At 41.9% G+C, this 57,671-nt stretch carries 53 protein-coding genes, 3 tRNA genes and 2 pseudogenes (2 of these 58 cut by a window edge); 20 read left to right on the top strand and 38 right to left on the bottom strand.

Going from position 1 to position 57,671, the window contains the following annotated elements:
• From K8B83_RS15925 to K8B83_RS15935, 3 genes are all read right to left on the bottom strand, one after another.
• Positions 1 to 36, bottom strand: the 5' portion of a protein-coding gene (locus tag K8B83_RS15925; protein WP_160053316.1) for a periplasmic nitrate reductase, NapE protein. Its footprint begins 123 nt before the window's first position; only the first 36 of its 159 coding nucleotides appear in the window; the start codon lies at positions 34 to 36; the stop codon falls past the left edge of the window.
• A 357-nt stretch (positions 37 to 393) separates the two neighbouring features.
• On the bottom strand, positions 394 to 1,302 hold the full coding sequence (locus K8B83_RS15930; protein ID WP_188740432.1) for a class I SAM-dependent methyltransferase: 909 nt from the start codon (positions 1,300 to 1,302) through the stop codon (positions 394 to 396).
• 33 nt (positions 1,303 to 1,335) lie between these two features.
• Positions 1,336 to 2,484, bottom strand: a complete 1,149-nt coding sequence (locus K8B83_RS15935; RefSeq protein WP_223418160.1) for an AI-2E family transporter — start codon at positions 2,482 to 2,484, stop codon at positions 1,336 to 1,338.
• Positions 2,485 to 2,638: 154 nt separating this feature from the next.
• On the opposite strand from K8B83_RS15935, the gene folX reads away from it, so the two are divergent.
• Both folX and K8B83_RS15945 read left to right on the top strand, forming a co-directional pair.
• Positions 2,639 to 3,007: a dihydroneopterin triphosphate 2'-epimerase gene (gene folX, locus K8B83_RS15940; RefSeq protein ID WP_188740430.1), complete on the top strand. Its 369-nt coding sequence runs from the start codon at positions 2,639 to 2,641 to the stop codon at positions 3,005 to 3,007.
• A gap of 85 nt (positions 3,008 to 3,092) precedes the next feature.
• Positions 3,093 to 3,983 carry a TIGR01777 family oxidoreductase gene (locus K8B83_RS15945; protein ID WP_223418162.1) on the top strand — a complete coding sequence of 297 codons (891 nt, stop codon included), beginning with the start codon at positions 3,093 to 3,095 and terminating at the stop codon, positions 3,981 to 3,983.
• Positions 3,984 to 4,201: 218 nt separating this feature from the next.
• On the opposite strand, the gene K8B83_RS15950 is transcribed toward K8B83_RS15945, so the two are convergent.
• The 4 genes from K8B83_RS15950 to K8B83_RS15965 form a co-directional block, all read right to left on the bottom strand.
• Positions 4,202 to 4,543: a type II toxin-antitoxin system HicB family antitoxin gene (locus tag K8B83_RS15950; RefSeq protein ID WP_223418164.1), complete on the bottom strand. Its 342-nt coding sequence runs from the start codon at positions 4,541 to 4,543 to the stop codon at positions 4,202 to 4,204.
• A complete protein-coding gene (locus tag K8B83_RS21745; RefSeq protein ID WP_188740426.1) occupies positions 4,540 to 4,794 on the bottom strand; it encodes a type II toxin-antitoxin system HicA family toxin in 255 nt (84 codons plus the stop codon). The genes K8B83_RS15950 and K8B83_RS21745 overlap by 4 nt, the downstream gene beginning before the upstream one ends.
• Before the next feature lie 231 nt (positions 4,795 to 5,025).
• Positions 5,026 to 5,922, bottom strand: a complete 897-nt coding sequence (locus K8B83_RS15960) for a LysR family transcriptional regulator (RefSeq protein WP_223418165.1) — start codon at positions 5,920 to 5,922, stop codon at positions 5,026 to 5,028.
• Positions 5,923 to 6,028: 106 nt separating this feature from the next.
• Positions 6,029 to 6,733: a pseudouridine synthase gene (locus tag K8B83_RS15965; RefSeq protein ID WP_223418167.1), complete on the bottom strand. Its 705-nt coding sequence runs from the start codon at positions 6,731 to 6,733 to the stop codon at positions 6,029 to 6,031.
• A gap of 136 nt (positions 6,734 to 6,869) precedes the next feature.
• Here K8B83_RS15965 and K8B83_RS15970 point away from each other — a divergent pair, with 136 nt between their 5' ends.
• Positions 6,870 to 7,124, top strand: a complete 255-nt coding sequence (locus K8B83_RS15970) for a TIGR03643 family protein (RefSeq protein WP_223418169.1) — start codon at positions 6,870 to 6,872, stop codon at positions 7,122 to 7,124.
• Between the two features lie 292 nt (positions 7,125 to 7,416).
• Here K8B83_RS15970 and K8B83_RS15975 read toward each other — a convergent pair whose 3' ends face one another.
• Together K8B83_RS15975 and K8B83_RS15980 are read right to left on the bottom strand one after the other, a co-directional pair.
• Positions 7,417 to 9,900 carry an ABC transporter permease gene (locus tag K8B83_RS15975; RefSeq protein WP_223418171.1) on the bottom strand — a complete coding sequence of 828 codons (2,484 nt, stop codon included), beginning with the start codon at positions 9,898 to 9,900 and terminating at the stop codon, positions 7,417 to 7,419.
• Positions 9,900 to 10,649, bottom strand: coding sequence for an ABC transporter ATP-binding protein (locus K8B83_RS15980; RefSeq protein WP_223418173.1), 750 nt, complete (start codon positions 10,647 to 10,649; stop codon positions 9,900 to 9,902). Before K8B83_RS15980 ends, K8B83_RS15975 begins: the two co-directional genes overlap by 1 nt.
• A 61-nt stretch (positions 10,650 to 10,710) precedes the next feature.
• Between K8B83_RS15980 and K8B83_RS15985 the strand changes: the two genes are divergently transcribed.
• A complete protein-coding gene (locus tag K8B83_RS15985; RefSeq protein ID WP_223420093.1) occupies positions 10,711 to 11,268 on the top strand; it encodes an arylesterase in 558 nt (185 codons plus the stop codon).
• 159 nt (positions 11,269 to 11,427) lie between these two features.
• Positions 11,428 to 12,498, top strand: coding sequence for a DUF3083 family protein (locus K8B83_RS15990; protein WP_188740420.1), 1,071 nt, complete (start codon positions 11,428 to 11,430; stop codon positions 12,496 to 12,498).
• A 63-nt stretch (positions 12,499 to 12,561) separates the two neighbouring features.
• Here the strand turns inward: K8B83_RS15990 and sohB are convergent, their stop codons facing one another.
• Positions 12,562 to 13,572, bottom strand: coding sequence for a protease SohB (gene sohB / locus K8B83_RS15995; RefSeq protein ID WP_223418175.1), 1,011 nt, complete (start codon positions 13,570 to 13,572; stop codon positions 12,562 to 12,564).
• A 122-nt stretch (positions 13,573 to 13,694) separates the two neighbouring features.
• Positions 13,695 to 16,175, bottom strand: a complete 2,481-nt coding sequence (locus tag K8B83_RS16000; RefSeq protein WP_223418176.1) for a VolA/Pla-1 family phospholipase — start codon at positions 16,173 to 16,175, stop codon at positions 13,695 to 13,697.
• Positions 16,176 to 16,434: 259 nt separating this feature from the next.
• Between K8B83_RS16000 and K8B83_RS16005 the strand changes: the two genes are divergently transcribed.
• Positions 16,435 to 17,175: a YciK family oxidoreductase gene (locus K8B83_RS16005; RefSeq protein WP_188739758.1), complete on the top strand. Its 741-nt coding sequence runs from the start codon at positions 16,435 to 16,437 to the stop codon at positions 17,173 to 17,175.
• A 91-nt stretch (positions 17,176 to 17,266) separates the two neighbouring features.
• On the opposite strand, the gene K8B83_RS16010 is transcribed toward K8B83_RS16005, so the two are convergent.
• From K8B83_RS16010 to K8B83_RS16020, 3 genes and pseudogenes are all read right to left on the bottom strand, one after another.
• Positions 17,267 to 17,599 carry a ComEA family DNA-binding protein gene (locus K8B83_RS16010; protein WP_223418178.1) on the bottom strand — a complete coding sequence of 111 codons (333 nt, stop codon included), beginning with the start codon at positions 17,597 to 17,599 and terminating at the stop codon, positions 17,267 to 17,269.
• A 147-nt stretch (positions 17,600 to 17,746) separates the two neighbouring features.
• A pseudogene (locus K8B83_RS16015) lies at positions 17,747 to 18,292 on the bottom strand (TIGR01620 family protein); the annotation flags it as partial.
• A gap of 23 nt (positions 18,293 to 18,315) precedes the next feature.
• A complete protein-coding gene (locus tag K8B83_RS16020; protein ID WP_223418185.1) occupies positions 18,316 to 19,440 on the bottom strand; it encodes an IS630 family transposase in 1,125 nt (374 codons plus the stop codon).
• Positions 19,441 to 19,492: 52 nt separating this feature from the next.
• Between K8B83_RS16020 and K8B83_RS16025 the strand changes: the two genes are divergently transcribed.
• Positions 19,493 to 19,756 (top strand): LexA family protein, encoded by a 264-nt coding sequence (locus K8B83_RS16025; protein WP_223418192.1) that lies wholly within the window; start codon positions 19,493 to 19,495, stop codon positions 19,754 to 19,756.
• 15 nt (positions 19,757 to 19,771) lie between these two features.
• Here K8B83_RS16025 and K8B83_RS16030 read toward each other — a convergent pair whose 3' ends face one another.
• The 5 genes from K8B83_RS16030 to pspA all read right to left on the bottom strand — a co-directional run bounded on the left by K8B83_RS16030 (position 19,772) and on the right by pspA (position 23,181).
• Positions 19,772 to 20,323 carry a hypothetical protein gene (locus K8B83_RS16030; protein ID WP_223418194.1) on the bottom strand — a complete coding sequence of 184 codons (552 nt, stop codon included), beginning with the start codon at positions 20,321 to 20,323 and terminating at the stop codon, positions 19,772 to 19,774.
• Between the two features lie 17 nt (positions 20,324 to 20,340).
• On the bottom strand, positions 20,341 to 21,786 hold the full coding sequence (locus K8B83_RS16035; RefSeq protein WP_223418196.1) for a YcjX family GTP-binding protein: 1,446 nt from the start codon (positions 21,784 to 21,786) through the stop codon (positions 20,341 to 20,343).
• Positions 21,787 to 21,855: 69 nt separating this feature from the next.
• On the bottom strand, positions 21,856 to 22,251 hold the full coding sequence (gene pspC / locus K8B83_RS16040) for an envelope stress response membrane protein PspC (protein ID WP_188739762.1): 396 nt from the start codon (positions 22,249 to 22,251) through the stop codon (positions 21,856 to 21,858).
• Positions 22,238 to 22,477 (bottom strand): envelope stress response membrane protein PspB, encoded by a 240-nt coding sequence (gene pspB / locus K8B83_RS16045; protein WP_188739763.1) that lies wholly within the window; start codon positions 22,475 to 22,477, stop codon positions 22,238 to 22,240. The genes pspC and pspB overlap by 14 nt, the downstream gene beginning before the upstream one ends.
• A gap of 20 nt (positions 22,478 to 22,497) precedes the next feature.
• The gene (gene pspA / locus K8B83_RS16050) at positions 22,498 to 23,181 is read right to left on the bottom strand and encodes a phage shock protein PspA (RefSeq protein ID WP_188739764.1); all 684 of its coding nucleotides are present in this window, start codon (positions 23,179 to 23,181) and stop codon (positions 22,498 to 22,500) included.
• A gap of 192 nt (positions 23,182 to 23,373) precedes the next feature.
• Here pspA and pspF point away from each other — a divergent pair, with 192 nt between their 5' ends.
• From pspF to fabV, 7 genes are all read left to right on the top strand, one after another.
• Entirely contained in the window at positions 23,374 to 24,444 is a 1,071-nt protein-coding gene (pspF, locus tag K8B83_RS16055) for a phage shock protein operon transcriptional activator (protein WP_188739765.1), read from the top strand.
• Positions 24,445 to 24,527: 83 nt separating this feature from the next.
• Entirely contained in the window at positions 24,528 to 26,153 is a 1,626-nt protein-coding gene (locus K8B83_RS16060) for an ABC transporter substrate-binding protein (RefSeq protein WP_223418198.1), read from the top strand.
• Positions 26,154 to 27,185: an ABC transporter permease gene (locus K8B83_RS16065; protein ID WP_188739767.1), complete on the top strand. Its 1,032-nt coding sequence runs from the start codon at positions 26,154 to 26,156 to the stop codon at positions 27,183 to 27,185.
• Positions 27,172 to 28,062 carry an ABC transporter permease subunit gene (locus tag K8B83_RS16070; protein ID WP_188739768.1) on the top strand — a complete coding sequence of 297 codons (891 nt, stop codon included), beginning with the start codon at positions 27,172 to 27,174 and terminating at the stop codon, positions 28,060 to 28,062. Before K8B83_RS16065 ends, K8B83_RS16070 begins: the two co-directional genes overlap by 14 nt.
• A gap of 3 nt (positions 28,063 to 28,065) precedes the next feature.
• A complete protein-coding gene (locus tag K8B83_RS16075) occupies positions 28,066 to 29,073 on the top strand; it encodes an oligopeptide/dipeptide ABC transporter ATP-binding protein (RefSeq protein WP_188739769.1) in 1,008 nt (335 codons plus the stop codon).
• Positions 29,054 to 29,839 (top strand): peptide ABC transporter ATP-binding protein, encoded by a 786-nt coding sequence (locus K8B83_RS16080; protein ID WP_188739770.1) that lies wholly within the window; start codon positions 29,054 to 29,056, stop codon positions 29,837 to 29,839. Before K8B83_RS16075 ends, K8B83_RS16080 begins: the two co-directional genes overlap by 20 nt.
• A 105-nt stretch (positions 29,840 to 29,944) precedes the next feature.
• Positions 29,945 to 31,147 carry an enoyl-ACP reductase FabV gene (fabV, locus tag K8B83_RS16085; protein ID WP_223418199.1) on the top strand — a complete coding sequence of 401 codons (1,203 nt, stop codon included), beginning with the start codon at positions 29,945 to 29,947 and terminating at the stop codon, positions 31,145 to 31,147.
• A gap of 558 nt (positions 31,148 to 31,705) precedes the next feature.
• On the opposite strand, the pseudogene K8B83_RS16090 reads toward fabV, so the two are convergent.
• A pseudogene (locus tag K8B83_RS16090) lies at positions 31,706 to 33,474 on the bottom strand (flavocytochrome c).
• 274 nt (positions 33,475 to 33,748) lie between these two features.
• On the opposite strand from K8B83_RS16090, the gene K8B83_RS16095 reads away from it, so the two are divergent.
• Complete coding sequence (locus tag K8B83_RS16095) at positions 33,749 to 34,060, top strand: porin (RefSeq protein WP_223418201.1); 312 nt, start codon at positions 33,749 to 33,751, stop codon at positions 34,058 to 34,060.
• A gap of 20 nt (positions 34,061 to 34,080) precedes the next feature.
• On the top strand, positions 34,081 to 34,374 hold the full coding sequence (locus K8B83_RS16100) for a DUF819 family protein (protein ID WP_263283550.1): 294 nt from the start codon (positions 34,081 to 34,083) through the stop codon (positions 34,372 to 34,374).
• Between the two features lie 39 nt (positions 34,375 to 34,413).
• Here K8B83_RS16100 and K8B83_RS16105 read toward each other — a convergent pair whose 3' ends face one another.
• The 10 genes from K8B83_RS16105 to K8B83_RS16150 form a co-directional block, all read right to left on the bottom strand.
• Positions 34,414 to 35,316, bottom strand: a complete 903-nt coding sequence (locus tag K8B83_RS16105; RefSeq protein ID WP_223418208.1) for an AraC family transcriptional regulator — start codon at positions 35,314 to 35,316, stop codon at positions 34,414 to 34,416.
• 144 nt (positions 35,317 to 35,460) lie between these two features.
• Positions 35,461 to 37,338: a SurA N-terminal domain-containing protein gene (locus K8B83_RS16110; RefSeq protein ID WP_223418210.1), complete on the bottom strand. Its 1,878-nt coding sequence runs from the start codon at positions 37,336 to 37,338 to the stop codon at positions 35,461 to 35,463.
• 220 nt (positions 37,339 to 37,558) lie between these two features.
• The gene (gene hupB, locus K8B83_RS16115; RefSeq protein WP_160053351.1) at positions 37,559 to 37,831 is read right to left on the bottom strand and encodes a nucleoid-associated protein HU-beta; all 273 of its coding nucleotides are present in this window, start codon (positions 37,829 to 37,831) and stop codon (positions 37,559 to 37,561) included.
• 263 nt (positions 37,832 to 38,094) lie between these two features.
• Positions 38,095 to 40,446 (bottom strand): endopeptidase La, encoded by a 2,352-nt coding sequence (gene lon / locus K8B83_RS16120; RefSeq protein WP_188739775.1) that lies wholly within the window; start codon positions 40,444 to 40,446, stop codon positions 38,095 to 38,097.
• A 131-nt stretch (positions 40,447 to 40,577) separates the two neighbouring features.
• Positions 40,578 to 41,858 carry an ATP-dependent protease ATP-binding subunit ClpX gene (gene clpX / locus K8B83_RS16125; protein ID WP_188739776.1) on the bottom strand — a complete coding sequence of 427 codons (1,281 nt, stop codon included), beginning with the start codon at positions 41,856 to 41,858 and terminating at the stop codon, positions 40,578 to 40,580.
• 131 nt (positions 41,859 to 41,989) lie between these two features.
• Positions 41,990 to 42,601, bottom strand: a complete 612-nt coding sequence (clpP, locus tag K8B83_RS16130; protein ID WP_160053354.1) for an ATP-dependent Clp endopeptidase proteolytic subunit ClpP — start codon at positions 42,599 to 42,601, stop codon at positions 41,990 to 41,992.
• 90 nt (positions 42,602 to 42,691) lie between these two features.
• Positions 42,692 to 43,996 (bottom strand): trigger factor, encoded by a 1,305-nt coding sequence (tig, locus tag K8B83_RS16135; RefSeq protein WP_223418218.1) that lies wholly within the window; start codon positions 43,994 to 43,996, stop codon positions 42,692 to 42,694.
• Between the two features lie 384 nt (positions 43,997 to 44,380).
• Positions 44,381 to 44,456, bottom strand: a tRNA-His gene (locus tag K8B83_RS16140).
• Between the two features lie 8 nt (positions 44,457 to 44,464).
• Positions 44,465 to 44,541, bottom strand: a tRNA-Arg gene (locus K8B83_RS16145).
• A gap of 94 nt (positions 44,542 to 44,635) precedes the next feature.
• Positions 44,636 to 44,712: transfer RNA gene (locus tag K8B83_RS16150), tRNA-Pro, on the bottom strand.
• A 281-nt stretch (positions 44,713 to 44,993) separates the two neighbouring features.
• Here K8B83_RS16150 and folD point away from each other — a divergent pair.
• Complete coding sequence (gene folD / locus K8B83_RS16155) at positions 44,994 to 45,848, top strand: bifunctional methylenetetrahydrofolate dehydrogenase/methenyltetrahydrofolate cyclohydrolase FolD (protein WP_188739778.1); 855 nt, start codon at positions 44,994 to 44,996, stop codon at positions 45,846 to 45,848.
• A gap of 73 nt (positions 45,849 to 45,921) precedes the next feature.
• Here the strand turns inward: folD and cysS are convergent, their stop codons facing one another.
• A complete protein-coding gene (gene cysS, locus K8B83_RS16160; RefSeq protein WP_188739779.1) occupies positions 45,922 to 47,301 on the bottom strand; it encodes a cysteine--tRNA ligase in 1,380 nt (459 codons plus the stop codon).
• Between the two features lie 144 nt (positions 47,302 to 47,445).
• Between cysS and K8B83_RS16165 the strand changes: the two genes are divergently transcribed.
• Together K8B83_RS16165 and K8B83_RS16170 are read left to right on the top strand one after the other, a co-directional pair.
• Positions 47,446 to 47,940 (top strand): peptidylprolyl isomerase, encoded by a 495-nt coding sequence (locus K8B83_RS16165; protein WP_188739780.1) that lies wholly within the window; start codon positions 47,446 to 47,448, stop codon positions 47,938 to 47,940.
• Between the two features lie 2 nt (positions 47,941 to 47,942).
• On the top strand, positions 47,943 to 48,665 hold the full coding sequence (locus K8B83_RS16170; protein ID WP_188739781.1) for a UDP-2,3-diacylglucosamine diphosphatase: 723 nt from the start codon (positions 47,943 to 47,945) through the stop codon (positions 48,663 to 48,665).
• A gap of 22 nt (positions 48,666 to 48,687) precedes the next feature.
• Here the strand turns inward: K8B83_RS16170 and miaE are convergent, their stop codons facing one another.
• Complete coding sequence (gene miaE / locus K8B83_RS16175; protein ID WP_188739782.1) at positions 48,688 to 49,455, bottom strand: tRNA isopentenyl-2-thiomethyl-A-37 hydroxylase MiaE; 768 nt, start codon at positions 49,453 to 49,455, stop codon at positions 48,688 to 48,690.
• Positions 49,456 to 49,824: 369 nt separating this feature from the next.
• Between miaE and K8B83_RS16180 the strand changes: the two genes are divergently transcribed.
• Positions 49,825 to 50,421 carry a Yip1 family protein gene (locus tag K8B83_RS16180; RefSeq protein WP_188739783.1) on the top strand — a complete coding sequence of 199 codons (597 nt, stop codon included), beginning with the start codon at positions 49,825 to 49,827 and terminating at the stop codon, positions 50,419 to 50,421.
• 68 nt (positions 50,422 to 50,489) lie between these two features.
• Here the strand turns inward: K8B83_RS16180 and glnS are convergent, their stop codons facing one another.
• The 6 genes from glnS to K8B83_RS16210 form a co-directional block, all read right to left on the bottom strand.
• Positions 50,490 to 52,160, bottom strand: coding sequence for a glutamine--tRNA ligase (gene glnS / locus K8B83_RS16185; RefSeq protein ID WP_188739784.1), 1,671 nt, complete (start codon positions 52,158 to 52,160; stop codon positions 50,490 to 50,492).
• Positions 52,161 to 52,338: 178 nt separating this feature from the next.
• Positions 52,339 to 54,651 carry a Fe(2+) transporter permease subunit FeoB gene (feoB, locus tag K8B83_RS16190; RefSeq protein WP_188739785.1) on the bottom strand — a complete coding sequence of 771 codons (2,313 nt, stop codon included), beginning with the start codon at positions 54,649 to 54,651 and terminating at the stop codon, positions 52,339 to 52,341.
• A complete protein-coding gene (locus K8B83_RS16195; RefSeq protein WP_188739786.1) occupies positions 54,644 to 54,883 on the bottom strand; it encodes a FeoA family protein in 240 nt (79 codons plus the stop codon). Before K8B83_RS16195 ends, feoB begins: the two co-directional genes overlap by 8 nt.
• A gap of 196 nt (positions 54,884 to 55,079) precedes the next feature.
• Positions 55,080 to 55,616 (bottom strand): GNAT family N-acetyltransferase, encoded by a 537-nt coding sequence (locus K8B83_RS16200; protein WP_188739787.1) that lies wholly within the window; start codon positions 55,614 to 55,616, stop codon positions 55,080 to 55,082.
• Positions 55,617 to 55,705: 89 nt separating this feature from the next.
• Positions 55,706 to 55,984, bottom strand: coding sequence for a peptidylprolyl isomerase (locus tag K8B83_RS16205; protein ID WP_188739788.1), 279 nt, complete (start codon positions 55,982 to 55,984; stop codon positions 55,706 to 55,708).
• Positions 55,985 to 56,074: 90 nt separating this feature from the next.
• Positions 56,075 to 57,671 carry the 3' portion of a DUF885 domain-containing protein gene (locus K8B83_RS16210; protein ID WP_188739789.1) on the bottom strand. 233 nt of this gene lie beyond the right edge of the window, so the window shows 1,597 of its 1,830 coding nt (coding positions 234-1,830); its start codon lies off the right edge, out of view; the stop codon is at positions 56,075 to 56,077.

Raw genomic sequence — 57,671 nt, forward strand, 5'->3', positions numbered from 1 at the left:
CTCCAAGCCTTTTAGATTAGTTGTATCTTTACTCATAGACCCTCCAGTAGTGGGGGATTAAACAACCTATTGATTAACTTTCGTTGTTCTTGATTTGAACTCAGGAGAATTTTAGCGTTTATCAATTAACAAACTATATACTCACAAATTGGTAAACTAAGGGATATATGATCTAGATCATCAAATTAGTTAAATCATTATTCAGATCGAGCTTTTTAAGCATAAATATCGATTAAATAAAGACTTGCTTACCGTTTACTTGATAAATATCAACTGTCTCTAAAATAAATAAATCTAGTCTTTACCACTAACATGTTAATTAATTGTAGTAGACGAATACCCATAAAAAAACCGCCCTGGTTTTAAGGGCGGTTTTTAATAGAACAGTAGGTATTAACTTAAACGATAACGTAACACTTTTAATGATTTTTGCTCATCAACATCTGCAAAAACACTTGGGTTTGCAAGCCGTTCAACATAGGTCAATTGCGGTGCTGTATTAGCCACTTGTTGCATTAAAAAATCACTGCCTAGTTCAGGTGCATTGAGGCACAATAACACTTCCCCTTGCGGCGCTAACAAGTCTGGTAAACGTTTTAACAGGCGCTCATAGTCTTTAGTAGCCACAAAACTACCACGTTGATTACTTGGCGGATCTGCCACAATTAAGTCATAAGGCCCAAGTTTTGTGAGTTTGCCCCAGGACTTAAAAATATCATGGCCTAAGTAACGTGCGCCCACCGGTAAATCGTTAAGTAAATGGTTTTGCTTACCAATACTCAATGCGCCTTTACTCATATCCATATTAACCACTTCATCGGCGCCACCTTGCAAGGCTGCCACCGAAAACCCACAAGTGTAGGCAAACAAATTAAGCACTTTTTTATGCTTGGCATGTTGCTTTACCCATGCACGACCATTGGCCATGTCTAAAAATAGGCCATGGTTTTGGCCGCGCAATAAATGCACTAAAAAACGACAACCGTTTTCAGTTACCACGTGTTGCTCAGGTACCTCACCGTATAATAATTCGCTAAAGGTTTGGCCACCATGACGGTATTGATAAACTAGGTTTAAAGGTTCATTTGGATACTGTAATTGCCAATAGACGACGATCGCATTGACCAGTTCGTCTCGTTGCTCATCGTCTAACATTTTAAAGCTAGTTAATAGCAATACGGGCTTGTACCAATCTAAACAAAGATGTTCATCGCCAGCAAATAAACCGCCGCGACCATGAAATAAACGACAAACATCATCGCCTACAGCCAAACCGGGTAACACTTGTAAAAAACGCTTCATACTCTCTCTTACTTACTCAATTTACTCATCAATTTACGATGGTTTGGATTGTTCATCATCAGTAACAACCTGGCTATCGTCTGTTGGTTGTGCAATATCATCGGCTGAAGTAGCAGCAACTTGCTCGATATTTTCAGGCTGATTAACGATGTCTTCGACATCATCTGAGAGCAATATTGATAACCAACCGCCCGACTCACTTGATTCAAGACCAATTTTAACAATCATGGTTAATGGCACAGATAACAGCATACCAACAGACCCTAATAACCAGCCCCAAAAAATTAAAGACAAAAATACCACAAGAGTAGACAGGCCTAGTCCGCGCCCCATAAAGCGTGGTTCCACCACATTGCCCATCACCATGTTAGTGCCCACATATAACAGCCCGGTAATACCCGCAGCCCCAGGCCCCATTTGAATAAACGCTAACAGTACAGCAGGAATAGCGGCAATAATCGAACCGATATTAGGAATGTAATTAAACAAAAACGCAATCACCGCCCACAACAGCGCATAATCAACACCTATGATGCTAAGGCCTATTCCTATTACCGCGGCAGTGGCTAAACTCACCAGAGTTTTAATCACCATGTATTGATTAACAGATTGCAAAAACTTGTCGATTTGCTTTAAACGCATATCGGGGTCGTCTAAGGCTAAATGAAACTTTTTAGGCAGTGTTTGGGCTTCAAATAACATAAACACAATAGTTAAAATAATCAGAAATAAATTCGCCATGACATTACCAACCCCAGAGAGCATATTGGTGGTCATCGACAAAGCCATACCAGGGTCGAAATAGTCGAGCACTTTTTGCTTAGATATTTGAATATTAAAGCTTTGTAGCTTTTCAATAATCCATGCAAACTGCTCAATTAATTGTTGCCGATACACTGGCATTTGTTTTGAAAATTCATTAATAGAACTGCCGACTAAACTCGCCAGCCACAACCCCATCAGTACAATAAAGGCCATCAATAACATAATTGATAACCACTTAGGGAAGTGAAATCGAGACATGAAAGTAATGGCAGGATTACAAATTACGGCTAAAAAAGCCGACAAGACAAACGGCACCACAATCGGGCTAGCGGTTTTTATTCCCGCCAAAATAATCACCACACACGCCATAACCACAAAACTGCGCACGGCCATAGGCGATTGCTGTATTCCTTTCATAGGGTAAAAAATCCTTATTGCTACTTTTTAAAATGATTGATTATGCTAAGCTAAACTCAGTAACGTGTTGCTAATTAAGTTAAATTTTGTTGTTCTACTGCATCAGTTTATTGATATTAGCAGCGAATCACATTAAGGGAATAACACCAATAATATGAAACCAGAAACCGCCATTATACGCATTAAAAACCTACGGTTACGTACTTATATCGGCATTAAAGAAGACGAAATCAATAATCAACAAGATATTATCGTCAATGTAGTGATCCATTATTGTGCTGATAAGGCCCGTAACAGTAACAATGTTGCCGATGCGTTGAATTATCGCACCATTACTAAAAAAATCATTGCCTTGATTGAAAATAATCGTTTTTCGTTGTTAGAAAACCTCACAAACCAAACATTAGCCATCGCCAGCGAACACGACTGGGTTGAATTTGCCAGTGTCGAAATAGACAAACCCCACGCGCTGCGTTTTGCCGACTCGGTATCGATGGAGTTGTGTTACCAAAAACCACAATAACTCATGCAACGTGGCGAGAAGATGATAATTTTAATGTTTGGTCGCGTATTATACCGCTGAACAGCGATACTCAATGGGAGCTGACATGAAGATTTTAATCACTGGCGCCACCGGCTTTGTAGGCCAACAGTTAGTGGGCTCGCTGACACAGCATCAACTGGTGATATTAAGCCGTAATATTATTGCTGCTAAAACCAAGCTGGGTGAGCAACATCAATACTGGTCAAGCCTGGCTGATAAAACTGACCTCAATGACATTGATGCGGTGATCAATTTAGCCGGCGAACCCATAGTCGCAAAACGTTGGTCTCCTAGACAAAAGCAGCTTATTTGCAGCAGTCGCTGGGATATTACCGCCGCCATAAGCCAACTTATCAGCAATAGCAGTAATCCGCCTCACACCTTTATTAGCGGCTCAGCAATAGGTTATTACGGCGCCCAAGGTGCAACGCCTGTCGATGAAAAAAGCAGTTTTCACGCCGAGTTTGGCCACGATATTTGCCAAAAATGGGAAGACTTAGCCCTACAAGCACAATCGCAACACACCCGGGTATGTATTACTCGAATTGGCATAGTACTGGGTAAAAATGGTGGTGCATTAGCCAAAATGTTACCGCCATTTAAGCTCGGAGTCGGTGGCCCCATCGGTAAAGGCGAGCAAGGCATGAGCTGGATCCACATCAGCGACTTAGTCGGTTTAATTCACTATTTACTCGAGCACCCTCCCTTGCAAGGGGTGTTCAATGCCACTGCGCCAAATCCAGTCAGTAATAAGGTATTTTCACAAACATTAGGCAAAGTGCTTAATCGCCCAGCCATTATCACCACGCCACCGTTAGCACTAAGACTGGCTATGGGTGAAATGTCACAGTTACTTATCGAAGGCCAATTTGTACTGCCTACTAATGCGATCAAAGCAGGTTATGAGTTTAACTATACCGATATTGAAGCAGCGCTCACCGATGTTGTGAGTTGAATGCGTGGTGAGTTAAATGGGTTTTGGATTGAGAGAGTAGTGAGTTGAATGGGTAGTGGATTAAATCTGAGTGAATTTAATCTGTTGTGAACAAAAAAACTGGGCGTTGAGACTGTAATTAAATTTGTTCACATTGACCTTTTATTTATGGCCTGTGCAACTATCGTCGCTGCGCTTCACCCACACCAGGCCAAAAAAATCTAGATATAAACACCCGATTAAGTAAACAAACTCGCTTCTCTATTGAGAGCCTCTGCCGCCCACTGATTTATACTCTGACCACTAAGCTCCGCAGCTGTTGCAACTGCTGCGTGAATTTCAGGATGAATGCGTAACATTAGCTTTCCTGAATATGGTTTTTGAGGTGTTTTACCAATCTTTTTACACGCTTCTAAATAGTCATTAACTGCTTCTTCAAATGCAGTTTTTAGCTCAGAAACAGTGTCACCATGAAACCCAACAACGTCTTTTATACCTGCTATATGTCCAATAAAACACTCATCTTCAGAACTAAACTCTATACGAGCAGCATAACCTTGATACACCATTGAATTACTCATGGTACCACTCCTAGTTGTATTAAAAAGGATCGCGCATCTTTGACTTGATATGGTTTTGCTTCTTTCTTTGGGTGCGGTCGGTGGAAGGAAGCTATGACGCCATTTTTATGGAACCTAACACGCGAGCCATTTCCTTCAATCACCTCAGCACCGATACATACAAACAGAGACTCAATATCCTTCCATACTAAAGAAGCAGACACTGGATCAGTATATATCGCTATCAAAGTGCGTTTTTGCTTTGAATTCATAAACAGAATGATATCACAAATTGATATCGAAACAAGATTCAGATTATGCTAAGACTATGGTGGGTGAGCAAAGTATTATCTTTACTCATCGGGAGCGGCCATATATGGCCATGTAAAAGCAGATTTTAGCTTTAATGCTTTGGATTTGCCGCAGGCCACATTTTAAGCACTTTGGACAATACTGCTCACCCCACTGCCCTATAAGTGACAACAATAGTAAAAAACAGAGACTCAAACCAAGCTTTGAATAATATCGATGATGGGTTGGTAACGTTTTGCCAGTGGGCGGTGCTTTTTATTAATTAAAAATAATGGCTCACTAACGCCCAGCTTTGGCTCACCGGTATTATCAAACGTAGCAATGCATATTTGCGTTTGCTGGGCAAAACTGTCTACTGCAAATTGTGGTAATACTGCAAAGGCTAAACCTTTGGCAACTGGCACGAGTATTTGGTTCAGTTGGTTAACATAGCTTCTTATTGGCACCTGCTGTGCAATGGCTTGCTTGTCATTAAAGTAATGATTCACGATTTGCTGCCAATAATGCATGCCATCGGGATGCGCTACCATGCCAAGCGCCATGAGTTGATCAATGTTTATGGCGCTATCTTGATATTTTTTCGGCATCACAACACATAAGGCTTGCTGGCCAAGTGGCGTGAGTTCGAGCTCATCGATATGAACGGCTTGGGTGATAATACCAAGTTCGACCTGGTTGGCTAACACATTGTCAATGATGCGTTTGTTAGGTGCTGCTTCTAATGATATTTGCAATTGTTTATGTGGCTGCTGATAGTCAATTAAATGCGGATATAGTAATAATGCCAACGAGCCAGAACATGCCACTCGGCACTCACCTACATGAACATCATCAATAGCCAGTTGTGATAGCAGTTGTTGCTGTTGTTGCTGCCAAAGTAAGGCTTGTTGATGTAATTGAATGCCCGCTTCAGTCAGCTCAAAGCGTTTGCCGACCCGATATAACAATGCCACACCCACTTGCTCTTCCAACTTTTTAATGTGTTGGCTCACGCCGGGTTGGGTCATAAACAGTTGTTCAGCGGTGTGTGTAAAGTGACCCACTTCGACTAACTTGATAAACGTAGTTAACCATTGCTGATTTAACATGCCACACTCCAACACTAAATGATGTTGATAGCATAACAGCTTTGATAAATATTGATTATTGATATGTTAGTTTTTAATAACGATATCAACATGATCAACGTCAGAATCATGCTTCGCTATTTTTGGGATAAAAAGAGCCTATTTCTGCTGCCGTTAAATAGCGCCACTGACCTTCAGGTACATCGAGTTCTACAGCACCAATCGTTTGCCTATGCAGGGCAATCACTTTATTACCAACGGCTGCAAACATGCGTTTAACCTGATGAAACTTACCTTCAGTGAGTGTCAGCAACACCTCTTGTGCTGAGATAATCTCTAACCTTGCTGGTAAGGTTAGGCCCTTTTCGCCCTGTAATAAGATCCCATTAGCAAAGCGCTCTATCACATCCCCTTTAATCGGTTTTGCCAAATTAACCCGATACGTTTTGTAACACGCGTATTTGGGCGAGGTGATATTAAATGTCCAACGGCCATCGTCAGTTATTAACACCAACCCCGTGGTATCAGCATCTAAACGCCCGGCAATATGAAGCTCTGTGGGCCGCTCAATATCCAGTAACGAAAATACTGATGGATGAACCCCGTCGACGTTTGAACACAAGGTTTGCTGCGGCTTATGTAATAACAAATAACGAAAAGGACGCGGCACTAACCTTTGCCCATTTAATTGCACTAGGTTATTTTCATGCACTTGAGTGGCTTCATCGGTAACGGCAACGCCGTTAACCGACACATAGGCTTGAGCAATACACTCGCTCACTTGCTGTTGGGTTAATTCGGTGCTTTTGCTGACAAAACGGTCAAGGCGCATGTGATAGTGATACCCAGGATAATAAATTAACAATAAACCAGCGTTAAACTAGACCATGGTTAAACTAGACCATGGATAAACCAAAACAAGCTGTTTAACGTATGTACTGGCAAACCCAATAACGACATCATACGAAATGCTTTCAGTGCAAGATACCTCAAGAATTATTGAAATGGCGTGGGAAGACAGAACCCCATTTGAAGCCATTGAACACCTGTATGGCTTAAACGAGTCTGCCGTAATAAAATTGATGCGCAGCAGCATGAAACCAGGCAGCTTTAAACTGTGGCGAGCACGCGTTACAGGCCGAAAAACCAAACACCTTAAGCTAAGGCCCGAAGGAATTAATCGTGGTTACTGCCCTACGCAATATAAGCCGCGCTCTAAATAACCTTAACTTTGGATAACAAACGCCTTTCAAGCAGTCCTTTGCTTTCCTCACTGCGTTGAATTAACTTGCAATAGGCTAGCTATTGACGCGTTAATTCGCCTTGTTAGCAAAACAAATCACAAGCTTGACAGTGGATTTTAGTCAATCTATTGATTTATATCGTTATCAATACATCTCTTATCCAGAGTTGAGGTTAAATAACCTTAACTTTGGATCTATGAGTCAAAACAAAAGGGAGATGACAATGCATCGCCCTTTTCGCTCATTTAGCAGTTATTGAGGTCAGTGTGTGCTAACCCGCTTTTAACATATCACTGCACGACTTATTCAATAACTGCCTGCACCGCCACACGCCAAGTGTCGCAACAATAATGGCGCCAGCTACAGGTGCGATACCCCACCATGGCCAATGCATATACACCACCAGTTCAAACACCTGCGTTTTAAGCATGTACAAGGCAAACTCCGCCACAATGACCGCTAACAAGCCCGCGATTGCACCGAGCAGCGCAAACTCAAAACCGGTAGATGCTCGCAGTAACCAGCCCGATGCACCAAAGGTGCGTAATACCGCTAACTCACGTTGTCGTGTTGCCATGCCCGCCTCGGTTTGGGCGACTAAAACCAAACCACTGGCAAGCAATACCAATGCTAATACAAGAGACAATGACAAAGACACTTGATCGATAATTTGCCGCAATTGGCTAACCATTGCCCCCACATCAATAATCGACACTGTTGGAAACTGCTTTATTAATTGCAGTACAATTTCATTTGACGTTAATGGACTACCGGCATCAGCCAGTTGTTGATCATTAAGGTGAAAACTGGCCATTGAGGTATAGGCAAACGGCGCCAAGGCTTTGGGCGTAAAAATCATAAAAAAGTTAGGCTGTAGGGTTTCCCACTGCACCTGCCTAATACTGGCAACAGTAACCGACAAATCTTGGTTATCAATGCGGTAAGTCAATTTGTCGCCCAGTTTAAGTTCTAAACGCTCAGCCACACCAGATTCGACAGATACCTCATCGTCCGTTTGATTAAACTGACCCTCAAGTAATTTATTATTGGGCGGCAAGGTCGCGCGATAGGTTAAGTTTAACTCACGAGAAATCCCCACTCGACCTTCTTCGCCATCTTCTGACTGGCTTCGAGAAATCAGCTCTTCATCATTGATATGAGTTAAGCGCCCACGCACAACCGGGTAAATGTCGGTTGCCTTAATACGATTTGCAGTCAAAAAATCATCTAATGGTTTAGCATCATCTGGGGCAATGTTGACCAAAAAGTAATTAGGCGCATTTTCTGGTAACTGCTTTTGCCACTCGTTAAGCAAATCTTGCCTTAGCGCTAAAATGGTTAGTAGCAATACCAATGCACTACTAAAACCGACCAACTGCACGGCATTTTGACGAGCGCGGCGGCGAAGCCCTGCCAGCGCAAGTTGCAATGGATTGGTGGTTCTCATGCCAATGCCGTGTCCAAAGCGGATCATCGCAAAGCCCAGCAAACTTAGTAACACCCCAAGCAGCAAGACAGCTAACACTACCGTCATGGTGAGCGCGAGGCTTCTTGAGTATAAATACCCAAGTAATGCCATGGCCATTAAACTTAATACTAGGTGCAACCACATACCAAGCTGCAAGCCTTCAAGCTGACGCTGCAACACCCGCAGCGGCGGAATAGCCAATAAACGCATTAACGGATAGGCAGAAAACATAAACGCACTGATTAAGCCTGTACTCACACCAAGCAATACTGGGCGCAAATAAGGCGGAGAATAGGCGGCGATTTCTGCCGGTAAAAATGCCGTAATGCTTAAATCAAGCAGTAAACCGCCAATTAACCCCAAGCCAATACCTAATAGGGTAACAAGTGATAAATGCAAACCGAATAACACGCGGATTTGCTTACCCGATGCGCCAAAGGTTTTCAACATCGCCACCACGTCATAATGGCGCTGGCAATAACGCTGCGCAGCAATACCAATAGCGGCACATGCGAGCGCTATACCTAATAAACTGGCCAACAATAAAAAGCGCTCAGCGCGCTGTACCGCTGAAGCAATCGGTGAGTCACCCGACTGCACATCAACCCAACGTTGGCTGTTATTAAGTAGTGGTTTAGCTTGTTGTTCAAATGCCGTTAATTGATCTGCATTACCGGTAAACTGATAAAGGTAAGTCACGCGGCTGCCTGGCTGAATAATCCCTGTCGCAGCAACATCATTTAAATGAATAAGCAACACAGGTGATGAGGCAAATGGATTAAACCCTGCGTCAGGTAAGCGGCTTATTTCTTCGGTTAGTGATAACTCACTGTTACCTAACTCGATGGTTTTTGGAAACCCTAACAAACCACCTAGGCGGTTTTCATACCAGGCCTGGCCTGTTTGCGGTAACGCTTGTGTGATACCGGTGCTGAGCTCAATGTCGCCTTTAAGTGGATAACCATCACCCACAGCTTTTACTGTCACTAACTGAAATTTATCGCCTGCATACACCATTGAGTTAAATTGCATATTGGTGACATGGGCAAGGCCAATGTCGTCAGCAATGGTTAACACTTTAGGGTCTAACTCAACGGGTGAATCAATAATGCGATCGGCGGCAATAAAGTTAGCGGCTTCACCATTAATGGCCACTTGTAAACGCTCGCTAACCCGAGCAAGCCCAGTGACCGACAATACGGCTAGCGTTATCGCAAGCACGATTAAAACTAATTGGCCTTGTGCAAGCTCACGCTTAAACAAACGCCAAGCAATGCGCCATTCCATTAGTTTGCCTCCACTAATTGTGGATCAGATACACTTTCGCGCTGGGTAGCTTCACCGGCAGGTTCAGATAAATGACCGCTTTCCATCACTAACTGCCTTGCACAGCGCTGGGCAAGGTGTAAATCATGGGTAACCAGTACCAAAGTGGTGTCGCTTTCTTGGTTAAGGGCAAAGAGCATATCGGCGATTTTGTCGCCATTCACGCTGTCTAAGTTACCTGTGGGTTCGTCGGCAAATAACACTTTAGGTTCACAAATAAAGGCTCTAGCAATCGCCACACGTTGCTGCTCACCGCCCGATAGTTGTTTTGGTAAGTGGTTTAAGCGATGCGACAAGCCAACACGTTCAAGCATAGCCTGGGCTTTTTGTTTAGCATCGGTCACGCCAGCAAGCTCAGCAGGCAACATGACGTTTTCTAGTGCGGTTAAGGTATCTACCAGCATAAAGGATTGGAAAATAAAGCTGACTTTTTGTTTCCGCAGCGCCGCTTTTTGCTCTTCGTTTAATCCAGATAATGCTACGCCATCGAGCATTATCTCTCCCGAGGTTGGTGTGTCTAATGCCGCTAATAATCCAAGTAAAGTTGATTTACCAGAACCCGATGGTCCAAGAATAGCAATACTGTCTCCCTGCTTGACTTCTATATTAATGCCGTTGAGGATAGTCAACTCTCCCTCTTGGGTCACAACAGTTTTATTAAGGTTAGTTACAGTTATGGCACTGGTATTTCGAACGCTATTATTAGACATACAATCCTTCTTATTTTTGTCGCTTAAACGCATGTTAGCTGCTGCATTTACGTTAATGTTGATGTGCGCGCCTACCTATGCTGCCACGGTTTTGATACTGGGCGATAGCCTTAGTGCAGGTTATGGCATGCCAGAAAACCAAGGTTGGGTGCAATTGTTGCGCGATGAACTGCCACAGCACACAATTGTTAACGGCTCAGTTAGTGGTGAAACAACCGCAGGAGGATTACGTAGACTCCCGAGTTTACTGGCCTCCAGCCAACCAGACATTGTTGTTATTGAACTTGGCGGCAATGATGGCTTACGCGGTTTTCCACCTGATCAGTTGAAATCAAATCTTACAAAAATCATTACCATAGCCGATGAGCAAGGCGCAAAAGTGTTATTAACTGAAATCATGGTGCCTCCGAATTACGGCCCTCGTTACAGTAAAATGTTCACCGATGTCTACCATCAATTGGCTCAAGAATACTCGCTGAGTTTAATTCCTTTTTTTATGCAAGATATTGCCGCAGACAAAAGCTTAATGCAACGTGATGGAATACACCCCAATGAACAGGCTCAAGATAAAATTACGCAATGGATGCTGCCTTGGATCACTCAAGCAATAGACGAATAATCCTTTAAATGTTATGACTTTTGCTGCAAATGTTAAAAAGTTTTCTCTAAAGTAGACGAAAGTCATTTTATTTTCAGGATCAATGTTTAGAATGGATGCTCAACAAGCAACTCAATAACGATAAACTTTAGACAACACTAGACAATTTAAGGAAATAACATGTCCGTCAGTCGTCAAAAAAAAGTATATTTACCCACTGCCACCCGTAAAAATCAGTACATTACGATTGGGTTCCCATTAACCGACGAATATCTCAACGCTTACAGCGACTTAGAGTCATGCTACGATAGTTTTAGCAAAATAGTATACCAACTGGCAGAAAAACATGAATTGTATAATGTTCATGTTGTTGCTACAGACAAATTGCCTATGGTGCGTTTTCATACTGAAGCATATTGTTTAAATTCAAATGAACAATTGCGTTTCTTTTATAATCCTGCACATCACGAAGCAAACCGATTGCACAGTATTGCGGGCTTTCGCGCGCGTAAACTACGTATTGTCTTTTTAGCCACTGGTAATGACATTCGAAACAATGCTGCAAACTTTCATTCAAAAATTCAGCAATTTACTGCCGACTTAACACCCTTATTACCAGTTAAAGATGTGCCAATTAAAGTGCGCGATCATCAACACATCTCTTACGACTTTTTTGCCAAAGCAAAGGGCTTAAAAGAAACCTATGGTTATAAATTGCGAGCAGTCGATAGCCGCTATCAACGTCGTCACTGTAATTTGCCAGAAAACGTGAGCACATTAAATTACGTTACTATCAATATTCCAGTAGATCGCCGCATCAAAAAACAATTACTGGCTAACGACACCGTTGATTTTGGTTCTGTATACCAAACGGTTTACGATAAATTTATTCAAGCGACAAATAGCAAACAACTCAACCGAGTTGCCATGGTTGCCAATGGTAAATTACCTTTAGTCCGTAACAGTAAATATGAGCAACTCAGCAGCACTGACGAGTTTCAAATGATTGGTTTTGATCCACATGCACAATCACCCGCCCCTATTGGGCATTGGGACAGCAACAAATTAGTAGACGTATTCCGGTTTGTGATTGTGGCAGGTAAAAGCGACGAAACAGATGAAGGTTATGGTCGTTTTATGAACCAGGTAGAAGATGCATTAAGAGTATTTACACAAGAGTTTGACATCGATAAAGAGCATGTTGATGTGATTTTACGCTTCCACCAGCACATCAGTTATAAAGCGCAATAATAACACGCTTATTTAAAGTAAAACGACAGCCTAGGCTGTCGTTTTTATTCATCTAAATCACTATTACACCGATTGATTACGCTCAATAAGCTTGTTCATCACGGCATTTACCGATAATGATGCACCATGGGCGATTTTATCGGCCAGCTTTTTCTTCATTTGATATCTAATTTTGATCACTTGATGGGTATTGGCTAAGTTTAAAATGACGTCATCGCTTGTTGAGATTTCATCAATCAAACCTAAATTAATGGCCTGTTGACCATACCAGTGTTCACCTGTTGCAACTTTTGCGATATCCATGCTTGGACGATAACGACCAACAAACTCTTTAAACAACACGTGGGTTTCTTCTAGCTCTTGTTGAAACTTAGCACGGCCTTCATCGGTGTTTTCGCCAAAAATAGTTAACGTGCGCTTAAAGTCGCCCGCAGTATGTTGTTCGTAATCAATATCATGCTTTTTAAGCAAACGATTAAAGTTAGGCACCTGGGCCACAACCCCAATAGAGCCGACAATAGCAAACGGCGCGGCATACACTTTATTTGCTACGCAGGCCATCATATAACCACCACTTGCTGCGACTTTATCAATACATATAGACAATGGAATGTTTGCTTGGCGTAAGCGGTCAAGCTGGCTAGAGGCAAGGCCGTACCCATGCACCATGCCGCCGCCACTTTCTACATTGACCAACACTTGATCGTCTTTGTCTGCAATGGTCAAAATGGCAGTGACTTCTTCACGTAAGGATGCAACCTCACCAGCGTCAATACTGCCTTTAAAATCAATAACAAAGACTTTCCCTTTTGTCGTATCCGATTTTTCAGCGGCTTTCTCATCAGCTTTGACTTGCTTTTCATACGCTTTAAATTGCTTTTTTGTGAGCAATTCTTGTTTTAAATCATGTTTAAGCTGCATTAGCTCATCAGAGATATCAGTCAGTTGTAACTCACCTTTGTCAGTTTTACCCTTGATACTACTGGCTAATACCATGACCACAATGGCTAGCACAGATAACACTATCGTCACCGCTTTAGCTAAAAATAAGCCATATTCATATAAAAATTCCAAATTTCGCTCCAAAAAAGGGAAAACAAATTAGCGACATTTTAACAGTAATCCACTACAAATAGAGAATAAAAAACCCAGCAAATGCTGGGTTTTATTCAAAAAATCGCATTAATTAGTAAGCATTAGTTACAGCTTTGGATCACATCGTTATTTGAAACCGCAATCGTTGCTTGTCCTGCACCGGCGGTTTTAGCAAAACCAGCAACCTGTGATTGCATCTCTGCCGTTGCAGCAGCTGCCATACCATCAGTTACGCCTTCTACTTCACTTGGGCTCACAATTGAACTGTGATGACCTTTAGAGAAGCGTACAGCACCTGAGCCAGGCATTGTTGAATCAACACAATCTAAACCGATTGCGGTAATTAATGGCTCAGTACCTGATAACGGGAAGTTTGCAACCGTGTTAGGTAACGTTTGATCTGATAAGTTGCTACCATCGCCTACCACTTCAATTAAATGAACAGGTAACTCAGTAGCCGCTAACATGCTTGCATGGTTTATCGGATCCGCTGAGTCAACGGCAGTTTGAACGGCTAGCGCAAACGATGGAATAAAGCCATCGTAAACAGCTTGTACTAAAGCGTCATACTCAGCTGAGCCTTCTTCATAACCAGCGGTGTTTGCTGCTGCTAATAATGCTGCAAACGTGCTAGATGCGGTTACATTGTCAAATAATTGTGGTCCAAATGCCGCAGAACCGGCAAACGCACCAGCTAAGCCGCCAGCTGGAGCAACCAGTGACGTTGCATTGATCACAAAAGGGTTACTTAGTGAAGCGCCTGAAGTTGGGTCAGTTAGGCCTGTGCTTGCGTAAGTAGAGAAGGTTGTACCCACAATACCGCCTAAACTGAGACCTTGTACACTGATCTTAGCGTTATCAAACATTTGACCATCTGCAGGCAATTGCCTTGCCAAACCGGTCAGCAGTAAACGCAGTGCTAAATGATCTAGCGTCGCCTGACGGAAATTATCACGTACAGTTAAGGTACTGGCAATGTTAACAAACACTAACGGATCACCATTGGTAAATGCATTAGGTTGACCAATGAGGTTTCCGTAAGCAGGAGCCGTTGCCGACATTTCATATACGCCATCATCATTGATGTCAAACGAACGCTCACCATGAAGCGGCATATCAATCGAAATAGTCGCCACTCCTGCTGCTGCATAAGTACCTGCATAGGCTAGGTTCATTTCTTTACCACCGCCTAAACCATGCATTGTAATGGTTGTCGGCCAGCCACTGGTCGGCGGTACGAACTCGCCCCCTTGAGCCGCGGTAAAGGCCGCAAGTTTAGCTGCATTAGGCAGTGTAATTTGTACAGGGATGGTTTCATATCCCTTAATTGCTGGAATTGGATTTAAACGAGTCAGGTGTTTTGTCGTATCAGCTGAAGTACCGTCATCTAATTTCCATTGTTTGCCCGCAAGCAAGGCTGGGTTAGCTAACGCCGCTTGTGCATCTACCCCTTGAGCAGTCGCTTGCTCAAAGAAATTGGCCTGGCTTAATGTGCCCGCTTGTAATGCTAACAACACAGATACAGGGCTGTCTCCTTGTGCAAACCAGCGGCCATTTGGCGCGGTTGGCGCGCCATCTACAACAGGGATAACACAGCTAGCTGATGAACAAGTGCCAAAAAACGGTACCCTAATTTCAGCTTTATATACATCAGCCATATCGGCTAATACATAAGCAACACCACTTGCAGCCGTTAACCCTAACGCTTGCGCTGCGGTATAACCCGCTGGAGTAGGTGTTGAAACAAAAGAAGGCTTGTATGGATCGCTTGAAGCCATCAGTAGCTTGGCTGTTTCATAAACATTAGCTACTGACTGAGTGGTAAATAAACCAGAATAAATGATGTCTTCAGAGTCAACACCATGCTCAGCAGCCACGCCTTTCTCATAGCTATTAACTAAGGTTTGTAATAATAGCTGCGTCGCCGTTTCTAATGGTTTGGTTTCAATGTCTAACTTTAACAAATTATACGTGGTGGATGGTGCGATACTGCGCCCTAACGAGTCTTGAATTAGGTTTGTTGCCACATACAGATAAGATTGGATCGGTTTTAATGGCTTGAGTGGTACGATAACAACACTGTTACCAGAAGCTTTAGTGATAAAATCAACACCAAAGGTTAACTCTTCACCCACTTTACAAGCAGAAACTGATGTTGCAGAAGTACATTCTGGATCTGTGGATAACGATCCACCTACCGTGGCTTCAAAAACACGAACAGCGCCAGGTTGAAAAACTGAGGCTGCATCAATAGTTAATGCATTGCCCTGGAGATCATTTGCGAGCTCCATAGTGATTGAAATAGGTGAACTCGTTGACCAACCATCTAAAGCCCCAAGTGCAATTGAAGGATCGGTATAAACGACACCGGTTTCGCCCGGAATAGCCAATGTGCCATCTGTAGTGCCACTAAAGAGTAAATCGTTAGGTAAAGGCAGTTTTCCATTAGCTGGATCAAACTGAACATGTGATAAAGGCACGAGTGGCTCAGCTTTTTCTTTTGCTTCGTTGAAGCTATCACCGCCACATGCCGTTAAACCAAGAGCAGATGTTATTGCAACACCCAAAATGAGTCTTTTCATCTTTTTTCCCCAAATCTTGTTTTAATAATTTTGTTTTCCCCAAGAATTGGTCACAATAGTCCAATCATGCGACCAAAAGGACTTATGTTAGTCCTTAACTATTCTCAAGTTAACGCAAAATTATAGAGTTAGCTACAAGTTTGTTACATACAAATGACCTATTGGTATACAATTATCAATCATTTGTTTCAAACGGTCGTTTATATTTTATCCAGTTCTAGATTTGACGGGCGATTGCGCTTAGAGGAATGAATCAATCATGTTGGAATATCAAGCTGCAAAAGATTTACTTAAAAATAAGATTATCTTGGTAACGGGTGCAGGAGACGGTATTGGTCGTGCGGCCGCGATGGAATTTGCAGAACATGGCGCGACCGTCATTTTACTCGGAAAAACCGTCAAAAAACTCGAAAAAGTGTATGACGACATTGTTAATGCCGGGTACCCAACACCAGCAATAGTACCCCTTGACCTTAAAGGTGCAACAGAACAAAACTACAAAGACATGGCAGAAACGATTGCCGAACAATTTGGTCACTTAGATGGTTTATTACACAATGCTTCTCAACTCGGTGCATTAGGCCCATTTGAACACATTGATTTAACGTCTTTAGAAACCATCATGAAGGTTAACGTTACCGCGCAGGCAATCATGACCAAAGCGTTATTGCCTGTGATGCGTAAAGCGCCAAACGCTTCAATTATCTTTACCTCAAGCAGTGTTGGCCGTAAAGGTCGTGCATACTGGGGCCCCTATGCTTTCTCTAAATTTGCTACAGAAGGCATGATGCAAGTGCTTGCCGATGAATGTGATGGCTCACACGTTAGAGTTAACACCATTAATCCTGGTGCTACACGCACAGAAATGCGAGCAAAAGCCTACCCAGGAGAAGATCCACAAACGCTGAAAACAGCAAAAGACATTATGCCAACCTATCTCTATTTAATGGGTGATGAATCCGTTGGCACCAATGGCCAGGCATTTAATGCACAATCTTAATGATTAATCCCAATAAAAACGGAAGCTAATTGCTTCCGTTTTTATCAATGAGCCTTTGGGTCATCTATTGTTGAGGTTTAATAAAACCATGCTAAAAGCTAATTTGCTTGGCATTTTGACTGACCAGCTTTTCTCCCACGCCTTTCACCATAGTTAACTGCTGTAAACTTTTAAATTTACCGTTTTTTTCACGATACTCAACAATTGCCTGCGCTTTTGCTTCACCAATACCTTTTAGCGATTGAAGCTCTTTTGCGCTAGCGTTGTTTACATTAATCGCGTTATATTTTTCAACTGCTTGGGTTGATTTTTTGGATGTTTCGGCAACGACTTTAGTTTTCACTTGATCAGCGGCCAAAGATGTCGTGCTAAAAAAACAACCCAAGCACATGAGTAACGCAGTTAATGTCGATGATAACTTCATTAGATTCTCCTTAGTTCCTTAATTGGCTGGCATTTTCCTTACTCCATATGCCAACGTACAGATTCAGAACGCTATGTTGTTTCCAAATCGGGGACTAAATGTAGTTAAAAATCATCAGTTGTACATAAAAAACACAATTCGCTATAGCTAATTATTAACGGTTTCTTCTGTTTTAGATTTTTTCTTTGCCATCATCGATGAAGTAAATTGGGTTAGCTCACCTAATAAATGCTGATGAACCTGAGTTAGTTTAGGTTTATTTTTAACGCTAAATGCTATCGGTCGGCAAAGGCTCATTGCTTGATACCCAAGCCTTGCCGTGAGTAAACCACCGCCAAGCCCTTGAGCGATACGAGTAGAGAGTTTCCCTGTCATTTCAACTGATAACAACTGTGTCCCTAAATCAGTTATTACCTCGGTGCTGCCAGCATAAATCACATTAACAATAATACTGCGGATTAGCTTAATTCGGCTCCAGTAGCCAAGTTCGACAGCATAAATGGCCGCCACTTCATTAATCATCTTTTGATTTCGCCACAAAATAATGGCCATATCTATTGCAGCCAAGGGGCTCGCTGCGAGTAATAAAGCAGATTCAGCGGCAAAACGGTTGACGCGTTTTTTCGCTTGTAAATCCCGCTCAGATAACACTATGTCATCAAATAACATGACAATTTCAGCATCGTTATGCTCTGCATTACTAGTACTAATTCCATTTAATTCTGACTGTTTAAAAACTTATAAGCTCGGTTGAGTTTCGACCGGGCGTTATCTACATCAAACATCCAATTAATACTAGCCTTCTCGTTATTCCTGGTTGTTTCCCAAGCCTTAAGAGAAAGCCGCAGATCATTCCACGTGCCAATTCGTCTATCCAAACATTGTCTGTTCATCACGCCTATCTCAATTTCTACCATATTTAACCAACTGGCATGTTTTGGGGTGTAGTGAAATTCAATTTTCTTCAAGATACGCCGAGCTTCTGCTGCTGGATAAGCTTTGTATAAAGAGCCTGGGGAGTGCGTTGTGTAGTTGTCTAAAACCAAGTGGATTTTATCGGCATCAGGATAATGAACATCAACCAAATCCCGCATACACGCTGCAAAGTCTTCTCGTTTCTTGGTTGCTGTTGCTTTAGCATGTCGCCAGCCTCTATGCCTATCGTACATCAGATAGATATTGGCCACATCTTCACGCCGGTATTCGTAATCTTCTTTAGCTAAGTGTCCTGGCGAAGCTAATTTGGGCGGTTTCACATGTGACACCAGTTGTTTCATTGCTTCATCAAAATTAACCACAGGATGTTTTTCATCCGCAGGCATTGCATAAATATCAAGTACCTCTTCCATCTGCGCAATGAAGTCGCTATCTAACTCGCCAATACACCACATCTTCTTTTGCCATGGTTTTAATTCATTGTTTTTAAGCCGTTGACGGACGGTTTCCAGCGATACGCTTTCAAGCTCTGTCAGCGTAATTAATCTGTCTGCGATGAGTGATAATGTCCAGCGAGCGCGGCCATCTGGTGGCTCGCTACAAGCAATGCTAACTAATGTTGCATCATCATTAGCTGAGAGTAATTTGGGTTGCCCTGTTCGTTTTCCTTCGGCGAGTGCGACCTTCAGTCCTTCTTCTACGAAGCGTTTTTTGGTTCGGTAAATAGTAGAGGTACTGGTATTGAGTAACTGGCTGATATCTTTATCACTGTGTTGATGTTGGTTTGCAAGCAACAGTATGTTGGCTCGTTTTAACAAGCGAGCATTGTGTAGGCCCTTGCTTAATAAAGTCTTTAAGGTGTGCAGTTCTTCTTGGGTCAACTCTACAAGGTAAGTGATATTCATGGCATGATACTCTCATCTATCAAAGACGATAATTGATCACAAAGCCTTAAAAATGTCGATCCCCACAGAGAAAAAAATTAATTCCGCATTTAGTGTGAAGCAAGGCCAATACCTTGCTTTCATTTATTATTACAGCAAAGTGAATGGGTATCCGCCAGCTCAGGCTGATATCCAGAAGTACTTTGGTGTTTCAGCCCCAACAGTTCATCAGACAATTTTGAAGTTAGAAACAGACAAATTGATCAGCCGAACGCCGAGAGAAAGTCGTTCTTTGAAAGTATTAATAAAGACCGATGAGCTACCATTGGAATGGTAGCTCAATCGATCATAACTAAATTGAAATGGTACTAGCACGCATATAATGTTGTTTGGCATCATTATTGGGGTACTTAGCTAAAATAGGGGCGATAAATTTAGTTGCCTCCCCCATTTGCATACTTTGTGACAAACGTTGCGCACGAGACTGATGATCTGCCACTTTTTTAAGGTTAACAAGTTTACGCCACTCTTTAATAACACCCACGCTTGCCCACAAGGTCACAATAGACAACACTGTCGCGTAAAAGCCAAACAACCATGGGCTTTGATTAAAGGACTCCACCAGCCCTAACACCGTTTGTACAACAGCAAGTAACCCAAGGCTAGTTAACGATAACACCGCCAATTTTGACCATTTCTTGGGTTTTGCTGGGGTGATAGTGTCTGCCATATTTTCTGGCAATTCAGTTAACACTTGCTCACAAACAAACTCAACCTCATCAAATGATTGCGAAGGCTTGAGAGGTTTTATGGCGCCATTAGATTGCGCATCATCGATAAGATCTGCCTCATTGTAGATCTGCGATTTTTTTAACGCTGAACTGTTATCAGTTTGCTTCATCATAAATGTACACACTCGCTTTAGGTCAATTTATCGCCCAGTAAAAACTCTAAAAGATGGTCAAGACGAATATGTTCAAACGTGGGGTGACTATCGGTAAAATGGCTAATGTTTGGCGGTAAAAAAGCATTAAAATTAAAGCCTTGTTGTTGCCAAAAAGCCGCATCGGGTAAAACGCTTGGCACATCACCTGGGTAAACCGTGATTTGTTTACCATCAAGTCCTGTTCCTTTAACCACTTCTTGTTGCTGACCGTTATCCGTTTTAACCATGCCGTGCTGCGTCGCTTTAATTGCACTTATTGCCATGGTTTCAACTTCGCTGCCTTCAAAATTGGCATAATGCTGGCTGTCTTGCAGCATTGCTGTTAACAGGCTAAGTACATGACTTTGCTGATCACGAGTCACTCGGTCAACCTGGCTTGCTGCAAATAATACTTTATCAATCCGGGGAGAAAACAAACGCTTAATCAAGCTTGATTGACCAAACTGAAAACTTTCCATAATGCTATTAAGTGCGCGCCCCATGTCATTAAATTGTGCCTGACCATGATTGAGTGCGTTTAAACAATCAACTAACACCAATTGACGATCAAAACGTGAAAAGTAATCTCGGTAAAAGGGCTTAACCACTTGAGCAACGTACTCGTCATAGCGACGTTTAAGGACGTGATAATTTGAATCACTTGGACTTGTTGCTAAATCAGAATGCGTTAGTGGGCTTAATGACAACAACGGAAAAAATGTTAATAACGGTGTATTTTCATACTCACCGGGTAGCAACATTCGCCCTGGTTGGGCATGATAAAATCCTTGTACACGAACCAAATCAACTAACAAAGCTTGATACAAATCAGCGATATACTTTAATTGCTGCTCATCTGCCGTCTGTGCTAAATCAAGTTGGCTTAGCGCCGAAGTAAATGGTTCATAACAGGGGGAATGGCTTAAACAAGCCACATTTTGTTGCTGCGATAAACACCAATGAGTGAAATCGTGTTTAAGCATGGGCAAGTCAAGTAACCACTCTCCAGGATAGTCCACTATATCGACATACAAGGTGGCGGTGTCGGTTAATTTGGCCAATATTCCTTGCTCGGGACGATACTTTATGGCTAAACGCAGTTCTGTAATGGTTCTTGTTGAGGCTGGCCATTGTGGGGGCGTTGAATTTAACGCATTCATTGCACCTTGATAATCAAAACTGGCGATATCAAGATCGGGTTGCATCGCTCTGTTAACCCCAATAAGACGATTTTCACGTGCAACTTGCCACAAGGGCAAAGGAGAAGTTTTATTGCCTTTTCCACTGTGCAGTAACTGATTAACTAACCCACTGATAAAGGCTGTTTTACCAGCACCTGAAAGCCCTGTAACAGCCAGTTTAATATGTCTGTCTGTCGTGCGATTCACAATAGATTGAGCGGTTTGGGAGACTTTAAATAAGGAACGATCTAAAAAATTCATGGTGGCTGACAGCTCCTAAAATCAAGGAAGAGCATAAAACAAGGGCGGTAAACCGCCCATTTAGAATCATTAAAGACTATTGATTTCCCGTTTTAAGTCAAAACTGTCTGAGGTGACGTGTTTCTCTAGTCGCTGTAATCGCGCTTCAAGTCCATTAAACTGTCTACTCACATCAAACAAAGCGCGTTTGGCGGGTTCGCCGGCTTGCCATACTTTCTTTTTGACTTCGATGTCTTTGTGATCTTCTTTATAGTCTAGCGCTTGTGGTTTGACATCTAATATCATCCATAGCGCGATATAAATTACAAATACGACCCCGGTTCCACCAAGTAAAAATATCGATACAGCTAACACGCGCACTAACCAGGTTTCAAAGTTAAAGTAATCAGCGATGCCAGAACACACTCCCGCTATTTTACCACTTTTAGGGTTGCGATATAGCGTACGACCATTAGTTGTGCCCATGTTTCGCCCTCCACTCTGGTGAATCAGTGTCTAAAATTGCTTCTAAGGTTTCGATGCGATGGCTCATTTTTTCAGCTTTCGCAATTAAATCATTTAGCTGGCCGAATTCTTCCTCTGTGAGTCCTTGGCTCACTTGTCGCTTACTGCGGTAGTGAAGAATCAACCAAATGGGTGCAACAACAACCAAGAATATGATAATTGGTGCAATAAGAAGATCCATATCCATAACTCACCTCTGAAAAATTATTATGCTTTTGATTTAGGTTGTGACTTTGCGTTTACTTTGGCTTTTAGTGCGGCTAATTCGTCATTAACAGCATCTTCTGCTTCAAGGGCCGCAAATTCATCGGCAAGTGAACCTTTTTTACCTAAATCATATGATTCAACCTGAGCCTCTAGGCCTTCAACACGGCGCTCGTATTGCTCAAACTTCATCATTGCATCATCAATTTTACTTGAGTCGAGCTGCTTTTTCACTTCTAAGCGCGAAGTGGCTGTTTGCTTACGCATAATAATGGTTTTTTGACGAGCTCGGGCATCATTCAATTTTTCTTGAAGCTGTGCAACTTCGTCTTTTAAACGTGCGATGTGCTCTTCAACCACTTGTAATTCCATTTCAAGTGTTTGCAGTAAAGCAACGGTTTTTTGCTTTTCAATTAAGGCCGCTTTTGCTAAGTCTTCACGATCTTTCGATAATGCTAGCTCAGCTTTGTCTTGCCAATCTTGAACTTGTTCTTGAACACGGCTAATACGACGTAACAGTTCTTTTTTCTCAGCCAACACTTTGGCAGAGGTTGAACGTACTTCAACTAACGTGTCTTCCATTTCTTGAATGATAAGGCGAACCATTTTTTCTGGATCTTCGGCTTTATCAAGTATTGCGCTGATATTTGAATTAACGATATCGGCAAAGCGAGAGAAAATTCCCATAATGTATTCCTCAAAAAGTAACGTGGATGTCGCAATAGGTATTACACATTGCGTGCCAACTTTTACAACACTAACAATATCAGTATGTTATATAAATATTTAACTTTTACTTTCAATTATTAACTAAGCCATCTAGTATGATTTTCACCAATTATTAGTCTAATTCACTAACAATTTTGCGAGAAAGCCATTGTGAGTAAACAATTCCAACAAGATAATCTCATCGGTCAATCTAATGCGCTACTTGAAGTATTAGAACATGTGTCTAAAGTTGCGCCGTTATCTAAACCGGTTCTCATTATTGGAGAGCGCGGTACCGGGAAAGAACTCATTGCTGAGCGTCTGCATTATTTATCGGCGCGCTGGGACCAAAGCTTTATTAAACTGAATTGTTCATCGTTAAGTGAAAACTTACTCGAAAGTGAGCTTTTTGGCCATGAGTCTGGTGCATTTACCGGTGCCAAAGGTAAACATGAAGGACGTTTTGAGCGAGCTGATGGCGGTACTCTGTTTTTAGATGAATTGGCTAATACTTCAGGTTTAATCCAGGAAAAATTACTTAGGGTAATTGAGTATGGCGAGTTTGAACGCGTTGGTGGCAGTAAAACCGTACAGTCTGATGTGCGACTTATTTGTGCGGCTAACGAAGATTTACCCGCACTGGCGGATAATGGTGAATTTAGAGCAGACTTATTAGACAGATTAGCATTTGATGTGATCACCTTACCGCCTCTGCGCAGCCGCACTGAAGATATTATGCCATTGGCTGAACATTTTGCAGTGAGTATGGCCAGACAACTTGGCCTTGAATATTTTGGTGGTTTTGGTGCAATCGCGAAAGAGCAACTTATGATGCATGACTGGCCGGGTAATATTCGTGAACTTAAAAACGTGGTGGAGCGCAGCGTGTACCGCGAAGGCTCTGAAGGCCAAGAAATCGATCACATTATCTTAGACCCTTTTGCCTCCCCTTACCGCCCAAAGACACGTGTAAAAACACTCGAACGCCAACTACAGCCCAAAGACGCGCCTGTTGCAACTGAAACAACAGACGACACTCCGCAGCAAGTCTCGCTGACTCACAGCAGCATTGAGTTTCCCATAGACTTTAAAGAATACACTGAAAATGCGGAAATTGACTTGTTACAGCGTGCACTTGCAGAAGGTCAATACAACCAGAAGAAAACCGCTGATTTACTCGGGTTAAGCTACCACCAGCTCAGGGGAATTTTAAAAAAATATAACTTACTCGATAAGTCATAAATGAACTCATGCATCAGCGATTGCTCCGCTTGTATGAACACTGTTAAAATGTTTGTTCATAGTCGATAACAAATGATCACACCATGCCTGTTATAGTAAAACGCTGGTATCAGCTGATATCCATATGTATTTCCAGTATGTTACTGGCAGCATGTGGACAAGCCCAATTGCCCTCTGGCCTGGTATATTGCAGCGAAGGTAATCCTGAGAGCTTTAACCCTCAATTGGTCACTTCAGGAACCACTATTGATGCAACGTCGCACCAAATATACAACCGTTTGGTCAATTACAGCCAAACTAAGGGCGATATCACCCCAGGGTTAGCCACCCAATGGCTGGTTTCAGAAGATGGATTAAGTTACCAATTTACCTTACGAGAGCATGTGAGTTTCCATAAAACTCATCACTTTACTCCCACAAGGGATCTCAATGCTGATGATGTACTGTTTTCGTTTAATCGAATCATAGATCCCTTACACCCATACCACTTAGTGAGTCGCACTGGGTATCCTTTTTTTCAAAGCATTGGGTTTGCAGAACTGATTGAATCCATTGAAAAGGTCAATGATCATCAAGTTATATTTCATTTAACCCGCAAAGATGCATCGTTTTTATCAAATTTGGCGACAGACTTTGCGGTGATATTATCTGCTGAGTACGGTTATCAATTATTAGCACAAGGAAAGCCTGAAAACATTGACTATTATGCCGTCGGCACGGGGCCTTTTCAGTTAAGTCAATATGTTAAAAATGAATATATTCGCTATAAAAAACACCCAGTTTATTGGGGGCCGACGGTAGAAATAGACCAGTTAGTCTTTGATATCACCCCAAGAAGCACCTCGCGGATCGCTAAACTCATTACCGGAGATTGCAGTGTATCGGCTCTGCCTAAAGCGGCCGAATTGGCGGTGTTGGCTCAACATCCTGATGTATTAGTTGATGCAAAACCAGGCCTAAACGTGTCATTTTGGGCGTTTAACACCCAAAACCCGCCTCTAGATGATGTTCGTGTTAGGCGTGCACTTGCTCATGCCATCGACAAACAGAATATTCTCGAGGCGGTGTATAACGATACCGCTGTTGAGGCCACTGGCGTTTTGCCACCCGCATCTTGGGCGTACTCAAAAAATTTATCTCCGAATGAATACAACCCACAAAAGGCAATTGAACTGCTAAAACAAGCAGGGATTAATCAATTGTCTATTGATGTCTGGGCCATGCCAGTTGCACGAATTTATAACCCTAGCGCGTTAAAAACAGCTGAACTTATCCAGGCAGATTTAGCCCGTATAGGCGTTAAACTCAATATCATTAGTTATGACTGGAGTGTGTTCACACAAAAGCTTTCAGCCTCTAATTACGACTCGGTATTAATTGGCTGGAATGCCGATAACAGTGATCCAGATAACTTTTTCACTCCGTTATTAAGCTGTGCGGCCTTGGCATCGAACAATAATCGCTCTCGATGGTGCCAAAAAGACTTTGAACATTTACTTACGCAAGCGCAAAGTGTGTCAACACAGCCTGAGCGTAAGGCCTTTTATCAGTCTGCTGAGGCCATCATTAGCGATCAGGTACCTATGGTTACCCTCGCCCACGCTAAAAAAATTGTGTTAAAGAAGAAAAACATAACTGCAATGCAAATTCGCCCATATGGCGGGATTTCATTTGCAAATACAATGCAAACCTCTGAGGAAAACGAATAAATGTGGCGTTACCTTTTTAGACGCATCACGCTATTTGTTGCCACATCCATGGTGATGATGGCTGTACTTTTTATTGCCACAGGATTATTCCCAGCAGACAAAGCTCATTCTTTGTCAGGTATTCAATATCCAACAGCTGAACAACAGCAGCAAATAGAGCAAGATTACCAGTTAAATGATAACGCGCTTTTGCAATTTACCGCCTATCTTCGCCAGAGATTATCTGGAAACTTAGGCATTTCGAGCAATTCACAGCAAGAAGTAGCCGGTGAGTTAGCATCCGTATTACCAGCCTCTTTCGAATTATCATTATTTTCTGGCTTTCTTGCGGTATTTTTGGGTGTCCCTATTGGTGTTATCGCTGCATTAAGCCGTAACAAAGCTATTCAGCATAGCATTTTAGCATTTACCTTAACGGGTTATTCTATTCCTGTATTTTGGCTTGGATTAACACTGGCCATGTGGTTTGGGGTTAATTTAGGCTGGCTCCCCATATCAGGACAAATCAACTTACTCTACGAAATTGAGCATGTTACCGGTTTTATGTTACTCGATACCTTATTGTCTGATTCCACTTATCGCATACCTGCTTTTCATGATGCATTACTGCATTTGATTTTACCTGCAGTAACCTTAGCGGTATTACCATTTACGCTTGTGGTGCGTATTACTCGACAAGCGGTTATTAGTGTCATGAACCAAACCTACATTCGAGCCGCAGAGGCTCGCGGGTTACATACTTTTAAAATATTAATCCGCCATGCCATGCCTAACGCGCTTATTCCTGTATTAAAAAGCATCGGGTTAATGCTTGGTTCGTTTGCCAGTTATGGCATTGTCGTTGAAGTTATCTTTTCCTGGCCTGGCGTTGGTAGTTGGCTAGTGTCGGGCATTTATCAGCGAGATTATACTGTGATTCAAGCTGGCATTTTATCGGTGTCACTTCTGATTATTTTCTTGAGCATTTTGATTGACCTAATGCATACCGCGATCAATCCGATGAGCCGAAAGGAATTATATGCCTCGCATTAAAATCTACCATGAAGATCATATCGATTCGCCAATGTGGCGAGTATGGCAAAGTTTTTCGTCAAATCCCTTTGCGTTAATGGGCTTATGGGCAGTAATTTTTTTATTGGTGTTGACCATTTTTGCTCCCTTCATTGCCCCCTACCCAGCAGAAGCACAAGATCAACAAGTACTGTTATTACCACCGTCTTGGGATCCTGCAGGCAAAGTAGAACACTTTTTAGGTACCGATGATTTAGGCCGTGATATTTTTAGCCGAATTTTACACGGGGTTCAATTAACGTTTGGCATGTCATTGTTAATTGTTGGAGCATCGTTATTTTTTGGATTCGTTATCGGTTCACTGTCAGGCATGATGCGTGGGATAAAATCAAGTGTATTAAGCCACTTGCTCGATGCATTGCTTTCTATCCCGTCATTATTGATGGCCATACTCGTGGTTGCAGTAATGGGGCCGGGTTTACAAAATGTGTTTTGGGGTGTCGGAATTGCGATGGTCCCACAATTTGTGAGGGTCATCCATCAAGCCGTTCATGAAGAGCTTCAAAAAGAATACGTTACTGCGGCTCGGTTAGACGGAGCAAATTCAGTACAAATTTTTTGGTACGTGATTATGCCTAATGTATGGGATGTGGTGATAATTCAAACCACTATGGCGATTTCGGCCGCCATACTCGACATTGCTGCACTGGGTTTTTTAAATTTAGGCGCTCAAGCACCAAGCCCAGAATGGGGGGCAATGGTTGCTCAAGGGCTTGATAATTTATTACTTGCACCTTGGACAGTCACTATCCCTGGGGTTGCCATCTTATTTACTGTATTGTCGGTAAATTTAGTCGGTGACGGTTTACGCTCTGCACTTGCCCCAATAAGAAACTAACTTATGCCATTACTCGACGTACGTAATCTCACCATTGAACTTGATACCGCTCAGGGCCGGGTAAAAGTGCTTGAAAAAGTGAGCCTTACCATTAACCCTGGTGAAATTCACGGACTGGTTGGCGAGTCAGGCTCAGGGAGAAGTTTACTGGCCAAAGCCATTTTAGGCGTTCTTGGCCCCAATTGGCATATCGTGGCCGATCGTATGATGTGGGACGGTAAAAACCTGTTAGAAATGAGCGCAAAAGAGCGTCGTAATTTAATGGGTTGCGATATGGCGATGATTTTTCAAGACCCATCTGGCAGCTTAGACCCAGTAAAAACAATTGGTAGTCAGTTGATAGAAGCCATGATGCCCAACAAGAGCGTCCCTTTTTGGCGCCGTGGCAGAGATACCTACTTAAACGCGCAGAAATGGCTACACAAAGTGGGCATCAAAAAACCAAAGCAATTGATGAAATGCTATCCATGGGAATTATCTGAAGGGGAATGTCAAAAAGTCATGATTGCAATGGCTGTTGCTAACCACCCAAGATTGCTTATTGCAGACGAACCCACCAACTCGATGGAGCTGAATACTCAGGCGCAAATTTTTAGGCTATTGTCACAATTAAATCAACTGCAAAATGTGTCGATATTATTGGTGAGCCATGAGCTAGAAATTATGGTGAATTGGTGTGACAACTTAACTATTTTATACAGCGGTCAGGTGATGGAGTCTGGGCCTGCTTCGGCAATGGCTGAATTACCTTATCATCCTTACACAAGAGCATTGTTAAAGAATTTGCCCGATCATACTCAAAAGATGCGCCATAAAACTGACCTACCTACCTTACAAGGTTCGTCACCATCGATGCAGCACTTACCCGCTGGCTGTCGACTCGGCCCGCGCTGCCCTGAAGCACAGCGTAAATGCGTAAAACAGCCTAACCTTGAGCAAAATAAAGGTCGCTATTTTGCCTGCCATTTCCCTTACCAAAGTGAGCAAGAAGATGACGACGCCATTGCTTAAAGTAAACGATTTGAGTAAACAATACATTACTGGCTATAAGCGATTTAAACCTCAATATTATCAAGCCTTATCTCCAGTGTCGTTTGAGCTCGAACGCGGTGAGACCATGGCCATAGTCGGATCTGTCGGTTCAGGAAAAAGCACATTAGCTCGATTATTGGTTGGTGCTGAACAACGCAGTGGCGGTGAGATATTTTTTGAAGGTGAAGCCTTAGAAACCCGCAACCAAAAACAGCGCTGTCGATTAATCAGGATGATTTTCCAGGATCCAACCACATCCCTTAATCCTCGATTATCAATTGGCAACTTGTTAAATGAGCCGTTACGTTTTAATACCACGCTCAATGCGCAAGAACGAAAAGACTTAGTGATTGAAACCTTGCGTAAAGTAGGATTATTACCAGAACATGCCGATTTTTATCCTCATATGATTTCAGAGGGGCAAAAACAACGTGTCGCTGTTGCACGTGCATTAATGCTCAACCCTAAAATCATTATTGCTGATGAAGCATTAACCGCACTGGATTTATCAGTGCGTTCGCAAATCATCAACTTATTGTTAAAATTACAAAAAGAAATGGGATTGTCGTATATTTTTGTATCGCACAATCTCAATATTGTCCGCCATGTCAGTGATAAAGTCATGGTGTTACAAAATGGGATTATGGTAGAAAAAACCACTACAGAGGCCCTGTTTAATTCGCCTCAACATGAATACACCCAACGACTCATTCAAGAACAAAGTCAATTTATGCAACGGCGCTAAACTGCTCCAACCACTGTGGTTTTACAGTGTTTTTGGTAAAAATCAGTGCCATTTAGGCGTCGAACTTATTATCCTAGAGCCAATGTTAAAGGAAGAAACCAAAATATGATTATTAAACCTAAGATCCGTGGCTTTATTTGTACAACAACTCACCCTGTAGGCTGTGAAGCCAATGTCAAAGAGCAAATTGAACTCACTAAAGCCAAAGGCAAAATAGCCAATGGCCCAAAAAAAGTCCTAGTTGTAGGTTCTTCTAGTGGTTATGGCTTGTCATCGCGTATTGCCTCTGCATTTGGTTGCGACGCTGCAACTATCGGCGTGTTTTTTGAAAAACCAAGTTCAGAAACCAAACCCGGTACCGCTGGCTGGTACAACACAGCGGCATTCGACAAATTTGCTAAAGCTGAAGGCTTATACTCTAAAAGCATTAACTGTGACGCATTTAGTCACGAAGCCAAGCAACAAGTCATTGAGCTGATTAAACAAGATTTAGGGCAAATCGACATGGTGGTGTATTCATTAGCCTCACCGGTACGAAAGCTTCCTGACACAGGTGAAGTGATCCGCTCATCACTTAAACCCATTGGCCAGACTTACACCGCAACCGCAGTAGATACCAATAAAAATACCATCATCGAAACGTCTGTAGAGCCTGCTACTGAGCAAGAAATTGCCGATACAGTCACCGTAATGGGTGGCCAGGATTGGGAATTATGGATGAGCGCGTTAAGTGATGCTGGCGTTTTAGCAGATGGCTGTAAAACCGTGGCTTATAGCTACATTGGTACCGAGTTAACCTGGCCAATATACTGGCACGGAGCATTAGGGCAAGCCAAGATGGATTTAGACCGTGCTGCACATGCGTTAAATTCTCAACTAGCAAAAACCGGTGGTTCAGCTAACGTTGCAGTATTAAAAAGCGTTGTGACACAAGCCAGCTCAGCTATTCCTGTTATGCCGCTTTATATCTCCATGGTATTCAAAAAAATGCGCCAAGAAGGCCTTCACGAAGGCTGTATGGAGCAAATTTACCGTATGTTTAGCGAACGTTTATATCGCAACGACGGTCAGGCTCCTGTTGTTGACAGCGAAAATCGTCTGCGTTTAGACGATTGGGAATTGCGTGAAGATATTCAGCAACATTGCCGTGATTTGTGGCCACAAGTGACCACAGAAAACCTGAGCGAATTAACCGATTACAATGAATACAAAGAAGAGTTTTTAAAACTGTTCGGTTTCGGTATTGAAGGTATTGATTATGACGCAGACGTTGATCCTAACGTGACATTTGATGTTATTGAGCTGTAATACCATTTCCATTAATTATGATGTAAATATCAATTAGCTTCAGGTTAAATCAAACCCGTTAACCATAAGCCGCAATGCACTGCATTGCGGCTTTTTTTGTATTTGAAATACCATTAACCCACCTTATACCATTTCCATTAATTATGTGACCAATCAGAGTCACTCAGACTGTTCAGTTTGAGGCGCATTGTTGAAATAATGGTTATTCCCTTCTAAGGCAATGCAACAAAGAAATGGACTGTCTGAGCGTCTCCTGCAAGGCGGGTTTCTGTGCCTTCTATGCTGCTTAATAGTATTTTGACGTAGAGCAACTATGCCTACAATCCTATTACTTGCCTAGAAGGCACAGAATTCCCGCTGAATGACCAGATAATTAGTGGAATTGGTATTAGTAGAATTACGCTATGTATGTTCAGGCGGTCGGCGAGATAGACAAAAAATAATGGCCAGTCGACACACAAAATCTATATTCCAATATTGAATTGAACAGGCAAAAAAAAGGGTTAAGCCTAATGACTTAACCCAAAGTAACACAAGGGATAAAAAGATGAAGTTACACTATTTTGTCTTTAAAGCATGTTTAGCTGCATTGTCGCCCGCGATGCGTCCAAAGACCACGGTATCGGCAATAGCATTACCACCTAAACGGTTATAACCATGAACGCCACCAGTGACTTCCCCTGCGGCAAATAAGCCCGAAATAGGTTTACTTTGAAGGTCGAGTACTGACGCCTCAGGGTTAATCGCTACACCGCCCATTGTGTGGTGAATACAGGAGCCACTTTAACGGCATAATATGGGCTTTGAGTCATGTTCAATGGCATGTCATCACGACCAAATGCATTGTCCTTTCCAGCGGCAACATAGCCATTATAATCACTTACGGTTTTAGCTAAATCAGCCACTTTCATACCGGTTTTTTCAGCTAATTTTTCAATCGTATCACCCTTGTAAAGCATGTTGAGGTGATCATAACCGCGTACCATTTTGGCTTTTTTGTATAACTGGTTATCAAAAATAAGCCATGCAAATTGACCAGGTTGTTTTAAAATGGCATCAGATGCTTTATCACGCGTGGTTAACTCACTAATAAAGCGATTACCGTCTTTATTTACCATGACAGCACCCACACCACGCACTGTTTCTGAAATCAAAATACGGCTATCTTTACCCACTGTTGGGTGAGCTTGAACCCAGTCAATATCTGTCATACTGGCACCAATTTCTTTTGCCAATAACACACCATCACCCGTTGCGGTAACGTTGTTTGAGCTGGTCATGTCTTTCATTGTTGGACGGTAATAAGCAATCATTTCTTTATTCATGCCGTAACCACCTGTTGCTAACACAACAGATTTAGCTGCGATCATGTAATAGCCGGTATGCTTACCATGAACAACTGCACCAACTACTGTATGATCATCATTAACAACTAACTTAACTACACGTGAATTTAAGCGTGTATCAATACCCTGAGCCTTGGTAGCTTGACGTAAGGTATCAATAATTTCAGGGCCTGAGCTCTTGCCACCGAGTGGACGATGAGTACGATCTACTCGTGCCCCGCCAGAGCGTTTAAGATCTTCTAGGTTTGCCCCTAACGACTCTAACCATTGCACACCCTCTGCCGACTGCTCAGCTAGAATGGTCACAAGCTTTTTATCATTTTGTTGGCGGCCACCTTTCATCGCATCTTCGATAAACCATTCAACACTATCTTCTACGCCATGATCTTTTTGCTGCTTAGTGCCTACAGCATTCATACCACCAGCTGAAATCATAGAGTTACCACCACTAAATGGTGCTTTTTCTACCAAAATAACATTGGCACCCGCTTGTTTTGCTGCTAATGACGCATTAAAACCAGCACTACCTGCACCAACAACTAAAACTTGGGTTGTTTCACGAGGACCGGCAGCAATGGCTTTTTGAATTTTTTCTTGATCCCAGCCATTATCCCAAGGCGCTTTCTTTTTCGCACCTGAGAATGGCATGTCTTTTTGATCAAACGAATGACACTCATTACAGTAGAACTTAGGTTCCTCATGACCTTTATGGCAACTGGTACAATTAATGTCACCTAAATGAGAATTGTGCGGATCAAACTGTAACTTGTCGTTGGCTAATTCGGCGTAATCACCATGGCATGATTTACATTGGGCATTCTCGTGAGTTTCACTGTCGCTCACATTAATCGGTTTAGTGTGGCAAGACTGACAACTGTCCATTTCAGCGTGAAAAGACGCCAAGTCATCAGACTTAGCCACCGCAGTACCAGAAGATAGCATCATCACTGCCATCGCCGAGACTAAGTATTTTAGTTTCATTGTTCATTTCCTTTTTTTATTGGATTTTACTTGCTTTGTTGACGGCAAGATTACTCATAAAGAGATATCCAAACTTAGACACTGGTCAAACTTGCTAAGTGGTTAAGTTTTTATGAAACCCTATTCAAACTTACTTAAAATACCCGCAAATATAATGGCCTGTGACTCACGTTCATGTTCACCATTACATAAGCCTTTAGCATTCATCCATGCTTTCTCGCTGACTCGAAAGCCAACTCATACAACAAACATTAACGAATGAGAAGAGATGACTATGAAAACCAATAAAAGCTTAATTTCTATAGCCTTACTATCTGCGCTATCAGTAATGTCGACAAATGTGTTCGCCGAATCACCTACGGCTTATGGCCGTTTAGATATCTCGATGACGAATTCTGAACACGGTTTTACCACCCAAAACAGAAAAGAAGGCACAGTGCTTGAAAACAATTTGAGTCGTGTTGGTGTTAAAGGTAGCGAAAAAATTAATGACGATTTACAACTGGTTTATCAAATGGAAGTTCAGGTAAACAGTGCGACAAACGAAGCCGATGATGAGGTATTTAGCGCCAGAAGTACTTATTAATCGCCACGATGGGGTTAAAAATGGACTTAACAATGATTAATGACTTTCCAATCTATTTTGCCATTGGCTTTGTCTGGCTGAGTTTTCACGCCTTACTGATATTAATCGCCGGACTTGTTATGAAAGCGCCATTAGCTTACATGGCTATTAGTAGCCAATGCTGTATTGGCGGTGCGGCATCAGCTCCTATTGTGGCTATGGCGTTTAATCGTCACTTAGCTCCCGTTGCGGTGATGTTTTCAGTATTTGGTTATGCCTGGGCTAATTATATGGTGTGGATTTGTGCAGAACTAATGCGCCATGTTCACCCTTAAAAAAACCATTTACCATAACGTCCAGACTAAATATCAAGGCTATAGCAAAGGTAAGTAGATATCGACTGAGTGCGCCTTGATACCTGACTCAGCAAACCCGCCAATATTGAGCCGTTCAAACATGAGTGGGCTATTGCGTAATGAGTATGGCTGCTCATTTAGCCAAATACGATAAAGGTAATCAACCCCAGCATGTAACAACGCATTGATATTGCTATTTTGTGTATCTGTTTTTACCGATAACTTTGCATAACGACCGGAGCTAATCACTTGGGTATATATGCCCTCCTGTGTTAACCCAGTTGATGCTAACCTCGAATACGTATTTTCATCAAGTGAGACCCCAATATCCATATGGTATGGCTTCGCTTGTGGCAAGCTGTGTACTAAGTTAAACGTACGACCGAGATTAGGCCCTATTGCATATTTTTGGCGCCATTGAATAAAGCGCTCAATAGTCTGAGGTAATGCGTTTTCTGGGCCATTGTGCGTAACGAAAGAAAGCGTTAAAGCATCCATTTGCACTATTTCAACATTTGCAGTGAGCATTGCATCCTGAGGTGACTCAAACGATTTAAGCGGTTGTTGTTTGGAAAAGAAATTATTCCAATCGGGCGCTTGCCTGAATGACTGTGGGCTTTGGCCAATACTAAGGGTAAACGAGTCAACAAAATCAGCTTCATTGTGATAACCCAAATTAGCTGCAATTGCCGCTAACGGCACTTGCTCACCAAACCCTAATTGATGGGCTGCCTGCAAGCTTTTAAGTAGTTCGACGTATTCTTCTATCGACAAACGGTATAGCGTGTAAAATAAGTGCTCAAAATGACATGTTGGCAGCTCTGCAATCCTTGCAAGGTTATCAATATCCAGTGGCGCTGCAATATTAGAATCGATATAGGCGAGTACTTTTTCAAATGCCTGATCAAGTTTATGGCCCACAACTTCTCCTTGTTTACAAAAATAAAAAGACCTAGACAGTATGCCTAGGTCTTTTGTTTATCACGAATAAAATACATTAATATTGAATTTAATGAGCTAGCTCGATTTATCCATACTGAACTCTCAAGCAGCTCAACTAATCATCTACTCGACAACAGGATATTCAATTTCAGCATCAGCTTTAAGTGTCGCGATAACCGCGCGGTAATCCGCTTCACTATATTGAGGTGCTAAACGTTGCTTAAGGGTGTTAATCAAGTTGTCATTAATCCCTTCTGCTTCATTAACTTTATCAAGCACAATAACCGCATAGCCAGTGGCTAATGCCGCAGTATCAATAGTGACGCTATTAGCAGCAGGTGCCGCAATTTTAAAAGCTTTGTCTGTAATAGCTTGATCGATCTCTTGGTTAAAACGACCCAACTTAGGTAATGCCGTTAATGTTGCGTCGGTTAATGTGTCGTTCCCTGCTTTTAACTCAGCCATGTATTGCGCTGCTTTTTCACGCGCACTTTCGTTAGCCTTGTCTTGTTTTAAGCGTTCAACGATACCGGCTTTAACATCCGCAAATGCCATTGTGCCAGCCATGTTATGTTGTTTCATGCGGATAACAACCACATGATTTGGCGCTAATTCAATCACATCACTGTTCATGCCGCTGGCCAAAACTTGGTCAGAAAATGCAGCTTTGATAAGTTCAGGATTATTAAACTTAGCAGGTACATTATCACGCGAGAAAAGCGCAGTGGTTTGAACTTTGCCGCCAACAGCTTGGGCCGTGTCAACTAAGGTATCTGGAATTTCATAGCTTGTGTCTGCAAGTTTACTTTGCAACCCATAGAATACATCTAAGGCTTTCTTTTCTTGCAATTGCGCTACAATTTTAGCTTTAACATCAGCAAACGCTGTCGCTTGGCTAGCTTGTAAGTCAAGTAGCTTAATAATGTGGTAACCAAATTCACTTTTAACCACTGGCGATACTTGATCTTGTTGCAAAGCAAATAATGCTTCATCAAAAGCAGCATCCATTACGCCCTGTTCAAACCAGTCTAATTGACCACCTTGCTGTGCACTCAATTGATCATCTGAATCAGTTTTAGCCACTTCAGCAAAATCTTCGCCTGCATTGAGTTTGGCAACTATGGCATCGGCTTTGGCTTTATCTGCATCGTCATCGTCTGTTGCTGCAACAAAAATGTGAGCGGCTAGGCGTTTTTCAGGTGTTTGGTATTGAGACTGATGTTCATCGTAGTACGCTTTAACTTCTTCGTCAGTGGTTTGGCTGCTTTTAGCCATGTCAGCAACGTTAAGTTCAACGTATTCTAAACTCACTTGCTCTGGGCTCATAAATTGAGCCAGGTTAGCATCATAATAAGTTTGTGCTTCTTCATCAGACACAGAAACGCTTGCTAAGTAAGGCGTAGAATCAACCACTAAATAACGAATATCACGGGTTTGACCTTGTACTTGCGCAAGTTGTTTTGCTTCACCGTCTAATACAAACTCACTACCAACAATGGCATTAAGCAGTTGTCGACGAGTCATATCAACGCGCATCATGTTTCTAAAGCTGGTTGTTTGATAACCTAATTGACGAAGTACAGCTAAATAGCGGTCGTTATCAAATTTACCATCTGTTTGAAAAGCAGGTTCTTCAATAATGGCTCTTTTGATTTGCTCATCTGATACACGCAAACCTAGTTTATTTGCAGCTTGATCAATTAATTTGTCAGCCACTAAACGGTCTAAAACACCTTGTTTTATGCCGTTCATGTAATTGTCGTCAGCGGCTAATGCATTAAACATTTCACCTAACTGTTGCTCAATACGTGAACGTTCATTTTGGAACGCATTTTCAAGATCGCTGGCGCTAACTTCTTCACCATTAACGATGGCAGCAGGAATACCAGTATTAGAGCCTAAATAGCTACTCACACCGGCAAAAGCAAAAGAAAGTATCACAAGCACAAGAATTGTTTTAGCAACAACGCCTTGTGATCCTTCACGGATTTTTTCTAACATCTGAATTCTCGCTTGTTGCGATTAATAAAATAAAAAGGCGCATCACCTTGTGGATGCGCCTTAATGTAAATTATATGGAGTTATCAGACGCTACCACGGGTATGACCCAATACTCCCAATATGTGTTATGGCGTGCATAACCATATTGCCTTTCGTAAAAAGCACCGCCTAAGCAGTGCTTGTATTACGAATGCCTTACAAAGGCTACGTTGCTAACGATTTAGTTAACAGCGTCTTTAAGCGCTTTGCCAGCTTTGAACGCAGGAATGTTCGCAGCAGCAATTTTAATTTCTTTACCCGTTTGTGGGTTACGGCCAGTACGCTCAGCACGTTGACGTACTTCAAATGTACCAAAACCAACTAGAGAAATCTTATCGCCTTCTTTAAGACCTTCAGTTACCGCAGCGATAAATGAGTCTAGTGCACGGCCAGCAGCAGCTTTAGAAATATCAGCACCAGATGCGATTTTCTCGATTAGTTCAGATTTGTTCATGTCATCCCCTTGAATGTTATTGTCGCGCCGCAACCAAATCCGTGTTTAGAGCGGTCTGCGGAGGCTTTATTGTAATAAGCTTGATAACACATCAAACTTAGTATGAAAACCAAAAAAATGAAATTGGATACAGCTCAAAGTCAGATGCCCCAAGGGCTTGGTGCGTCTGACTCTCCACAGACCTAGGCTACCACAGGTCAGCGTTTTGTTAAGCCCCTTTTTTCACTTTTTTTATACTCTACAGCAATTTTTTTGCTAACAAGCTATTTTTTAACCACTTCAAAGCCTTCAACTGGTCGTTCTAGCGCCAATTTTAAAACTTCATCAACCCAACGTACTGGATGTATGGTTAAATCTGCAATCACGTTTGCTGGAATTTCTTCCAGATCTCGCTCATTTTCTTTAGGTATTAACACGTGTTTAATACCACCACGATGTGCTGCTAGTAGTTTTTCTTTCAATCCGCCAATAGGTAACACTTCACCACGTAATGTGATTTCGCCAGTCATAGCCACATCACTACGAACTGGGTTGCCGGTTAAGCTAGAGACTAACGCGGTACACATTGCGGCACCGGCTGAAGGGCCATCTTTTGGTGTTGCCCCTTCAGGCACGTGCACATGAATATCGCGTTTTTCATAAAAGTCGTTATTGATGCCCAAGTTTTCAGCACGAGCACGTACAACGGTCATCGCCGCTTGAATAGACTCTTTCATCACATCGCCAAGCGAGCCGGTATAGGTTAATTTACCCTTACCTGCTACTGAGGTGGCTTCTATTGTTAATAAATCGCCGCCTACCTGAGTCCAGGCAAGACCTGTTACCTGACCAATTTGGTTGCTCGACTCTGCTTTACCAAAGTCAAAACGTTGCACACCTAAGAATGACTTAAGGTTATCTTGATTGACCTCAACCACTTTAACGGCTTTGTCTAACAAGATTTGCTTAACCACTTTACGGCATATTTTAGACAGTTCACGTTCTAATGAACGCACACCCGCTTCTCGAGTGTAATAACGAATAATGCCTAAAATAGCACTGTCATCGACCTTGATCTCATTAGCTTTTAGACCATTACGCTCAACTTGCTTTGGCAGTAAATGTTGTTTAGCGATGTTAAGCTTTTCGTCTTCGGTATAGCCCGACAAACGGATCACTTCCATACGGTCAAGTAACGGACCTGGAATATCCATAGAATTAGACGTTGCCACAAACATCACATCTGATAGATCGTAATCAACTTCTAAATAATGGTCGTTAAAGGTCGCGTTTTGCTCAGGATCGAGTACTTCTAACAAGGCTGACGAAGGGTCGCCACGCATGTCAGAACTCATCTTATCGATTTCATCAAGTAAGAATAATGGGTTTTTAACGCCCACTTTTGCCATCTTTTGAATGACTTTACCTGGCATAGAACCAATGTAAGTACGGCGATGACCACGAATTTCCGCTTCATCACGCACGCCGCCTAACGCAACGCGCACGTACTTACGGCCAGTTGCTTTTGCAATTGACTGACCAAGCGATGTTTTACCAACACCTGGTGGTCCTACCAAGCACAAAATCGGCCCTTTAAGCTGCTTAACTCGGCTTTGTACTGCTAAATACTCAAGAATACGTTCTTTAACTTTTTCAAGACCGTGGTGGTCAGTGTCGAGCACTTCTTGCGCTTTGGCTAGATCACGCTTAATTTTAGAGCGTTGTTTCCAAGGCACTGAGGTCATCCAGTCAACATAACTGCGAACAACGGTCGCTTCTGCTGACATTGGTGACATCATTTTTAGCTTGTTTAGCTCTGCATTGGCTTTATCTTTGGCATCGATTGGCATGCCTGCTTCTTCAATTTTACGCGCCAATACTTCAAATTCATCGTGGCTTTCGTCAATGTCGCCTAACTCTTTTTGAATGGCTTTCATTTGCTCATTCAAATAGTATTCACGCTGGCTTTTTTCCATCTGCTTTTTAACGCGGGTACGAATACGTTTTTCAACTTGCAATAAGTCGATTTCCGATTCCATCATCGCCATTAAATATTCAAGACGCTCGCCCACGTTAATCATTTCTAGTACCGATTGCTTATCTTCAAGCTTTAACGGCATATGCGCAGCCATTGTGTCGGCTAAACGTGCGGCTTCATCGATACCCGACAATGAAGTCAGCACTTCAGGTGGGATTTTTTTATTGAGTTTGATGTAGCCTTCAAATTGGCCAATCGCACTGCGCACCAGTACTTCTTCTTCTTTATCGCTTAATTCTTGCGATTCAAGATATTCGGCAGTAGCAGTAAAGAATGCGTCTTCTTGGGTGTAACGCTTAATTTTAGCGCGCTGACCACCTTCAACTAACACTTTAACCGTGCCGTCAGGAAGCTTTAATAGCTGCAAAATAGACGCTACAGTACCGATATCAAAAATATCGTCTTTGCCTGGCTCGTCTAAATCAGCGTCACGCTGAGCGACCAGTAAAATTTGTTTGTCTTGTTCCATTGCCGATTCTAGGCAACGAATGGATTTTTCCCGTCCTACGAATAGCGGAATTACCATATGCGGATAAACCACCACATCTCGCAGTGGTAATACGGGGAGTTCGATATGCGCTTCACGCTCTTGGGTCATGGCTCGATTCCGTTTAATGAAATAGACTTAATACTGAGTATATTGGGGTGATGTTGTCAGTTTCAATGGCCAATACGAAAAAAGGAGCCCAATGGACTCCTTATTTTTCAATTTACAAACTATCAGGATAATTATTGTTCGCCTGAGGCGGCCTGAGTGTCGGTATTTTCGTAAATTAAGATAGGGGCTGACTCGCCTTTAACCACTGACTCATCAATGACCGCTTTAATCACACCATCTGTCGATGGAATATCGTACATGGTATCAAGCAAAATGCTTTCTACAATTGAACGCAATCCACGGGCACCGGTTTTACGTGACATGGCTTTATGGGCAATGGCTTGTAATGCATCGTCGCGGAACTCAAGTTCCACGTTTTCCATTTCAAATAAAGCACCATACTGCTTGGTTAACGCGTTTTTAGGCTCAGACAAAATCTGTACCAGTGCAGCTTCATCTAACTCGGTTAGTGTCGCAACAACAGGCAAACGACCGATGAATTCAGGAATTAACCCAAACTTAACTAAATCGCCAGGTTCAACTTGACCTAAAATTTGTGAAATGGTTGCTTTGTCTGCTTCGCCTTTCACTTCAGCGCCAAATCCAATACCTGTACCTGTATGAGCGCGTTGCTCAATCACTTTTTCAAGCCCGGCGAATGCACCACCACAAATAAACAGAATTTTAGAGGTGTCGACCTGCAAAAACTCTTGTTGTGGGTGTTTACGGCCGCCTTGTGGTGGCACAGAAGCAACGGTACCCTCAATTAGCTTAAGCAAGGCTTGTTGTACACCTTCACCTGACACGTCTCGCGTGATCGATGGGTTGTCTGATTTACGGCTAATTTTGTCGATTTCATCGATATAAACAATACCGCGCTCTGCTTTTTCAACGTCGTAATCACATTTTTGCAGTAGCTTTTGAATAATGTTTTCTACGTCTTCGCCCACATAACCTGCTTCAGTTAATGTGGTTGCATCTGCCATGGTAAACGGCACGTTCAATGAGCGAGCCAGAGTTTCTGCCAGTAAGGTTTTACCACTACCGGTAGGACCAATAAGTAAAATATTACTTTTACCTAACTCTACGCCACCTTTTACAGCACCATTACGTAGTCGCTTATAGTGGTTATAAACTGCAACCGCTAATACCTTTTTGGCTTGATCTTGGCCAATGACGTAGTCGTCTAAATGCTGGCGCAGTTCATGTGGTGTCGGTAATTTATCTTCATCACGTTTCGGTGAAATCTCTTTGATTTCTTCTCGGATGATGTCATTACATAAATCTACGCATTCATCACACACGTATACCGATGGGCCAGCAATCAGCTTTCTCACTTCATGTTGACTTTTTCCGCAAAAAGAGCAGTACAGCAGTTTGCCGCTGTCACCGTTTTTTTTGTTATCGCCCATTATTCTACCTCTGGTTGCAGCCTAGATTTTACATCTGAGCTCTGCTTGTCGATATGCTTACTGGCTGTAATTAGGTTTCTTCGTTCACTTGAATGAAGAATACCCCAGTCACAGCAAAAAATCAGCCTGTATTAACTGCGAGTTGTTAATACTGAATCCACTAAACCGTATTCAACCGCTTGAGGAGCGCTCATAAAGTTGTCACGATCTGTATCGCGCTCAATGACTTCTAGTGGTTGACCAGTGTGGTCTGCTAACATTTGGTTTAATTTGTTTTTAATGCCAAGAATTTCTTGCGCATGAATTGCGATGTCAGATGCTTGCCCCTGGAAACCACCTAATGGTTGGTGGATCATCACGCGCGAATTAGGCAAACAATGACGTTTTCCTTTTGTGCCGCCAGCGAGTAAAAATGCACCCATGCTCGCAGCTTGCCCCATACATACGGTACTTACGTTAGGTTTGATAAACTGCATGGTGTCATAAATCGCCATACCAGCAGTCACTGAACCACCTGGTGAATTGATGTACAGATAAATATCTTTGTCTGGGCTTTCTGATTCTAAGAATAATAGCTGAGCCACAATAAGGTTAGCCATATGCTCTTCAACTTGGCCAACTAAAAAAATAACACGCTCTTTTAATAAACGTGAGTAAATGTCGTAAGAACGTTCACCCTTTGCTGTTTGTTCAACAACCATAGGTACAAGCGCATTGAGTACAGATTCTGGTGCTTTATGCATTATTCATTTCCCTAAAATAAAAATGGCCCGCATGAGGAACCTCATACGAGCCATTATAAATGGCGAACGCCTTGTTAAGTCAAGCTTAGCTTACGCTCTGCCTGTAGCCTTGTTCATAAATTCTTCAAAAGCAACGTCTTTAGTGGTTACTTTAGCTGATTTTAATAGGGCTTCAACAGCTTGCTCTTCAAGCGCTACGTTGCGCATGTTCTGCATGAGTTCTTTGTTTGAGTTGTAGTATGCTACAACTTCAGATGGATCTTCATACGCAGAAGCCATAGATTCGATCAATGCATTAACACGATCGTCTTCAGCTTTTAGCTCGTTTGTTTTGATCACTTCGCCTAATAGCAAACCAATTTTAACACGACGCTCTGCTTGCTCTGTGAATAATTCAGCAGGAAGCTCAGGCATGTTTTCAGTTTGACCGCCAAAACGTTGCATAGCTTGTTGGCGTAGTACGTTCACTTCGCCATCTACTAACGCTTTAGGGATAACAATATCGTTAGCCGCTAATAAACCTGTAATCACTTGCTCTTTTACGTTTGCTTTAAGCGCTTGCTCTAGCTCACGAGTCATGTTTTTACGGATTTCAGCTTTAAGTGCGTCCAAGCCACCATCTGCAATACCAAATAGTGAAGCAAATTCGTCGTTCACTTCTGGTAAGCTTGCACCTTTAACTTCTGTTAAAGTAATGGCGAATTTAGCCGCTTTACCTTTTAAGTTTTCAGCGTGGTAATCTTCTGGGAATGATACTTCGATATCGAATGTTTCACCGGCTTTATGGCCAGCGATACCCGTTTCAAAACCAGGGATCATGCGGTTTGAACCAATTTGTAGTTCAAAATCATCCGCTTTACCGCCTTCAAACTCTTCGCCGTCGATTGAACCAACAAAGTTCATTTTAACTTTGTCGCCATCTGCAGCTTCACGCTCAACAACAGCATAAGTCGCGTGTTGTTTACGTAAGGTTTCAATCATGGTGTCAACGTCTGCATCGTTAACTTCAGCTTTTGGCTGTTCAACGGTAATAGTATCTAAGCCAGTTAATGTCACTTCTGGGTAGATTTCAAACGTTGCTACAAACTTAAAAGTGTCGCCTTCTGTTGTACCAGGAGTAAATACTGGTGCGCCAGCTGGGTTTAATTTTTCAGCTACGATAGCTTCAATAAAGTTACGTTGCATCACTTCACCAGTGATGTCTTGACGAATCGCTTTACCGTAACGTTTGTTGATTTCTGTAACTGGTACTTTACCAGGGCGGAAACCAGGAAGACGTGCACGCTTAGCTTCACGTAATACATTGTCTTTAACTAATTTCTCAATTTGCTCAGCAGGTACAGAAATTGTTAGGCGACGCTCTAGGCCTTGAGTTGTTTCAACAGAAACTTGCATTGTTTTACCTCGAAATATGTCTAACGTTCTTTGTAATAGTCGATAACTCAACTATTAGATATTCGTTTCTTGACCGTGTGTTTAGCTAAGGCCTCCAGCACAGCGATAATAAAGATGCTGAAGACGCTGTTGGTTCAGGTAGCTTATTTTTGATATTTATCAAGACGCGACATTATAGCCACCGTTTTTAGCATAGTCGAGCCTGAATAGGTCGAATTACGCTATAAAAGGGCGGACTTTTAGCCATTTTGATGTGTTTGCGCGTTTAATGTGCGAATTGAATTTACTGACGTACTAGCAGATGATTTAGTACTGGAGATTATTTTTATGATTAACACTGCTCAATTTTCGTGCCGTTGAACAATTTGTATAATCAAAGAAAAATGGGGTGACTGATGGGGCTCGAACCCACGACAACCGGAATCACAATCCGGGACTCTACCAACTGAGCTACAATCACCACTGAAATGGTACGCCCGGCAGGGTTCGAACCTGCGACCACCCGCTTAGAAGGCGGGTGCTCTATCCAACTGAGCTACGGGCGCATGGCACAGCAATTTGCTGTTTCCTGTCTGGCTAAACAAGCTTAACACTTGTTTGATTATTTGTTTAGTTAACACATAAACAAATAATTGAATTTGGTCGGTGATAGAGGATTCGAACCTCTGACCCTCTGCTCCCAAAGCAGATGCGCTACCGGGCTGCGCTAATCACCGAGTTTATCAATTCTCTAAGATAGTATCACAATGGACTAACCATCTTGTCTCGAGAACGGAGCGCATCTTAGCGAGTCACTTTGTTATCGTCAACGATTTTTTTGAGCTAATTGTCTATATGTTGAATTTAACAGCAAAAAGAGTGATTAGCATCAAAGCGCGAATAGTTTATTCACTGTATTTCCTTGTCTAGCAAATGACACCCTTTTAATCGCCTGTTAGAATAGCCCCGATTTTCACTTTAGCCACAACCCGCGTCTTTCAAAGGAAACTCTACAGCCATGACTGCTCAACTTATTGACGGTAAAGCCATTGCACAATCTATCCGCAATACTCTTAAACAAAAGGTTACAGCCCGCAAAGACGCAGGCCAAAGAGTCCCCGGCCTTGCAGTAATTTTGGTTGGTAGTGATGCTGCGTCACAGGTCTATGTAGGTAGTAAACGCCGCGCTTGTGAAGAAGTCGGTTTTGAATCTCAGTCATTTGACCTTGATGCCAGCACAACAGAAGCTGAATTATTGGCATTAATAGATGAGTGCAATAATAACCCTCAAATCGATGGCATTTTAGTACAACTACCATTACCTGCTCATATTGACGACTCTAAAGTCATTGAGCGTATTCGTCCAGATAAAGACGTTGACGGTTTTCACCCATACAATGTTGGCCGATTAGCACAGCGTATTCCGGTTCTTCGCTCATGCACCCCGATGGGCATTATGACGTTAATAAAATCGACCGGTGTTGATACTTACGGATTAGATGCCACTGTGGTTGGCGCATCGAATATTGTCGGCAGACCTATGACTTTAGAATTACTTTTAGCAGGTTGCACCACTACAACATGCCATCGCTTTACCAAAAACCTAGAACAAAAAGTACGTCAAGCAGATCTACTGGTTGTTGCCGTTGGTAAACCGGGTTTTATACCTGGTGAATGGATTAAGCCTGGAGCAATTGTGATTGATGTGGGGATTAATCGTTTAGACGATGGCACCTTGGTTGGCGATGTTGAATTTGACGCTGCGGCTTCAAAAGCGGCGTTTATTACTCCAGTACCTGGTGGTGTTGGCCCTATGACCATTGCGAGTCTGTTAGAAAACACGCTTTATGCATGCGAGCAATATCACAGCTAGCAGCATTGATAACTCAACATTAAAAAGCCTGCTCAGAGCAGGCTTTTTGCTTAATGCTTAATGATTTTTAGAATCACTTTTTACGCCAAGTTGTACCGCTAGGGCCATCTTCTAAAACGACCCCGAGTTCATTAAGACGATTTCGCGCCACATCTGCTGCAGGCCAATCTTTTTCTGTACGGGCACGGTTACGTTCAACGATTAAGGCTTCTATTTCGGCCACTTCATCATCACTCCCTTCACCTTTAAAAAAGGCTTCAGGCGTTTGACTAACAAGACCTAGTACATCCGTTAATTGCTTAAGACTCACGCCCAATGCTGATGCGGCAGCCATATCAGTCATTTTTAAACGATTGATTTCACGAACCATATCAAATAGCACTGAGTATGCTTCTGGTGTATTAAAATCATCATCCATTGCCTGCTTAAACTTAGCTACATATTGCTCAGCATCGGCTGGGGCTACGGTTAAATCTAAATCTTTAAGCGCATTATATAAACGCTCTAGCGCAGCACGGGCTTGCTTTAAGTTATCTTCTGAATAATTTAATTGGCTACGATAATGGCCAGACAATAAAAAATAACGCACGGTTTCTGGATCGTAATGCTCAAGCACATCACGAATAGTAAAAAAATTACCTAAAGACTTAGACATTTTCTCACGATCAACCATCACCATGCCAGAATGCATCCAGTAGTTAACATAAGGCGTATCATGAGCACAGCAAGACTGCGCGATTTCGTTTTCATGATGTGGGAACTGTAAATCACTTCCACCACCATGAATATCAAAATGCACACCCAAATGCTTGCTGTTCATTGCAGAACATTCAATGTGCCATCCAGGACGCCCTGGGCCCCATGGCGACTCCCAAGTAGGCTCACCTGGTTTAGACATTTTCCACAACACAAAATCCATCGGGTTTTGCTTTGTTTGGTCTACCTCAACTCGGGCGCCGGCTTGCAACTGCTCAAGATTCTGCCCAGATAAGCGACCATAATCTTTGTAAGACGCTACGCTAAACAGTACATCGCCATCAGGGGCAACATAAGCGTGACCTCGTTCGAGTAGTAATTGCACCATATCGATAATTTCAGCCATGTGTAAGGTTGCACGAGGCTCAAAGTCGGGGCGTAACATATTTAACGCGTCAAAATCACGGTGCATTTCTACGGTTAATCGCTCAGTTAATGCATCGCATGACTCATTGTTTTCAGCGGCACGTTTAATGATTTTGTCGTCAACGTCAGTAATATTACGCTGAAAATTCACTTCGTAACCAATATAACGTAAATAGCGCACAATCATGTCAAACGAAACAAAAGTACGTCCGTGACCAATATGACACAAATCGTAAATTGTCACGCCACAGACGTACATGCCAATTTTGCCTGGGGTTATTGGTTTAAATTCTTGCTTTTCACGACTGATACTATTGTAAATTTTCAACATCGAAAGTTCTCTTTTACACTAATTTATAAAGGTAAATACTATTGCCGAGTCTAGCATGATGTCACCTGTTTTGAACACTGCACTTTATGCCGCAAGTAAGATAAGTTAGAATCGCGCAAATTATTTTTTATCAGGTGAAAACGAATGGTTACTTTACACACAAACTATGGCGACATTACGCTTCAACTTAATGCCGAAAAAGCGCCATTAACAGTCGCGAATTTTATGAAATACGTTGAAGAAGGGTTTTATGACAACACCATATTTCACCGTGTTATCGACGGATTCATGATCCAAGGTGGTGGTTTTACTGAAGACATGGGACAAAAACGTTGTAATGAAACCATCAAAAACGAGGCCAACAACGGTTTATCTAATCGTGTAGGCACCATTGCAATGGCTCGTACCTCAGATCCTCACTCAGCGACGGCTCAATTTTTTATCAACGTCAATGATAATACCTTTTTAGATTTTAAATCAGAAACCACCCAAGGCTGGGGATATTGTGTATTTGGTGAAGTCGTTGAAGGATTAGACATAGTTGAAAAAATCAAAACGGTCGCAACGGGCAACCGTGGTATGCATCAAAACGTACCATTAGAAGCTGTAGTTCTTCAAAACGTTAGCGTAAAAGCGTAATTTTGAAGCGCACTGTCTTTGTGGGCGATTTGCATTTAAGTGCCGATCGCCCCGATATCACCCTCGCCTTTTTAGATTTTCTTGAGCATGGATTAGACCAAGCGCAAGCACTCTATATTATTGGCGATCTATTCGAAGTTTGGATGGGAGATGATATTGCAGAACCTTTTACCCGAGATATTGCCAAAGCAATAAAAGTCGTTTCCGCTAAAATGCCGGTGTATTTCATTCATGGCAATCGTGATTTTATGGTGGGGCGAGCTTTTTGTAAGCAAGCAGGCATGAAAATATTACCTGAAGTCTATTGCATCGACCTCTACGGAACTCCTACTGTTATTCTTCACGGCGATAGCCTATGCACACTCGACAAGGCTTATCAGCGTTTTAGGCAATTTAGGAGCATAAGTGCTGTTCGTTGGATATACGCCAACCTATTACCCAAACAAACTCGCTTAAATATTGCCGCAAAAATTCGTCAAAAAAGTGTTCAAGGTAATCAACATAAGCAATATGAGATCATGGATGTTGAATCCTCAGCGGTCGATAAACTACTTGACGTGACACACTGCCAAAGAATGATACATGGCCATACTCATAGACCAGATATCCATCACTTAGCTAACAACAAAGAGCGTGTTGTCGTTGGCGATTGGTATACTCAAGGCAGTGTTTTATCAGTATCACCCCAAGGTTGTGAATTGCAACAAAGACCCTTCACACCTTAATCCATCATCCCTGTAAGACTTATCAACTTGCAGGGATACCACTGTGAAATCGAAACTCGGTATCGTCAGATAATATTAACGCAGCTTCTTGTTCTCTAAAAAAAGCAACACGTTCATCAATATCTTTACCAGCAATTTCTTGAGCTAAAACCAGATAATCTTGAAAGTGCCGGGCTTCAGACCGTAGCAATGAAACATAAAATTTTGCCAATTCATCATCTAAATGAGGAGCTAATTTAGCAAAGCGTTCGCAAGATCGGGCTTCTATAAAAGCCCCCACAATTAACTTATCAATCATTGTTAGTGGCTCATGAGTACGCACATGACTAATAAGACTTTTAGCATATCGTCCTGCCCTCATGTTACTGTAACTTATTCCCCTTGAGGTCATAATTTGCAGCACTTGCTCAAAGTGATGAAACTCTTCTTTGATTAAACGTACCATTTTTGCCATCAAATCTTCGCTATTGGGCATGACATTACTGGCAACAAGCTCGCTGGTGATATCATTTTTTTTGATATCTCTGCCTAAAAAAGCTTTCACATCTCGGTCTTGGTTATACACTAAATCTTCATAAGGCTTTGCCCATGCAAGCAATACCTGAGCACTATTTTTGTCAATGGCATATTTACGGATCATCATCATTGCTGTTTGTGCGGCTTTGAGCTCACAGTTACAATGATCAATCAACAGTGCAGTTAATTGTTCAGGCGCTTTGGCAAAGTCAATCCACCTTTGGGGTGTTTCACAACCTAAAAACTGATTAATGGGGGCAAGTAGTTGCTGCATTCGCTTTTGGATCCAAATTACACATTTGGCCTTATTTTAGCGTTTCAATGATCTTTTCTGAAGGCCAAATCGTAATACAACTTGACGAAAGTGTATTTATGTTTAATAAATAGACAAGGCATTGTGATATTAACTAAACATTAACACGCTAGTTAATGTAAATAGATCAATGCATCAATCTCCTTAAAGATAACCTCTAGTTGGGATGAGGTGATAACTTTGCAACAGACAGTAAACATCCATTGTTTAGCTTTTAAAAATTCTGTTAATAAGTGTAGTGAACTGATTAAGGCGATTGATTCAGAGCTGTAGTCAGTTCGCCTGCTGTTTGGCGAGCTAGGTCAAAGATGCTAAACAAGGATAACTACAATGGTACTAAATCATTTAATGGGGCTTTACACTCATCCTAAACAAGAGTGGCACACAATTGAGCAAAATCACGAGGCACTGAAAAGTAGCCTTAGTCATGTATTACTTATCGCACTGATCCCCTCGGTATGTGCTTACTTTGCAACTGCACATATTGGCTGGCACCCTGGAGCTGGAGAGCCATTATTTTTAACCTCTAAAAGCGCAATGTTTATGTCTATAGGCATGTACTTTGGCTTAATTATTGGTGTACTTGCGCTGGCTTATCTTGCATTTTGGATGGGAAAAACTTTTGATGCAGATCCAACGTATACTCAAGCCTTAGAATTAGCAGCCTACACGGCTACACCATTATTTATGGTTGGTTTATCGGCATTGTATCCTGTGTTGTGGTTTATGATGGTCGTCGGATTAATTGGTTTATCGTACTCGGTATATCTTCTATATGCTGGTGTGCCCATTATTATGAATATTCCTGAAGAAAAAGGATTTATTTACGCCAGTTCAGTTGTTACTGCAGGACTGGTGTTATTAGTTGCACTCATGGCGTCTAGCGTCATCTTATGGAGTGTAGGATTTGGTCCAATGTTGCAATAAACAAATGTAAACTAAATAAAAAAGGCGCTCAAGGCGCCTTTTTTATTGGGTATATTATTGAAAACGCATTAAGAAAAAGAGTCTCGAAGTGGCACAGTTAAGTTAAATACAAGATGTTCTGGGCTAGAATCTTTATTATCTGCACAGAAATAACCTTCTCTTTCAAACTGGTAGGCTTTCTCTGCAGGCGCGTTAACTAAACCCGGTTCAACTAAGCCTTGCAATACAACTAAAGACTGTGGATTTAGCACCTCATCGACAGTTTCAAATGCTGCTGGGTTTTCTTGAGTAAATAGACGATCATACAGACGGAACTCAGCAGGTTGTGCTGTTGTTGCCTCAACCCAATGAATAACACCTTTTACTTTGCGGCCATCTGCTGGGTTTTTACCTAATGTATCGGCATCATATGTACAATAGATGGTCGTTACATTACCCTCTGCATCTTTGTCGCAACGTTCAGCTTTAATAATATAAGCATTACGTAAACGAACTTCTTTACCCAAAACAAGACGTTTAAAGTGCTTGTTTGCTTCTTCTTTAAAGTCTTCAATATCAATAAACAACTCACGACCAAAAGACAATTCACGAGTACCCATCGCATCATTATTTGGGTGCGCTGGCGCTAAAATTGATTCTGGCTGTGCATTAGGGTAGTTTTCAATAACCACTTTTACAGGCCGTAATACAGCCATCGCTCGTGGTGCATGTTCGTTTAGTTCCTCACGAATACACGCATCTAGCATACCGACTTCAACTAAGTTTTCTTGCTTAGTCACGCCAATACGTAAACAAAATTCACGAATAGATGCGGGTGTATAACCGCGGCGACGCAAACCAGCAATTGTTGGCATACGCGGGTCATCCCAACCGTCAACAAGTTTACGAGTGACTAAATCATTCAATTTACGCTTTGACATCAAAGTGTATTCAAGGTTTAAACGAGAAAACTCATACTGGCGGGTACGATTTGGTGCTTGGAAATCATCTAAATGATCTAACACCCAATCATACAAGCGACGGTTATCTTGAAACTCTAAGGTACAAATTGAATGAGTAATGTTTTCAATTGCATCGGAGATACAGTGAGTAAAGTCGTACATCGGATAGATACACCACTTATCACCGGTCTGATGATGATGTGCAAAACGAATACGGTATATAACTGGATCACGCATGCACATAAAAGGCGATGCCATATCGATTTTGGCACGTAAAGCACACTCACCTTCTTTGAATTCACCTTTACGCATTTTTTCAAACAATGCGAGGTTTTCTTCTGGGCTGGTGTCTCTGTATGGGCTATTTTTGCCAGGTTCTTTTAATGTGCCACGGTATTCACGGGTCTGATCACCAGTGAGAAAACAAACATAAGCAAGGCCTTTGTTTATCAGCTCAACTGCATATTGGTGTAATTGATCAAAATAATTTGACGAATAACGAATATCGCCAGACCATTCAAAGCCTAACCAACGCACATCTTCCTGAATAGACTTCACATAATTGATGTCTTCTTTTTCAGGGTTAGTATCGTCAAAACGTAAGTTACATTGACCTTGGTAATCTTTTGCTATACCAAAATTTAAGCAAATAGATTTAGCGTGACCAATATGCAAAAAACCGTTTGGTTCTGGCGGAAAACGAGTATGAACTTGGCTGTGCTTACCGCTACTTAGGTCTTCGTCTATAATATTACGAATGAAGTTACTAGGACGTACTTCGGTGTCCACATGACTCATGGAATTCCTCTTGGCACACAATGGCAATATGAATAAAAAACAGATGATCCTACAGTTCTTCAGTAGTTACAACTACTAGTGCCGAAAAAATTAACCAGATAAACAAAAAACATCAATTAGCGTAAAACAAAAACCCAGCAATGCTGGGTTTTAAAAGAATCATTGAGATCAACAAGGACTATTCTGTGACAATACGAATACCTGGAATGATCTGTTGTGCTTGTCTGCCTTTTTTGCTCAACCACATGTAGAAACCAACTAAAGCAACAGCAAAAAAGCCAATCCAACTTGCCGATTGTAATGGATGCTGTGAGAAAGTGGCGCCTTGATAAATCACCGTAGCTGAACCATATGCCAATGAAAACGTCCAAATGGCAGCAAATCGAGCCCACTTAGCACCAAATTCATTCACTAATGCACCCATAGCGGCTACACAAGGGGTGTAAAGTAAAATGAATAATAGATATGAGAAAGCAGCTAATTGGCTCTTAAATCCAGTCTGAAGCGCACTAAAGGTTGAAGTATCAACGGAAAGCTCCGCTGCAGCTTCATCTAAATCAGTAATACTTGCAATCGCAATAGACAATGGGTCATCGGGTTCAATACCTAATAGGTTTGTTGGGATTGTTGTTAAACCGACCTTGACACTATCCCAAATAGACAACATGGCTTCTTCTTCGCCTTCGGCATTGCTATACAAACTGTTAAGTGTACCGACTACGGCTTCTTTAGCAAAAATACCAGTAATAATACCGACTGTGGCAGCCCAGTTATCTTGTTCAATCCCCATAGGTGCAAAAAGCGGTGTGATCTGTTGGCTTGCAACACTCAATAACGATTCTTTGCTGTCTTCATGACCAAATGAGCCATCTGTACCAATCGCATTAACAAAGTTAAGCAGAGTAACAACAATAATAATGGTTTTACCCGCGCCCATAACAAAACTTTTTGTCCGCTTAGCGGTTCGTGAAAATACAGCTTTGGTTTTAGGCATTTCATAACTTGGTAACTCCATCACGACAGCACTGCTAGTGCCCGGCAATACGGTTTTACGTAATAATAAACCTGTACCAATGGCCGCAAAAATACCGATGATGTAAAGTAAAAAAACTAGATTTTGACCAGACTCAGGGAAAAATGCTGCTGCAAATAAAGCATAAACGGGTAAACGAGCACTACAGGACATAAATGGCGCCATCATGCCTGTCACAATTCGCTCACGTTCACTGCCAAGCGTTCTTGTCGCCATAATTGCAGGTACAGAACAACCAAAACCAACAATCATTGGCACAAACGCTTTTCCAGGCAGACCAATACGGCGCATTAACCCGTCAACAACAAATGCTGCTCTGGCCATGTAGCCCGACGCCTCTAGCACAGATAACGCTAAAAACAACGCTGCAACAACAGGAATAAAAGTGGCAACCGTTTGTATGCCTTGTCCAATGCCGCCCGCAAGAATCGTCACTAGCCAATCAGGCGAGCCAATTGAGACTAATAATGCACCAAAGTGATCAACGAAAATGGCTCCTGCGGTGATATCGAAAAAGTCGATAAACGAGTTACCAACGTTAATACTGAATAAAAACATTAAGTACATAACAAAAAGGAATACTGGAATACCCAAAACAGGGTGCAGCGCCACTTTGTCTAATCTGTCAGATGCGCTTATATGTTGGCCTTGATGAACAGAAGCCTGAAATACATTTTGAACAAAATCGTATCGCGTTGTTGCAATCATGATTTCAATATCGTCACCATTTTGCTCTGCTCGTTGAACGCATTGTTTAACAGTGTCATGTAATTGTACTTCGCTAGTACCACAAGCATTGCCATGACTGTTAGCTAAAATCGATAGCGCCTGACCACGGCTAAGGGCGGCCAATTGTTGCTCATCGTTTTGATATTGCAATGCCTTAATGCTCGATTCTATTCCTTCCGGATATTCAAGCAATAACGGTGTTACTACCTCACTACTTTTCAGTAGGGTCAGAACTTCAGACTTTAATGTTTCGATATCTGCTAGGTGACGAGAAGAAATGGCAATAACAGGACAACCCAAACGCGCTGACATGTCGGCGACATTAATATCAATGCCGAGCTTTTTTGCTGCATCTATTTTGTTAACAACAACAATGATGGGAATGCCAAGCTCACGAAGTTGCGTTGTTAAATACAGATGGCGTTCAACATTGGTCGCATCGACAAGATTGATGATGGCATCCACTTGTTGTTCTGCTAAATATGTTTGTGCAATTTGTTCATCTAAAGAACAGTCGCAACTATTTCCAGCGGGAAGTAAATCATAAATACCGGGTAAATCGGTTAGCGATATTTCGGCGCCTAAATAACTAAATTTTCCCGTTTTTTTCTCAACTGTTACACCAGACCAATTGCCAACTTGCTGATTCGCCCCTGTGAGAGCATTGAAAAGTGTTGATTTACCTGCATTTGGGTTACCAACTGTGACGCAATGAAATTGTTTAGTCATTAGTTATTACTACCTCAATGATATCGGCTAAATCGCAACGCATGCATAATTTACTGCCACGTAAATCTAATTCAACACCACTGCCCATGGGTGCCCGGCGAATAAAAGAAAAATGCGTATTAGGTGTTATGCCCATCGATAACAACTTACGTTTTACTGTTTGCGGTAACGTTAATTGACCGATTTCAGAGATAATTGCGCGATCTCCAGCTTTGAGTTCACTCAGTTTCATGTAGCACTTACCTTCTACAACATTAATATCATCAAGAATTTTATCTGAGCTTAGCGTTTGAAACTCGAATCTAGATCAAAGTTTAACCCGCTAACGAGAATAGTTTTCACTTGTATTACGTATTATGTGACAAATGCCATATAGAATACAGTGTCCTTGGCAATTTATTTTATCTTCAGGGAGGATTTACAAATCTTTATCGCCTTTGTGATGTGAGCAATCCTAAATAATAATCATCAAACCAGGTGCCGTTAATGTAACTGTGCTGCCTTAATGTACCTTCAATAATAAAACCCACATTCTTAAGGACGTTAAGTGAAGCGAGATTCTCACAGGCGCAAATACCTATGAATTTATGCATATTAAATTGCAAAGCTCCCCAATCGACAATGGTTCGTAAACTGTCGGTTGCAAACCCCATACCTTGTTGATGAGGCAACATAAGGTAGCCCACTTCAGCACGCGGCCCGTTAACATCATCACATCTAAAACCTATTATTCCGGCAATCTCCTGATTATCAATTCGTTCAACAACCAAAGATAACCATTCGCCAGAGTCAAAAAACCAAGGCGCTAAACGTTGGGTAAATTTTGCTTTAATATCGTTTTCAGCCTCAATTTTACGAATATATTGCTGAACTGCACTATCTAAGTGCAATTGCAAAAAAGAAGGCCAGTCATTTTGGGTTAGATTGCGCAGCATGACTTTTTCGCCATATAACCTTATTTGCATTATTCACCATAAAATTGATAAAAATTAAATCGTTTCAAAAAAATGGCAGCCTTGCTAGGCTGCCATTTCGTCAGTTTACACATTAGGGGCTAGCCGCGGCTAGTCACCTCAAGTAAGTGATAGCCAAATTGAGTTTTAACAGGCCCCTGCACTACATTTAAAGGCGCACTAAACACAACTTCATCGAACTCTTTAACCATCATGCCTGGGCCAAATGAACCTAACTCACCACCTTGAGCACCTGAAGGGCATGAAGAGTTTGCTTTTGCCACATCAGCAAAATCAGCACCAGCTTCAATTTGTTGCTTTAATGTCTCACATTGTTCTTGAGTGCTAACGAGTAAATGTCTTGCTGTTGCTTGTACCATTTCATGGCTCCTAAAAATAATCTCAATTAAAAAATAACACTAACATAATGACACTAAGATGACACATCAAAGTTTAATATGTATAAATTACTATTTTGCTGACTCTGTTTTTATCCAATCTGCAATTTTATTTTCCATAACTGCCATCGGTAACGACCCTGTTGTTAACAACTGAGCATGAAAGCCTTTTAAATCAAACTTATCACCTAGCGCTTTTTCAGCGTCTGCACGTAATCGTAAAATCGTTAACTGACCCACTTTATACGACAAGGCCTGGCCAGGAATTGCCATGTAACGTTCAACTTCAGCAACAATATCAGATTCAGCCATTGGAGAATTGTCCTTCATATACTGAATAGCCTGTTCACGACTCCAACCCTTTGCATGTAACCCTGTATCAACCACCAAACGCATTGCACGCAACATTTCATCAGAGAGCTTACCAAAGTATTGATACGGATCGTTAAACACGCCCATCTCAATCCCTAAGTATTCAGCATATAACGCCCAACCTTCTTCAAAAGCAGTATAACCTTGAAAACGTTGAAACTGAGGCACATCTGTTAGCTCTTGCTTAATTGCAATCTGAAAATGATGACCAGGAGCGGCCTCATGCAAAGAAAGCGTTGTCATTCCCCACTTAGGCTGCGCTTTTAAGTTATAGGTATTAATATAAAAAATACCTGGACGAGAACCGTCAACGGCAGGAGACTCATAAGACGCTCCAGCAGCCGACTTCTCTCTAAATGCCTCTACTGGTTTAACGATATAATCAGCTTTAGGCATGACATCAAAATACTGTGGCAATACGGCATTAATGGTATCTTTAATGGTCATATAACCATCAATCAAATCTTGTTTGTCAGTAAAGAAGTACTGTGGCTCAGACGATAACGATGCAAAAAATGCAGTCAAATCGCCTTTAAAACCAACTTGTTCTCTTACTTTATCCATTTCAGATAAGATTCTGGCAACTTCAGTTAAACCAATTTGATGAATTTCATCGACTGGCAATGTAGTTGTTGTGTGACTATTCGCTAAATGTTGATACCAATCTTTACCATTGGGTAAGCCCCACCACCCATCAGATGCACGAGCATTAGGTAAATAAACATCACTAACATATGTGCGCAGTTTACTTAGTGCAGGCAAAAGTTCTTTATCAATGACCGACTGGTATTGCTCTGTTAACTCAGCCTTCTCTTTATCGCTAAAAGTGTCAGGCATTAAATTAATTGGTGAATAAAATAAACTGTCTTGTGCGCTGCCAACTAATTGAGCATCTAGTTGTGGAATAATTTTCTCAACCAACACTCTAGGCAAAACCACTTTGCTCGCGACCCCCTCGTCCATACGTTGCTGGGCTAATTCAGTCCATTTAATAAATCCACGCAATCTAGAAAGCCAATTTTGATAATCTGTTACTGTTTTAAAAGGTTGCGCACTTTCACCCGTACCAAGCTGTACCATGGTAAATACGGTACTGTAAAACTGGTTGATAGGTAAAAAGCGTTCAGGATAAGTTTCACCAATAAGCTCCATGTTTCTATCATATACAAACATGTCATAACTTAGCTTAAGAGATGGAGGCAATTGGCTGATATCAATCGTCTTTGCCTGGTTAAAATAGCGACTATTTAATTGATGACGTTGGGTTAAATATTCTTCAGTTAATGAACCACCAAAT

The organism is Shewanella inventionis (genome assembly GCF_019931735.1).
Classification (GTDB): domain Bacteria; phylum Pseudomonadota; class Gammaproteobacteria; order Enterobacterales; family Shewanellaceae; genus Shewanella; species Shewanella inventionis.

Coding starts and splice junctions, on each gene's coding strand:
- K8B83_RS15930 (WP_188740432.1), bottom strand. CDS start 1,302: ATGAAGCGTTTTTTACAAGTGTTACCCGGTTTGGCTGTAGGCGATGAT.
- K8B83_RS15935 (WP_223418160.1), bottom strand. CDS start 2,484: ATGAAAGGAATACAGCAATCGCCTATGGCCGTGCGCAGTTTTGTGGTT.
- folX (WP_188740430.1), top strand. CDS start 2,639: ATGAAACCAGAAACCGCCATTATACGCATTAAAAACCTACGGTTACGT.
- K8B83_RS15945 (WP_223418162.1), top strand. CDS start 3,093: ATGAAGATTTTAATCACTGGCGCCACCGGCTTTGTAGGCCAACAGTTA.
- K8B83_RS15950 (WP_223418164.1), bottom strand. CDS start 4,543: ATGAGTAATTCAATGGTGTATCAAGGTTATGCTGCTCGTATAGAGTTT.
- K8B83_RS21745 (WP_188740426.1), bottom strand. CDS start 4,794: ATGAATTCAAAGCAAAAACGCACTTTGATAGCGATATATACTGATCCA.
- K8B83_RS15960 (WP_223418165.1), bottom strand. CDS start 5,922: ATGTTAAATCAGCAATGGTTAACTACGTTTATCAAGTTAGTCGAAGTG.
- K8B83_RS15965 (WP_223418167.1), bottom strand. CDS start 6,733: ATGCGCCTTGACCGTTTTGTCAGCAAAAGCACCGAATTAACCCAACAG.
- K8B83_RS15970 (WP_223418169.1), top strand. CDS start 6,870: ATGCTTTCAGTGCAAGATACCTCAAGAATTATTGAAATGGCGTGGGAA.
- K8B83_RS15975 (WP_223418171.1), bottom strand. CDS start 9,900: ATGGAATGGCGCATTGCTTGGCGTTTGTTTAAGCGTGAGCTTGCACAA.
- K8B83_RS15980 (WP_223418173.1), bottom strand. CDS start 10,649: ATGTCTAATAATAGCGTTCGAAATACCAGTGCCATAACTGTAACTAAC.
- K8B83_RS15985 (WP_223420093.1), top strand. CDS start 10,711: ATGTGCGCGCCTACCTATGCTGCCACGGTTTTGATACTGGGCGATAGC.
- K8B83_RS15990 (WP_188740420.1), top strand. CDS start 11,428: ATGTCCGTCAGTCGTCAAAAAAAAGTATATTTACCCACTGCCACCCGT.
- K8B83_RS16000 (WP_223418176.1), bottom strand. CDS start 16,175: ATGAAAAGACTCATTTTGGGTGTTGCAATAACATCTGCTCTTGGTTTA.
- K8B83_RS16005 (WP_188739758.1), top strand. CDS start 16,435: ATGTTGGAATATCAAGCTGCAAAAGATTTACTTAAAAATAAGATTATC.
- K8B83_RS16010 (WP_223418178.1), bottom strand. CDS start 17,599: ATGAAGTTATCATCGACATTAACTGCGTTACTCATGTGCTTGGGTTGT.
- K8B83_RS16020 (WP_223418185.1), bottom strand. CDS start 19,440: ATGAATATCACTTACCTTGTAGAGTTGACCCAAGAAGAACTGCACACC.
- K8B83_RS16025 (WP_223418192.1), top strand. CDS start 19,493: ATGTCGATCCCCACAGAGAAAAAAATTAATTCCGCATTTAGTGTGAAG.
- K8B83_RS16030 (WP_223418194.1), bottom strand. CDS start 20,323: ATGATGAAGCAAACTGATAACAGTTCAGCGTTAAAAAAATCGCAGATC.
- K8B83_RS16035 (WP_223418196.1), bottom strand. CDS start 21,786: ATGAATTTTTTAGATCGTTCCTTATTTAAAGTCTCCCAAACCGCTCAA.
- pspC (WP_188739762.1), bottom strand. CDS start 22,251: ATGGGCACAACTAATGGTCGTACGCTATATCGCAACCCTAAAAGTGGT.
- pspB (WP_188739763.1), bottom strand. CDS start 22,477: ATGGATATGGATCTTCTTATTGCACCAATTATCATATTCTTGGTTGTT.
- pspA (WP_188739764.1), bottom strand. CDS start 23,181: ATGGGAATTTTCTCTCGCTTTGCCGATATCGTTAATTCAAATATCAGC.
- K8B83_RS16060 (WP_223418198.1), top strand. CDS start 24,528: ATGCCTGTTATAGTAAAACGCTGGTATCAGCTGATATCCATATGTATT.
- K8B83_RS16065 (WP_188739767.1), top strand. CDS start 26,154: ATGTGGCGTTACCTTTTTAGACGCATCACGCTATTTGTTGCCACATCC.
- K8B83_RS16070 (WP_188739768.1), top strand. CDS start 27,172: ATGCCTCGCATTAAAATCTACCATGAAGATCATATCGATTCGCCAATG.
- K8B83_RS16075 (WP_188739769.1), top strand. CDS start 28,066: ATGCCATTACTCGACGTACGTAATCTCACCATTGAACTTGATACCGCT.
- K8B83_RS16080 (WP_188739770.1), top strand. CDS start 29,054: ATGACGACGCCATTGCTTAAAGTAAACGATTTGAGTAAACAATACATT.
- fabV (WP_223418199.1), top strand. CDS start 29,945: ATGATTATTAAACCTAAGATCCGTGGCTTTATTTGTACAACAACTCAC.
- K8B83_RS16095 (WP_223418201.1), top strand. CDS start 33,749: ATGAAAACCAATAAAAGCTTAATTTCTATAGCCTTACTATCTGCGCTA.
- K8B83_RS16100 (WP_263283550.1), top strand. CDS start 34,081: ATGGACTTAACAATGATTAATGACTTTCCAATCTATTTTGCCATTGGC.
- K8B83_RS16110 (WP_223418210.1), bottom strand. CDS start 37,338: ATGTTAGAAAAAATCCGTGAAGGATCACAAGGCGTTGTTGCTAAAACA.
- hupB (WP_160053351.1), bottom strand. CDS start 37,831: ATGAACAAATCTGAACTAATCGAGAAAATCGCATCTGGTGCTGATATT.
- lon (WP_188739775.1), bottom strand. CDS start 40,446: ATGACCCAAGAGCGTGAAGCGCATATCGAACTCCCCGTATTACCACTG.
- clpX (WP_188739776.1), bottom strand. CDS start 41,858: ATGGGCGATAACAAAAAAAACGGTGACAGCGGCAAACTGCTGTACTGC.
- clpP (WP_160053354.1), bottom strand. CDS start 42,601: ATGCATAAAGCACCAGAATCTGTACTCAATGCGCTTGTACCTATGGTT.
- tig (WP_223418218.1), bottom strand. CDS start 43,996: ATGCAAGTTTCTGTTGAAACAACTCAAGGCCTAGAGCGTCGCCTAACA.
- folD (WP_188739778.1), top strand. CDS start 44,994: ATGACTGCTCAACTTATTGACGGTAAAGCCATTGCACAATCTATCCGC.
- cysS (WP_188739779.1), bottom strand. CDS start 47,301: ATGTTGAAAATTTACAATAGTATCAGTCGTGAAAAGCAAGAATTTAAA.
- K8B83_RS16165 (WP_188739780.1), top strand. CDS start 47,446: ATGGTTACTTTACACACAAACTATGGCGACATTACGCTTCAACTTAAT.
- miaE (WP_188739782.1), bottom strand. CDS start 49,455: ATGCAGCAACTACTTGCCCCCATTAATCAGTTTTTAGGTTGTGAAACA.
- K8B83_RS16180 (WP_188739783.1), top strand. CDS start 49,825: ATGGTACTAAATCATTTAATGGGGCTTTACACTCATCCTAAACAAGAG.
- glnS (WP_188739784.1), bottom strand. CDS start 52,160: ATGAGTCATGTGGACACCGAAGTACGTCCTAGTAACTTCATTCGTAAT.
- feoB (WP_188739785.1), bottom strand. CDS start 54,651: ATGACTAAACAATTTCATTGCGTCACAGTTGGTAACCCAAATGCAGGT.
- K8B83_RS16195 (WP_188739786.1), bottom strand. CDS start 54,883: ATGAAACTGAGTGAACTCAAAGCTGGAGATCGCGCAATTATCTCTGAA.
- K8B83_RS16200 (WP_188739787.1), bottom strand. CDS start 55,616: ATGCAAATAAGGTTATATGGCGAAAAAGTCATGCTGCGCAATCTAACC.
- K8B83_RS16205 (WP_188739788.1), bottom strand. CDS start 55,984: ATGGTACAAGCAACAGCAAGACATTTACTCGTTAGCACTCAAGAACAA.